The 53,508-nt window shown below is 63.1% G+C and carries 63 protein-coding genes, 1 tRNA gene and 2 riboswitches (2 of these 66 only partly in view); of the genes, 40 read left to right on the plus strand and 24 right to left on the minus strand.

Translation table 11 applies throughout. The annotated features are described in order from the left end of the window. The 5 genes from ACR0DA_RS08570 to ACR0DA_RS08590 form a co-directional block, all read right to left on the minus strand. Positions 1–193 carry the 5' portion of an alpha/beta fold hydrolase gene (locus ACR0DA_RS08570; protein ID WP_480753604.1) on the minus strand. 518 nt of this gene lie to the left of the window's left edge, so only the first 193 of its 711 coding nucleotides appear in the window; its start codon is at positions 191–193; its stop codon lies off the left edge, out of view. Between the two features lie 84 nt (positions 194–277). Beyond that, a complete protein-coding gene (locus ACR0DA_RS08575; RefSeq protein WP_480727433.1) occupies positions 278–892 on the minus strand; it encodes a hypothetical protein in 615 nt (204 codons plus the stop codon). Positions 893–912: 20 nt separating this feature from the next. Continuing rightward, on the minus strand, positions 913–1,338 hold the full coding sequence (locus ACR0DA_RS08580; RefSeq protein ID WP_480753923.1) for a VOC family protein: 426 nt from the start codon (positions 1,336–1,338) through the stop codon (positions 913–915). Continuing rightward, positions 1,338–2,330, minus strand: coding sequence for an alpha/beta hydrolase (locus ACR0DA_RS08585; protein ID WP_480753606.1), 993 nt, complete (start codon positions 2,328–2,330; stop codon positions 1,338–1,340). The genes ACR0DA_RS08580 and ACR0DA_RS08585 overlap by 1 nt, the downstream gene beginning before the upstream one ends. Beyond that, on the minus strand, positions 2,330–3,079 hold the full coding sequence (locus tag ACR0DA_RS08590) for an alpha/beta hydrolase (RefSeq protein WP_480753607.1): 750 nt from the start codon (positions 3,077–3,079) through the stop codon (positions 2,330–2,332). Before ACR0DA_RS08590 ends, ACR0DA_RS08585 begins: the two co-directional genes overlap by 1 nt. Before the next feature lie 219 nt (positions 3,080–3,298). On the opposite strand from ACR0DA_RS08590, the gene thrS reads away from it, so the two are divergent. The 5 genes from thrS to ACR0DA_RS08615 all read left to right on the plus strand — a co-directional run bounded on the left by thrS (position 3,299) and on the right by ACR0DA_RS08615 (position 7,998). Next, positions 3,299–5,257 (plus strand): threonine--tRNA ligase, encoded by a 1,959-nt coding sequence (thrS, locus tag ACR0DA_RS08595; RefSeq protein ID WP_093962560.1) that lies wholly within the window; start codon positions 3,299–3,301, stop codon positions 5,255–5,257. A gap of 222 nt (positions 5,258–5,479) precedes the next feature. Continuing rightward, positions 5,480–5,782, plus strand: a complete 303-nt coding sequence (locus tag ACR0DA_RS08600; RefSeq protein ID WP_005982123.1) for a BufA1 family periplasmic bufferin-type metallophore — start codon at positions 5,480–5,482, stop codon at positions 5,780–5,782. 73 nt (positions 5,783–5,855) lie between these two features. Beyond that, the gene (gene bufB, locus ACR0DA_RS08605) at positions 5,856–6,713 is read left to right on the plus strand and encodes an MNIO family bufferin maturase (RefSeq protein ID WP_480753608.1); all 858 of its coding nucleotides are present in this window, start codon (positions 5,856–5,858) and stop codon (positions 6,711–6,713) included. After that, a complete protein-coding gene (locus ACR0DA_RS08610) occupies positions 6,710–7,474 on the plus strand; it encodes an HvfC/BufC family peptide modification chaperone (RefSeq protein ID WP_480753609.1) in 765 nt (254 codons plus the stop codon). The genes bufB and ACR0DA_RS08610 overlap by 4 nt, the downstream gene beginning before the upstream one ends. Further along, a complete protein-coding gene (locus tag ACR0DA_RS08615) occupies positions 7,471–7,998 on the plus strand; it encodes a DoxX family membrane protein (protein WP_480753611.1) in 528 nt (175 codons plus the stop codon). The genes ACR0DA_RS08610 and ACR0DA_RS08615 overlap by 4 nt, the downstream gene beginning before the upstream one ends. Before the next feature lies 1 nt (position 7,999). On the opposite strand, the gene ACR0DA_RS08620 is transcribed toward ACR0DA_RS08615, so the two are convergent. Further along, positions 8,000–8,368, minus strand: coding sequence for a hypothetical protein (locus ACR0DA_RS08620; protein ID WP_170338267.1), 369 nt, complete (start codon positions 8,366–8,368; stop codon positions 8,000–8,002). Positions 8,369–8,410: 42 nt separating this feature from the next. Continuing rightward, positions 8,411–8,728, minus strand: coding sequence for an ArsC/Spx/MgsR family protein (locus ACR0DA_RS08625; RefSeq protein WP_480753613.1), 318 nt, complete (start codon positions 8,726–8,728; stop codon positions 8,411–8,413). Between the two features lie 213 nt (positions 8,729–8,941). Here ACR0DA_RS08625 and ACR0DA_RS08630 point away from each other — a divergent pair, with 213 nt between their 5' ends. After that, the gene (locus tag ACR0DA_RS08630) at positions 8,942–9,148 is read left to right on the plus strand and encodes a cold-shock protein (RefSeq protein WP_008758035.1); all 207 of its coding nucleotides are present in this window, start codon (positions 8,942–8,944) and stop codon (positions 9,146–9,148) included. Between the two features lie 82 nt (positions 9,149–9,230). On the opposite strand, the gene ACR0DA_RS08635 is transcribed toward ACR0DA_RS08630, so the two are convergent. Both ACR0DA_RS08635 and thyX read right to left on the minus strand, forming a co-directional pair. Continuing rightward, positions 9,231–9,524 (minus strand): hypothetical protein, encoded by a 294-nt coding sequence (locus ACR0DA_RS08635; RefSeq protein ID WP_170358496.1) that lies wholly within the window; start codon positions 9,522–9,524, stop codon positions 9,231–9,233. 58 nt (positions 9,525–9,582) lie between these two features. Next, positions 9,583–10,494: an FAD-dependent thymidylate synthase gene (gene thyX / locus ACR0DA_RS08640; protein WP_093962566.1), complete on the minus strand. Its 912-nt coding sequence runs from the start codon at positions 10,492–10,494 to the stop codon at positions 9,583–9,585. 178 nt (positions 10,495–10,672) lie between these two features. Between thyX and ACR0DA_RS08645 the strand changes: the two genes are divergently transcribed. The 3 genes from ACR0DA_RS08645 to ACR0DA_RS08655 are packed head-to-tail and all read left to right on the plus strand — an operon-like array spanning position 10,673 to position 12,527. Further along, positions 10,673–11,101, plus strand: coding sequence for a VOC family protein (locus ACR0DA_RS08645; RefSeq protein ID WP_170337804.1), 429 nt, complete (start codon positions 10,673–10,675; stop codon positions 11,099–11,101). Continuing rightward, positions 11,098–11,799, plus strand: a complete 702-nt coding sequence (locus ACR0DA_RS08650; RefSeq protein ID WP_480753615.1) for a DUF1194 domain-containing protein — start codon at positions 11,098–11,100, stop codon at positions 11,797–11,799. The genes ACR0DA_RS08645 and ACR0DA_RS08650 overlap by 4 nt, the downstream gene beginning before the upstream one ends. Continuing rightward, entirely contained in the window at positions 11,796–12,527 is a 732-nt protein-coding gene (locus ACR0DA_RS08655; RefSeq protein WP_480753616.1) for a DUF1194 domain-containing protein, read from the plus strand. Before ACR0DA_RS08650 ends, ACR0DA_RS08655 begins: the two co-directional genes overlap by 4 nt. Here the strand turns inward: ACR0DA_RS08655 and ACR0DA_RS08660 are convergent. The 3 genes from ACR0DA_RS08660 to ACR0DA_RS08670 all read right to left on the minus strand — a co-directional run bounded on the left by ACR0DA_RS08660 (position 12,521) and on the right by ACR0DA_RS08670 (position 13,734). Continuing rightward, the gene (locus ACR0DA_RS08660; protein WP_093962569.1) at positions 12,521–13,018 is read right to left on the minus strand and encodes a MarR family winged helix-turn-helix transcriptional regulator; all 498 of its coding nucleotides are present in this window, start codon (positions 13,016–13,018) and stop codon (positions 12,521–12,523) included. The genes ACR0DA_RS08655 and ACR0DA_RS08660 overlap by 7 nt on opposite strands. 78 nt (positions 13,019–13,096) lie before the next feature. Next, positions 13,097–13,345 carry a succinate dehydrogenase assembly factor 2 gene (locus ACR0DA_RS08665; RefSeq protein ID WP_170338258.1) on the minus strand — a complete coding sequence of 83 codons (249 nt, stop codon included), beginning with the start codon at positions 13,343–13,345 and terminating at the stop codon, positions 13,097–13,099. Beyond that, the gene (locus ACR0DA_RS08670) at positions 13,342–13,734 is read right to left on the minus strand and encodes a helix-turn-helix domain-containing protein (protein ID WP_170363091.1); all 393 of its coding nucleotides are present in this window, start codon (positions 13,732–13,734) and stop codon (positions 13,342–13,344) included. Before ACR0DA_RS08670 ends, ACR0DA_RS08665 begins: the two co-directional genes overlap by 4 nt. A gap of 92 nt (positions 13,735–13,826) precedes the next feature. On the opposite strand from ACR0DA_RS08670, the gene ACR0DA_RS08675 reads away from it, so the two are divergent. Then, positions 13,827–15,029, plus strand: a complete 1,203-nt coding sequence (locus ACR0DA_RS08675) for a pyridoxal phosphate-dependent aminotransferase (RefSeq protein WP_170390516.1) — start codon at positions 13,827–13,829, stop codon at positions 15,027–15,029. A 14-nt stretch (positions 15,030–15,043) separates the two neighbouring features. Continuing rightward, entirely contained in the window at positions 15,044–15,445 is a 402-nt protein-coding gene (locus ACR0DA_RS08680) for a hypothetical protein (RefSeq protein ID WP_093962573.1), read from the plus strand. A 15-nt stretch (positions 15,446–15,460) separates the two neighbouring features. On the opposite strand, the gene ACR0DA_RS08685 is transcribed toward ACR0DA_RS08680, so the two are convergent. Both ACR0DA_RS08685 and ppk2 read right to left on the minus strand, forming a co-directional pair. Continuing rightward, on the minus strand, positions 15,461–16,813 hold the full coding sequence (locus tag ACR0DA_RS08685; protein WP_170358487.1) for an MATE family efflux transporter: 1,353 nt from the start codon (positions 16,811–16,813) through the stop codon (positions 15,461–15,463). Positions 16,814–16,914: 101 nt separating this feature from the next. After that, positions 16,915–17,796, minus strand: coding sequence for a polyphosphate kinase 2 (ppk2, locus tag ACR0DA_RS08690; protein WP_254430284.1), 882 nt, complete (start codon positions 17,794–17,796; stop codon positions 16,915–16,917). 182 nt (positions 17,797–17,978) lie between these two features. Between ppk2 and ACR0DA_RS08695 the strand changes: the two genes are divergently transcribed. Beyond that, positions 17,979–18,857 (plus strand): alpha/beta fold hydrolase, encoded by an 879-nt coding sequence (locus ACR0DA_RS08695; RefSeq protein ID WP_480753618.1) that lies wholly within the window; start codon positions 17,979–17,981, stop codon positions 18,855–18,857. A 45-nt stretch (positions 18,858–18,902) separates the two neighbouring features. On the opposite strand, the gene ACR0DA_RS08700 is transcribed toward ACR0DA_RS08695, so the two are convergent. Continuing rightward, complete coding sequence (locus ACR0DA_RS08700; protein WP_480753620.1) at positions 18,903–19,511, minus strand: carboxymuconolactone decarboxylase family protein; 609 nt, start codon at positions 19,509–19,511, stop codon at positions 18,903–18,905. A gap of 156 nt (positions 19,512–19,667) precedes the next feature. Here ACR0DA_RS08700 and parE point away from each other — a divergent pair, with 156 nt between their 5' ends. The 3 genes from parE (at position 19,668) to ACR0DA_RS08715 (ending at position 22,934) form a co-directional block, all read left to right on the plus strand. Continuing rightward, positions 19,668–21,626 carry a DNA topoisomerase IV subunit B gene (gene parE / locus ACR0DA_RS08705; protein WP_170358481.1) on the plus strand — a complete coding sequence of 653 codons (1,959 nt, stop codon included), beginning with the start codon at positions 19,668–19,670 and terminating at the stop codon, positions 21,624–21,626. Continuing rightward, positions 21,626–22,030 (plus strand): hypothetical protein, encoded by a 405-nt coding sequence (locus ACR0DA_RS08710; protein WP_480753621.1) that lies wholly within the window; start codon positions 21,626–21,628, stop codon positions 22,028–22,030. The genes parE and ACR0DA_RS08710 overlap by 1 nt, the downstream gene beginning before the upstream one ends. A 622-nt stretch (positions 22,031–22,652) precedes the next feature. After that, positions 22,653–22,934 (plus strand): DUF1496 domain-containing protein, encoded by a 282-nt coding sequence (locus ACR0DA_RS08715; protein ID WP_170338238.1) that lies wholly within the window; start codon positions 22,653–22,655, stop codon positions 22,932–22,934. A gap of 14 nt (positions 22,935–22,948) precedes the next feature. Here the strand turns inward: ACR0DA_RS08715 and ACR0DA_RS08720 are convergent, their stop codons facing one another. Next, on the minus strand, positions 22,949–23,719 hold the full coding sequence (locus ACR0DA_RS08720) for an alpha/beta hydrolase (RefSeq protein ID WP_480753623.1): 771 nt from the start codon (positions 23,717–23,719) through the stop codon (positions 22,949–22,951). Between the two features lie 106 nt (positions 23,720–23,825). Here ACR0DA_RS08720 and ACR0DA_RS08725 point away from each other — a divergent pair, with 106 nt between their 5' ends. Beyond that, positions 23,826–24,695: a hypothetical protein gene (locus ACR0DA_RS08725; RefSeq protein WP_480753624.1), complete on the plus strand. Its 870-nt coding sequence runs from the start codon at positions 23,826–23,828 to the stop codon at positions 24,693–24,695. Here the strand turns inward: ACR0DA_RS08725 and ACR0DA_RS08730 are convergent. Then, a complete protein-coding gene (locus tag ACR0DA_RS08730; protein ID WP_480753625.1) occupies positions 24,643–25,242 on the minus strand; it encodes a glycosyltransferase in 600 nt (199 codons plus the stop codon). The two genes, ACR0DA_RS08725 and ACR0DA_RS08730, sit on opposite strands and share 53 nt — an antisense overlap. A gap of 72 nt (positions 25,243–25,314) precedes the next feature. On the opposite strand from ACR0DA_RS08730, the gene ygfZ reads away from it, so the two are divergent. Next, positions 25,315–26,052, plus strand: coding sequence for a CAF17-like 4Fe-4S cluster assembly/insertion protein YgfZ (gene ygfZ, locus ACR0DA_RS08735; protein ID WP_170438044.1), 738 nt, complete (start codon positions 25,315–25,317; stop codon positions 26,050–26,052). A 106-nt stretch (positions 26,053–26,158) separates the two neighbouring features. Beyond that, the gene (locus ACR0DA_RS08740) at positions 26,159–27,124 is read left to right on the plus strand and encodes an ABC transporter transmembrane domain-containing protein (protein ID WP_170338230.1); all 966 of its coding nucleotides are present in this window, start codon (positions 26,159–26,161) and stop codon (positions 27,122–27,124) included. A gap of 40 nt (positions 27,125–27,164) precedes the next feature. On the opposite strand, the gene efp is transcribed toward ACR0DA_RS08740, so the two are convergent. Continuing rightward, a complete protein-coding gene (gene efp / locus ACR0DA_RS08745; RefSeq protein ID WP_093962584.1) occupies positions 27,165–27,728 on the minus strand; it encodes an elongation factor P in 564 nt (187 codons plus the stop codon). A 219-nt stretch (positions 27,729–27,947) separates the two neighbouring features. On the opposite strand from efp, the gene ACR0DA_RS08750 reads away from it, so the two are divergent. After that, positions 27,948–28,268 carry a DUF6280 family protein gene (locus ACR0DA_RS08750; RefSeq protein ID WP_093962585.1) on the plus strand — a complete coding sequence of 107 codons (321 nt, stop codon included), beginning with the start codon at positions 27,948–27,950 and terminating at the stop codon, positions 28,266–28,268. A gap of 158 nt (positions 28,269–28,426) precedes the next feature. Next, positions 28,427–29,884: a cobyric acid synthase gene (locus tag ACR0DA_RS08755; protein ID WP_480753627.1), complete on the plus strand. Its 1,458-nt coding sequence runs from the start codon at positions 28,427–28,429 to the stop codon at positions 29,882–29,884. Between the two features lie 3 nt (positions 29,885–29,887). On the opposite strand, the gene ACR0DA_RS08760 is transcribed toward ACR0DA_RS08755, so the two are convergent. From ACR0DA_RS08760 to ACR0DA_RS08770, 3 genes are all read right to left on the minus strand, one after another. Then, on the minus strand, positions 29,888–30,700 hold the full coding sequence (locus ACR0DA_RS08760; protein WP_480753629.1) for a hypothetical protein: 813 nt from the start codon (positions 30,698–30,700) through the stop codon (positions 29,888–29,890). A 74-nt stretch (positions 30,701–30,774) separates the two neighbouring features. Further along, positions 30,775–32,193, minus strand: a complete 1,419-nt coding sequence (locus tag ACR0DA_RS08765) for a TolC family outer membrane protein (protein WP_170338225.1) — start codon at positions 32,191–32,193, stop codon at positions 30,775–30,777. A gap of 95 nt (positions 32,194–32,288) precedes the next feature. Then, the gene (locus tag ACR0DA_RS08770; protein WP_480753630.1) at positions 32,289–32,942 is read right to left on the minus strand and encodes a protein-L-isoaspartate O-methyltransferase family protein; all 654 of its coding nucleotides are present in this window, start codon (positions 32,940–32,942) and stop codon (positions 32,289–32,291) included. Positions 32,943–33,169: 227 nt separating this feature from the next. Between ACR0DA_RS08770 and ACR0DA_RS08775 the strand changes: the two genes are divergently transcribed. Further along, positions 33,170–33,243, plus strand: a tRNA-Cys gene (locus ACR0DA_RS08775). A 218-nt stretch (positions 33,244–33,461) separates the two neighbouring features. On the opposite strand, the gene ACR0DA_RS08780 is transcribed toward ACR0DA_RS08775, so the two are convergent. Continuing rightward, positions 33,462–34,418: an NAD(P)-dependent oxidoreductase gene (locus tag ACR0DA_RS08780; protein ID WP_170599331.1), complete on the minus strand. Its 957-nt coding sequence runs from the start codon at positions 34,416–34,418 to the stop codon at positions 33,462–33,464. Positions 34,419–34,526: 108 nt separating this feature from the next. On the opposite strand from ACR0DA_RS08780, the gene ACR0DA_RS08785 reads away from it, so the two are divergent. The 8 genes from ACR0DA_RS08785 (at position 34,527) to cobJ (ending at position 43,730) form a co-directional block, all read left to right on the plus strand. Next, entirely contained in the window at positions 34,527–35,402 is an 876-nt protein-coding gene (locus ACR0DA_RS08785; RefSeq protein WP_480753631.1) for a LysR family transcriptional regulator, read from the plus strand. Positions 35,403–35,474: 72 nt separating this feature from the next. Continuing rightward, positions 35,475–35,679: riboswitch (cobalamin riboswitch) on the plus strand. Between the two features lie 82 nt (positions 35,680–35,761). Beyond that, positions 35,762–36,145, plus strand: coding sequence for a DUF1636 family protein (locus tag ACR0DA_RS08790; protein WP_170370777.1), 384 nt, complete (start codon positions 35,762–35,764; stop codon positions 36,143–36,145). A 2-nt stretch (positions 36,146–36,147) separates the two neighbouring features. Continuing rightward, on the plus strand, positions 36,148–37,203 hold the full coding sequence (cobW, locus tag ACR0DA_RS08795) for a cobalamin biosynthesis protein CobW (RefSeq protein ID WP_480753633.1): 1,056 nt from the start codon (positions 36,148–36,150) through the stop codon (positions 37,201–37,203). Positions 37,204–37,209: 6 nt separating this feature from the next. Beyond that, the gene (gene cobN / locus ACR0DA_RS08800) at positions 37,210–40,503 is read left to right on the plus strand and encodes a cobaltochelatase subunit CobN (RefSeq protein WP_480753634.1); all 3,294 of its coding nucleotides are present in this window, start codon (positions 37,210–37,212) and stop codon (positions 40,501–40,503) included. After that, positions 40,500–41,627, plus strand: coding sequence for a precorrin-3B synthase (gene cobG / locus ACR0DA_RS08805; protein ID WP_480753636.1), 1,128 nt, complete (start codon positions 40,500–40,502; stop codon positions 41,625–41,627). The genes cobN and cobG overlap by 4 nt, the downstream gene beginning before the upstream one ends. Beyond that, a complete protein-coding gene (locus ACR0DA_RS08810; RefSeq protein ID WP_480753637.1) occupies positions 41,627–42,256 on the plus strand; it encodes a precorrin-8X methylmutase in 630 nt (209 codons plus the stop codon). Before cobG ends, ACR0DA_RS08810 begins: the two co-directional genes overlap by 1 nt. After that, positions 42,253–42,981, plus strand: a complete 729-nt coding sequence (locus ACR0DA_RS08815) for a precorrin-2 C(20)-methyltransferase (protein WP_170599322.1) — start codon at positions 42,253–42,255, stop codon at positions 42,979–42,981. The genes ACR0DA_RS08810 and ACR0DA_RS08815 overlap by 4 nt, the downstream gene beginning before the upstream one ends. Beyond that, on the plus strand, positions 42,978–43,730 hold the full coding sequence (gene cobJ, locus ACR0DA_RS08820; RefSeq protein ID WP_170438064.1) for a precorrin-3B C(17)-methyltransferase: 753 nt from the start codon (positions 42,978–42,980) through the stop codon (positions 43,728–43,730). Before ACR0DA_RS08815 ends, cobJ begins: the two co-directional genes overlap by 4 nt. On the opposite strand, the gene ACR0DA_RS08825 is transcribed toward cobJ, so the two are convergent. Beyond that, a complete protein-coding gene (locus ACR0DA_RS08825; RefSeq protein ID WP_170443302.1) occupies positions 43,703–44,452 on the minus strand; it encodes a cobalt-precorrin-6A reductase in 750 nt (249 codons plus the stop codon). The two genes, cobJ and ACR0DA_RS08825, sit on opposite strands and share 28 nt — an antisense overlap. Between ACR0DA_RS08825 and cbiE the strand changes: the two genes are divergently transcribed. From cbiE to ACR0DA_RS08870, 9 genes are all read left to right on the plus strand, one after another. After that, the gene (cbiE, locus tag ACR0DA_RS08830) at positions 44,451–45,650 is read left to right on the plus strand and encodes a precorrin-6y C5,15-methyltransferase (decarboxylating) subunit CbiE (RefSeq protein ID WP_480753639.1); all 1,200 of its coding nucleotides are present in this window, start codon (positions 44,451–44,453) and stop codon (positions 45,648–45,650) included. The two genes, ACR0DA_RS08825 and cbiE, sit on opposite strands and share 2 nt — an antisense overlap. Further along, complete coding sequence (locus ACR0DA_RS08835) at positions 45,647–46,015, plus strand: cobalamin biosynthesis protein (RefSeq protein WP_480753924.1); 369 nt, start codon at positions 45,647–45,649, stop codon at positions 46,013–46,015. Before cbiE ends, ACR0DA_RS08835 begins: the two co-directional genes overlap by 4 nt. Next, positions 46,012–46,806 (plus strand): precorrin-4 C(11)-methyltransferase, encoded by a 795-nt coding sequence (gene cobM / locus ACR0DA_RS08840; RefSeq protein WP_480753641.1) that lies wholly within the window; start codon positions 46,012–46,014, stop codon positions 46,804–46,806. The genes ACR0DA_RS08835 and cobM overlap by 4 nt, the downstream gene beginning before the upstream one ends. After that, positions 46,799–48,115 (plus strand): cobyrinic acid a,c-diamide synthase CobB, encoded by a 1,317-nt coding sequence (locus ACR0DA_RS08845; protein WP_480753642.1) that lies wholly within the window; start codon positions 46,799–46,801, stop codon positions 48,113–48,115. The genes cobM and ACR0DA_RS08845 overlap by 8 nt, the downstream gene beginning before the upstream one ends. Further along, positions 48,112–48,840 carry a uroporphyrinogen-III C-methyltransferase gene (cobA, locus tag ACR0DA_RS08850; RefSeq protein ID WP_480753643.1) on the plus strand — a complete coding sequence of 243 codons (729 nt, stop codon included), beginning with the start codon at positions 48,112–48,114 and terminating at the stop codon, positions 48,838–48,840. The genes ACR0DA_RS08845 and cobA overlap by 4 nt, the downstream gene beginning before the upstream one ends. Then, positions 48,833–49,576: a precorrin-6A synthase (deacetylating) gene (cobF, locus tag ACR0DA_RS08855; protein ID WP_480753645.1), complete on the plus strand. Its 744-nt coding sequence runs from the start codon at positions 48,833–48,835 to the stop codon at positions 49,574–49,576. The genes cobA and cobF overlap by 8 nt, the downstream gene beginning before the upstream one ends. A gap of 43 nt (positions 49,577–49,619) precedes the next feature. Further along, positions 49,620–49,828: riboswitch (cobalamin riboswitch) on the plus strand. Between the two features lie 36 nt (positions 49,829–49,864). After that, positions 49,865–50,035 (plus strand): CbtB domain-containing protein, encoded by a 171-nt coding sequence (locus ACR0DA_RS08860; RefSeq protein WP_005981986.1) that lies wholly within the window; start codon positions 49,865–49,867, stop codon positions 50,033–50,035. 4 nt (positions 50,036–50,039) lie between these two features. Then, positions 50,040–50,738, plus strand: a complete 699-nt coding sequence (locus ACR0DA_RS08865; protein ID WP_480753646.1) for a CbtA family protein — start codon at positions 50,040–50,042, stop codon at positions 50,736–50,738. A gap of 64 nt (positions 50,739–50,802) precedes the next feature. Then, on the plus strand, positions 50,803–51,297 hold the full coding sequence (locus tag ACR0DA_RS08870; RefSeq protein WP_480753648.1) for a hypothetical protein: 495 nt from the start codon (positions 50,803–50,805) through the stop codon (positions 51,295–51,297). On the opposite strand, the gene ACR0DA_RS08875 is transcribed toward ACR0DA_RS08870, so the two are convergent. Beyond that, positions 51,285–51,629: a DUF1636 family protein gene (locus ACR0DA_RS08875; protein WP_480753650.1), complete on the minus strand. Its 345-nt coding sequence runs from the start codon at positions 51,627–51,629 to the stop codon at positions 51,285–51,287. The two genes, ACR0DA_RS08870 and ACR0DA_RS08875, sit on opposite strands and share 13 nt — an antisense overlap. A 144-nt stretch (positions 51,630–51,773) precedes the next feature. Here ACR0DA_RS08875 and ACR0DA_RS08880 point away from each other — a divergent pair, with 144 nt between their 5' ends. Then, entirely contained in the window at positions 51,774–52,235 is a 462-nt protein-coding gene (locus ACR0DA_RS08880) for a DUF302 domain-containing protein (RefSeq protein WP_480753652.1), read from the plus strand. Positions 52,236–52,314: 79 nt separating this feature from the next. Continuing rightward, positions 52,315–53,508, plus strand: the 5' portion of a protein-coding gene (locus tag ACR0DA_RS08885; protein ID WP_480753654.1) for a thiamine pyrophosphate-binding protein. Its footprint extends 426 nt past the window's final position; only the first 1,194 of its 1,620 coding nucleotides appear in the window; its start codon is at positions 52,315–52,317; its stop codon lies beyond the right edge, outside the window.

The raw sequence follows: 53,508 nt of genomic DNA on the forward strand, positions 1-53,508 counted from the left end.
CCATGCTCAGACCAGCCAACGCAAAGCGGTGCGGCAACTGGTCCAAAAGCGCCGAGGCAATCTCTTCGATCCGATCACCGCCTCCGATCGGCGCGACCATTACCGGCCGGGTCTGAGACAGCCGGGTTGTCTGTGGCTGAAACAGCCGTGCATCGCACATCAATCCTGGCAACAAGACCAGCGGCTCGATCACGCAGGGCCTCCTTGTACTGGCCGATCGGCTCGGCCGTTTTGTTGATCAGGATGAGAGTTTCGGCGCAGACGGGCAAGAAAAACTTTAAGGATAGCGGATTGCGCGAAATTCGGGAAAGTCCGCATAGCGCCGCCGGCGTTCGCTCAGAGTCTCATCCGGATCGGCACCGGCCCTGAGCAGACTGCCACGGGGCGCAATGTAGCTGTCGATCCGGCGCAGCGGGGTGGGCCGCCACACCAGATTGAAGGCGCAGAGTTTGGGAAAGAACCAGATCTCGGAATAATCCAGATGATCGTGCATCCACCAGGCCAGATCGCGCCAGTCCCTGCCTTGTGCGTAACGGTCGGCAAACCATGGGATCACGATCGAGGCTCCGGCAATTCGCGCCTCGCCTGTGCCGCGGTCCCAGATGTGGCATTCAAGGGGATGATCGTTGCGGGCGCAATTCAACTTGTTCTCGTTTCCAAACCGGTTCAGCGAGGGCGACCGGTATCCAGACCGGACGGCAACACGCCCGAATGTTTCCTCCAACGGGTCCAGAAGGGTTTCGCAAAATGCACGGCCGGTTTCGATGGCAAGACCCGGGTTGTCCGGCAGGTTCTGTTTTTCGTGAAAGCTCCCGATCTCGGAATACAGGAAATCGCGCATGAAGAAATGGCGCGACAGGCGCACGCGGCCCAAGGTCTCGAGGCTCCACATGCTGCCTGGTCTGCGCATATTCAGTACCCGTTCCAGCGAAAGGCCCCATCCGGCGCGAGGGCCGAGTACGGGTTGAACGCAACTTCCCAGATCGTGCCATCCGGTGCCCGAAAGTACCCATGGTGCCCACCCCAGAACACGTCCGAGGCTGGTTTCAGGATTTCGGCCCCCGCTGCCTCGGCAGTTTGCAACAGTTCGGCGACACCCTCCTTGGATCGGCAATTGTGGCTGAGCGTCATCGCGCCGCGACCCAGGGTTTCAACGCCAACCCCGATTTCTTCGGCCAGCGCGGTCAATGGGTACAGACCCAGCGTCTGGCCGATCAGGTCAAAAACGATCACCCCGTCCGGGCTGTCGGTGCGGCGCCAGCCCAGCGCCTCGTAAAAGCGGGCTGCGGCTTCGGGATCTTCGGCCCCGATCGTGATCAGGCTGACGCGTTGCTCCATCACTCCACCCCAAAACCGTTCAGCCATTGCAGAATACCTGCCACCGTCGCATCGGTCTGCCCCGGCGACATCAGCCGTCCGGCAATGACGTGCGATTGCGGGTCGTCACCCGACCCCATAGTTACGGTCTGAACGGTCGCAGGTGCCCCCCAGTCTTCTGCAACTTTGTGAGTCAGGTCGGGCCGAACCACCTGATCGTCATCCGAGAACCAGAACAGAGCCGGCACCAGTGCGCCCGAAAAATCCAGCTCGTAGACGGTATCGACCAGCACTGACATCGGAACCACCGCCTCCCACGGATAAGAGGACGACCAGTACAGGTTCTTTTCCGGATCAGGGCCCGACACGTCGCGGGTTTCGCCCATCAGCAACGGCAGCCAGCTGCGCGCCCACGGCAGCGACGGGATCCAGGATCCGGCCGCCTGCACCCCGAAATTGGGCGAGATGAACACCATCCCGACCACGTCCTTGCTCAGTTCGGGGTCCAGCGCCGCGGCTGCCGCCAGGGTTCCCCCGGTCGAGGTCGAGATCACGATAACCTTGTCGCCCACGGCGCGGGCGGCGGCCAGGCCTTCGGCCATGTCCCGCATCCAGCCCGAGGCCGTCCCTTCGTCCATTGCCAGCCCGTCGCGCCCGTGCCCCTGCAGGCGCGTATAGACCAGATTAGCCTCCAGTGCCTCGGCGATCCTGTCGGGCACCGGGCGGATTTCCTCGGACGAAGCCGAGAACCCGTGGACATAAAGCACCGAATAGGGCGTGCGCCGTTCCTTGAATCCGTCCTGCCAGATCACCCGCTTTTCGACACCCGGCACGATATCATCATAGGCGGACTCGATGCTTTCGAAATAGACCTGAACCCCCTCGCCGAACTTGCGCGGATCGAACCGCGGGTGCAGATCCACCTCTTCGCGCGGGCCGAACCAATAGATCAGCCCGCCGACCACCACCAACGCCAGCAAGGCCCGCCCGAGAAACTGCCCCAGCCGCCGCATCAGTTGGCCCCCATCACGTCGCGAACCGCATCCTCGATCAGCCCCAGACACGGCCCGTCCGAAAACCGGTGATCCGCATCCTTGACCAGCAACAGCCGCATGTCCGGACCGCTGGCATGGTCGAGCAGCCGTACCGCCGTCTCGGTGGAAACCGCCGTATCCGCTGTGCCTTGCAGGAACCGCACCGGAAACGGCAGGTTCAAGGGCGACCGCAACACCAGCCGCGTCCGCCCATCCTCGATCATCCGCTTGGTGATGATGTAAGGCTCCATGTAGTCCGAGGGCAGTTCAACATGCCCGACCGTCTCCAGCGCCTGTTTCTGTTCGTCGCTGAACGAGGCCCAATAGCCGTCCTCGGTGAAATCCGGCGCCGCAGCGATGGTGACCATCCCCGCGATCCGCTGGGGCATGGCCCGCGCCAGCAGCAACGCCTGCCACCCGCCCATGGACGAACCCACCACAATCAGCGGCCCTTCGGTCAGCGCTGAAACCGCCGCAACCGTGTCCTCATGCCAATCCCCGATGCACCCCTCCTCGAACTGGCCGGAACTTTCGCCATGCCCGGAATAGTCGAACCGCAGATAGGCCTGCCCACGTGTCCGCGCCCAGTCCTCGAGATGCACCGCCTTGGTGCCCTCCATGTCCGACTTGAGGCCACCCAAGAAAACGACCGTGGGGCCCGCCCCTTCGCTCTTGTGATAGGCCAGCCGCCGCCTCTGTGGCGTATCCAGAAATGTCGTCGCTGCCATGAAATCCTCACATGCTTTTCCAGCATCATGCACGCGCCGCGTCCAAGTGCAATTCCCGCCCTTCCGTCATCTGGCGGCAGATATCCCGCGGCACGCTTGGAGCAGAGCCCTCTGCCCGCCAACGCTTGACACAGCCACCACCACCTGCCAAACGGACCCGACACCATAACCCGCAACCGGGCGTTCAGTGGGCGCCAAACCGACGAGGAGAGCCAGACCATGGCCCTGGATTCAAAATCCGTCTCTCTTACCTTCCCTGATGGCAATTCCCGATCCTACGCGGCAGGCGTCACGCCGGCCGAGGTCGCTGCCGACATCTCCACCTCGCTGGCGAAAAAGGCCATCTCGGCCACCGTCAACGGCCAGCATTGGGACCTGCAGTGGCCCATCGAACAGGATGCCGAAATCGCTCTCCATACGATGAAGGACGAGGCCCAGGCCAACGAGCTGATCCGCCACGACTTCGCCCACGTGATGGCCCGCGCGGTGCAGGAAATCTGGCCCGACACCAAGGTCACCATCGGCCCGGTCATCGAAAACGGCTGGTATTACGACTTCGACCGCGCAGAACCCTTCACGCCCGAAGATCTCGGCCTCATCGAGAAAAAGATGAAAGAGATCATCAACAAGCGCGATCCCGTCACCACCGAGATCTGGGACCGCGAGCGTGCCATCGCGTTCTACAAGGCCAACAACGAGCCCTACAAGGTCGAACTGATCGAGGCGATTCCGGGTGACGAGCCGGTGCGCATGTATTGGCACGGCCATTGGCAGGATCTCTGCCGCGGCCCGCACCTGCAGCATACCGGCCAACTACCCGGCGACGCGTTCAAGCTGATGTCCATCGCCGGCGCCTACTGGCGTGGCGACAGCAACCGCCCGATGCTGCAGCGTATCTATGGCGTTGCCTTCACCGGCAAGGAAAAGCTCAAGGCGCACCTGCACATGCTGGAAGAGGCCGCCAAGCGCGACCACCGCAAGCTGGGCCGCGAGATGGACCTGTTCCACATGCAGGAAGAGGCCCCGGGCCAGATCTTCTGGCACCCCAACGGCTGGACCATCTACACCCAGCTTCAGGACTATATGCGGCGTGCCCAGCACCGCGGCGGCTATGTCGAGGTCAACACCCCTCAGGTGGTCGACCGCAAGCTGTGGGAACGCTCGGGCCACTGGGACAAGTACCAGGAAAACATGTTCATCGTCGAAGTCGACGAGGAACACGCCCGCGAAAAGGCCGTGAACGCGCTCAAACCGATGAACTGCCCCTGCCACGTGGAAATCTTCAAGCAGGGCCTGAAATCCTACCGCGACCTGCCGCTGCGCATGGCCGAATTCGGATCCTGCGCGCGCTACGAACCCTCGGGCGCGCTGCATGGCATCATGCGGGTCCGCGGCTTTGCCCAAGACGACGCGCATATCTTCTCGACCGAGGACCAGATCGGCGATGAATGTGCCCGCTTCATCGGGTTTCTGACCGATGTCTACAAAGATCTGGGTTTTGACAGCTTCAAGGTCAAATTCTCGGATCGCCCCGAACAGCGCGCCGGCTCGGACGAGGTCTGGGACAAGGCCGAAGAAGCCCTGCTGACCGCAACCCGCGCCGCGGGGGTCGAGCCGGAACTGAACCCCGGCGAAGGCGCCTTCTATGGGCCGAAGCTGGAATTCGTCCTGACCGACGCGATCGGGCGTGACTGGCAGTGCGGCACCTTCCAGGTGGATTTCGTCCTGCCCGAACGGCTGGACGCCACCTATATCGGCGCCGATGGGGCCAAACACCGTCCGGTGATGCTGCACCGCGCCTGCCTGGGGTCGTTCGAAAGGTTCATCGGCATCCTGATCGAAGAACACGCCGGCAAACTGCCGTTCTGGCTGGCGCCGCGCCAGGTCGTCGTGGCCTCGATCACCTCCGAGGCCGATGACTATGTTCTGGAAGTGGTCGAAACGCTCAAGGCTGCCGGTGTCCGGGCCGAGGCCGACATCCGCAACGAGAAAATCAACTACAAGGTCCGCGAACATTCCGTCGGCAAGGTCCCGGTGATCCTGGCCGTCGGCCACCGCGAGGTCGAAGAGCGCACAGTCAGCGTACGCCGTCTGGGCGAGAAGCAGACCCAGGTCCAGCCGCTTGACGCTGTAACAAAAGAGCTGGCGCACGCGGCAACGCCCCCTGATCTTCTGTAACAATCGGCACAGTCTTGCCGCCAATCCGGCCCCCAGCACGGGGCCGGATTGAAACATTTCTGGATTTCCTAATTTATTACAGTGTGTTAACTTGCAAGGGGCATTAACGCTCCCTGACACAGCCGTGAGACACGGGCTCGTGAATTCAACAGAGCAGTGTCAGCCGTTACCTTTGTCACTGTCACAAGCAGACATACGCAATCACGAAAAGGATTACCTGAGATGTCGAACACCGCCAAAACCCTCGTAATCGCAAGCGCCGTTGCCGCAGCCGTTGCGGGCTCTGCAACCACCGCCGCCGCTCAGGCCAAAGAAAAATGCTATGGCGTATCGCTGGCAGGCCAGAACGACTGCGCCGCCGGACCGGGCACCACGTGTGCCGGCACCTCGACCGTGGACTACCAAGGCAACGCCTGGACGTTGGTCGATGCGGGCACCTGCGCCGACATCGAGCTGCCCAAATCCGCGGACGGAACGCCCCGCAAAGGCTCGCTCGAGCCGCTGGAACGCGATCTGCCGGCATAAGGCACGGGAAGGAATGTCAGGGGCGGGCTAAACCAAACAGCCCGCCCTGTTTCTTGCTGAGAAGGATCACGCGATGTTGGATGACGCCCGCAGAATGCAACGGCTGCCCGCCGCGCCCGGGGTCGGCTACAAGCCACAGCATTATGCCGAAATCCTTGCGCAGCCCGGGCCAGTCGGTTGGCTGGAAATCCACGCAGAGAACTACATGGGCGACGGCGGCCGACCGCTGGCGCAGCTACGCCACCTGTCCGAACGGTTTCCCATCTCGGTGCACGGCGTGGGCCTGTCCATCGGTGGCGAAGCCCCCTTGGACGCCGAGCATCTGGCCCGCCTGAAGCATCTTGTCGGCTGGCTGAACCCGGCCAGCTTTTCGGAGCATCTGGCATGGTCCACCCATGACAGCCAGTTCCTGAATGATCTGCTGCCCCTGCCCTATACCGACGCCACACTGGCTCGCATCTGCGATCATATCGATCAGGTGCAGCAGGCGGTGGGCCGGCGGATGCTGCTGGAAAACCCGTCCAGCTATCTCGCTTTTTCCGAAAGCACGTGGTCTGAACCCGACTTCTTGCGCGAGGTTGCGCGCCGGACCGGATGTGGCCTGCTGCTGGACGTCAACAACGTGTTCGTCTCGGCCACCAATCTGAATTACAGTCCGCAGGCCTATATCGACGCCTACCCTCTGGACAAGGTTGGCGAGATCCACCTTGGCGGCCATGACGAGGATCAGGACGATCACGGCCAACCCCTGCTGATCGACAGCCACGGCCGCGCCGTCGTCGATCCGGTCTGGGCGTTGCTGGATTATGTGCTCGACCAGTCAGGCCCCAAACCCGTGCTGATCGAATGGGACAATGACGTTCCCGACTGGCCCACCTTGCGCGCCGAGGCCGAGCGCGCGCAATCCGCGCTGGACCGGATCCCGGCATGAGCGTTTCGCAATCAGAATTCCGGGCGGCTCTGCTGGACCCGGCAGCCCCCGTGCCCGAGGGGCTGCTGGACGACCAGGCCCGCCCCGCCGGGCGCCGTTTCAGCGTCTACCGCAACAACGTGGCCGTGTCGCTGACCGAAGCCATGCACCAGGCATTTCCGGTCATCACCAAGCTGCTGGGTCCGCAGAACATGGACGGTCTGGCCGGGATCTATCTGCGTCGGAACCCGCCGACCTCTCCGCTGATGATGTTTTATGGCGAGAACTTCCCCGAATTCCTCGCCGACACCGAGCAACTGGCGCATCTTGGCTATCTGCCCGACGTGGCACGGCTGGAGCTGGCCTTGCGCCGGTCCTACCACGCCGCCGACAGCCAACCGATCGCGCCCGACGCGCTGGCCGCCCTGCCGCCCGAAGACCTGATGCAGGCCCGGCTGGGCTTTGCCCCGGCCATGCAGTTGATCCGGTCCGACTGGCCCATCCACTCCATCTGGCGGTTCAACACCGAAGACGGCGCGCCAAAGCCTCAGCCCGGTGCGCAGGACGTGCTGATCACGCGCCCCGAATTCGACCCGTCGCCACACCTGCTGCCGCCCGGCGGGGTCGACTGGATCACCGCCATGCAGGCCGGCCAGACCATTGGTCAGGCCTTCGAGGCAACCACCGCCCGGACGCCCGCGTTCGACCTGGGAACCACCCTGGCACTGCTGTTGCAGGGCAGTGCAATTACTTCAATGACTATCGAAAGGCCGGAAACATGACTGCCCTGATCTCTATGCATAATTCCGCACTTGGAAAGCTGGACCACGCCTCGAACTGGCTGACACCGACCGTGGCGCGGCTGACTTTCATAGCGGTTCTTCTGGTCTATTACTGGAACTCGGCCATGACCAAGTTGGGCAGCGGGTTTTTCGGGTTCCTGTTCCCCTCGGATGGGGCCTATGTCCAGATCTTCCCCAAGGCCATGGAGGCCGTCGGCTACGACAGCTCGCAGCTAGGGTTCTTTACCTGGCCCGTTGCCGTCGCCGGAACCTGGGCCGAATTCATCCTGCCTGCGTTGCTTCTGGTGGGGCTGCTGACCCGCATTGCCGCCCTGGGCATGATCGGGTTCGTCTGGGTCCAGACCTTCACCGATGTCACAGGGCACGGGGTCAAGCTGGGCGGTCTGTTCGACAACACCATCACCCTGATGGATCAGCGGGTCATGTGGACCTTCCTGTTCGTGGTGATCGTGATCAACGGCGCGGGCCCGCTCTCGCTCGACCGGGTTCTGCGCCTGAAATGATCTAGAAATGCGCTTTGGGTTCGTCCGGCTTGCCCGCGGCGATCCCAAGCAGCCCGGCGACGCCGGCGAAGGCAATCGGGAACATGGTGAACACGCCGAAGCCAAAGGCATAGTACATCCCCGCCGCGGAAATCAGCAACAACACACCGGCCAACAGAGCACGCGCATGCGCCATGGCCCCCCCGGCAATCGCCAGCAACGGCGCCAGAAGCGATGCTGTCTTGATAAGCTGGGGGTTTTCCACCTGCTCTGCCAACCCCTCGATCTCGCCGTAACGATCCACAAGCTCGACAAACCCGTACCCAAAAAAACCGACGATCATTCCGACCAGACCGGCAATGACACCCAATATCATGGCTGCGTTTCGCATGAATTATTCCTGATTGTTGCGCCGGTTCAGATAGTCACCCGATCAAGCAATGCCAAGGGCTGCGCAGGTTTGCGGGGTCCAGCCCAGGAACAAGTGACCGTCACGTTCGATCAGCGGACGCTTCATCAGGGCAGGATGATCCGCCAGCAGTTCCAGCGGTGGTCGCGAGCGTTGATCGTCGTCCAATCCACGCCAGGTTGTCGAGCGGGTGTTGAGCAAGGCTTCGCCGAACTGGTTAAACGCTTTGGCCAGCACCTCCGAAGGAACACCCGCACCTCGGACATCAATGAATTCGGCATCAGGCAGTGATTTCAATGCCTTACGGCAGGTATCGCAGGTCTTCAGGCCAAAAAGGCGCATGATGTATCTACTCCGGTCGTTGCAGCAATTTCGGGCAAAACGAATAGGTTAACCCAGTATTCCTTGATTTTTTACTTCACCGTGCAATGTTGAAAAAGGCGAAACACACAATTTACGCCGTCTCGTTCGTTCGGAACTGCGTGGGTTTGTGGTCGCTTTGACTATGCCCTGCCGATTTGCTGGGTGACGCGCAAGGAGAAGGAGACACGGGAAATGCCAACCGGCACCGTGAAGTGGTTCAATACGACCAAAGGCTATGGTTTTATTGCCCCCGATGAAGGGGGTAAGGATGTGTTTGTGCATATCTCGGCCGTAGAACGATCCGGCCTGACCGGACTCGCCGACAATCAGAAAGTCTCGTACGAGTTGCAGGACGGACGTGACGGCCGCCAAATGGCGGCTGATTTGAAGCCATTGTAAAAGGGCCCGCCAACTGGCGGGTGCGACGAAACAAGGTCAACGGCCAATTGACAGGCCGTTGTCCACCCTCTTCCCGGATAGTCTAACCTCGCGTCGGGTCGGCCTCGTTGCGGTTTGTCCAGTTATCGCCCATGGCCACAATGCAGGACGTCCCGGTCGCATAGGTTACGACAAGGGTCCAGTCACCGCGACGGCTGGTCCACACCTCCATGATCTGCTCGGGTCCCCGAACACCGGAGGCGGTCTGCTGCGCCCCGAATTGGTGGCGCAGTTTGTCATGCATCCGCGCCGTGGGCTCACAGATCACCTCGGCGATTGGCGACTTTGCGTAGGCCGGCTGGCACAGCAACAAAGCGATCGCCGCAGTTCTAAACATCAAGCTGAACGTCATGCCCAAAGTGTAACAGGATCATGACAATCCGAACAGGTGGCGATCAGCCTTCGCGGATCACCGCTTCGAACTCGCGCCATTCGCGCGCGGTCATGCCCGAGTTTTCCTGCGTCACCTGCTCGCCCTTCAGCATCCGACGCAGCGCTTCGACCATCTGCGCCGACAGGTTGACCGCACCCAGCCGATAGTCCTCGAACGCCTTGTACGCGAACGGTACCCAGTCGGCCACGATCTTGCACATGGTTTCGGCATAGACGCGGATCTCGTATTGCGCATGCGGATCTGCCCGCAGGCGCAGGAAGTGGAACAGATTGTGCAGGTCCACCTTCCAATACCACTGCGTGTAGATGTTTGCCGGCAGGTTCATCCGCGCCAGTTCGCGCGCCAGACCCTGCTGGCCATCCTGGCCGATCATCGCTTCGTAATTGTCGTAGCAGCGGGCGCTGTCGGCCTTGAGAATGTCCAGTACGCGCGCAGCCTCTTCGCCCTGCAGCGCCTCGCCCCGCCCCTGATTGTTGATCGCTGATTGCGCCGCAAGCTGATCCGGCGCGGGAATGTAGAATTCTCGGTCTAGGATCGAATAGCGGGCCGAGTATTCGTTCACGTTGGCCGTCCGGTGGCGGATCCACTGACGGGCCACGAAGACTGGCAGTTTCACGTGCAGTTTCACTTCGCACATCTCGAACGGGGTCGAATGCCAGTGGCGCATCAGATAGCGGATCAACCCCTCGTCATTCTGTACGGACTTCGTACCTTTGCCATAGGACACGCGGGCCGCCTGGCAGATCGCAGCATCATCGCCCATATAGTCGATGACCCGCACGAATCCGTGGTCCAGAACAGGATGCGCAGTGTAGAGGTGCTGTTCCATACCCGGAGCCACAACACGGCGGGTCGACTGCGTTTGTGCGCGTTGCTCTTCGATCTCGGCCAGTTGTTCGGCAGACAGCGGCATGGACATACCTCGTTTTTGAAATGAGTCGCCAACCACTATATATCGGCAACATCAGCACTGAAACCGCCATATGTGTGCTGCGTCGCGCATTTTTCGGTTTCTCTGCGACCGCCCCCTCGACACGCCCCTGCAGCGCGCTAAGCTGCACACAATCATCAACACCGAAAGGATCGCCGAGATGGGGCTGAGATACCTCCACACCATGGTGCGCGTGAAGGATTTGGAAAAATCCATGGCCTTCTACAAGCTGCTGGGACTCCAGGAAACCCGCCGTTACGACAGCGAGGAAGGGCGGTTTTCGCTGATCTTCATGGCCCCTCCGGGTCAGGAGGACAGGCCGATCGAGCTGACATGGAACTGGGATGGCGATGAGGGTTTGCCAAGCGACAGCCGCCATTTCGGCCACCTAGCCTATGGGGTCGACAACATTTACGAGACCTGTCAGCACCTTGCCGACAATGGCGTCGTCATCAACCGCCCTCCCCGCGATGGGCGTATGGCGTTCGTGCGCTCGCCTGACAACATTTCGGTTGAACTGCTGCAGAATGGCGATGCCTTGCCCCCGGCCGAACCTTGGGCCAGCATGGAAAGCACCGGCCACTGGTGATCCACTGGCTGACAGGATTGGGGCTGGCCGTTCTGGCCAGCTCTGCTGAGGCCCAAAACTGCCGGCTGGCCTTGGCGCTTGCTTTGGACATCTCCGTTTCGGTCGACGCCAAAGAAGACGCCCTGCAGCGGCAGGGCCTGGCTTCAGCCCTGATCGCTCCTGAAGTCCGGAAAGCGTTCTTTTCCTCGCCGCTGCCCGTAGCCCTGACGGTTTATGAGTGGAGCGGTCGCGACGCCCAGTACATCGTCCTTCCCTGGCGCCTGATCGAGACCGAGGCTGATCTGCTTGTTGCGGCGAAACAGGTGAGCGAGTCCCAAAGATCTGACAGCGGCTCGGCCACTGCCATGGGATATGCCCTGGCTTTCGGGGCCTCTCTGATGGAGCAGGCTCCGCAATGCCTGTTTCAAACGATTGACCTGTCCGGGGACGGCTCGAACAATGACGGCTACGGTCCGCAGATCGCCTATCGCCACTTTCCCTTCGACCGCATAACCGTGAATGGGTTGGTCATAAATGCGGCGGATTTCGAAGGGGAGCTGTTCCTCATCCCGTTTTTTGAGAACAACGTCTTGCATGGGCCAAACGCCTTTTTGGAAATCGCGCAAGGGTTCGAAGACTTTGAGCGCGCCATGCGACGCAAGCTGGAACGGGAATTGACCAGCCTTCAGGTCGGCGCGTTGGGGCGCAACGCAAAATGATTACCCGTGCGCTGGCTCTGTGTTGTTTGGCCTTGGGCAGCCCGGCCGCTGCTCAATGCCGGCAAGCCCTGGCGCTTGGGTTGGATGTTTCCGGCTCAGTCGACAGCAACGAATACCGGCTTCAATTGGACGGCTTGGCCGCTGCATTGCAACGGCCGGAGGTGAAACGGCTGATCCTGTCGAATCCCGAAGCCCCCGTTCGGATCGCCGTTTTCGAATGGAGCGAAGCAGGTTTCCAGCGGCTGTTGGTCGGCTGGACCGACATTCGATCCCCGACCGATTTGTCCGGGATTGCGCAACGTCTGCAATCCACGCGTCGGTCATCGGCACCACAGGGCACAGCGGTGGGGTCTGCCATGCAGTACGGGGCTGATTTGTTGGATACCCAAGCCGATTGCTGGAAGCGGACGCTGGACCTCTCAGGAGATGGCAAGCACAATGTCGGCCTCCATCCCCGAGAAGCCAAAGCCCAACTGCAGGCAACCGGCATCACGATCAATGGGCTTGTGATCGGAGCCGATGATCCCAGCACCGGGGACAAGCGGTATGTGCAAATCGGAGAGTTGTCGGCCTATTACAACGCTTGGGTCATTCTGGGGCCCGGAGCCTTCGTCGAAACCGCTTTGGGATTTGAAGCCTACGAAGACGCGATGACGCGCAAGCTGATCAGAGAGCTGGATTCGCTGACCCTGTCCCAAGTTTTGCCATTGAACGGCGGTAGTCAGTAGATGTACCGGATCTGATCCGTCCAATACCGTTCAACCCGGCGCAAAGCGCTGGTAATCTCTTCGATCCCTTCGGTGCCAAGGACACCTTTGGCCTGCAGCCCTTCGGCGTGCCGCGAGAAGAGATCGGCCACGATGTCACGGATTTCCCGCCCCCGAGGTGTCAGACGCACCCGCACCGAACGTCGGTCAATCTCGCATCTCTGGTGATGCATGAACCCCATCTCGACCAGTTTCTTGAGGTTGTAACTGACATTGCTGCCTTGATAATAGCCGCGGCTTTTGAGTTCACCGGCAGTCACCTCGTGGTCACCGATGTTGAACAGCAGCAGCGCCTGCACCGCGTTGATTTCCAGAACGCCGACCCGCTCGAACTCGTCCTTTATGACGTCCAGAAGCAACCGATGCAGACGTTCAACCAATGCCAGCGCCTCAAGATAGCTGGACATGAACCCTTTGGTTCCGGGTGCGGAGACCTGCAATTCCAAACTCATCCGATCCTCCGATTCAATCGCGCCGTTCAGGAAACTTTGACGCGAAATCCCGAAGAATCTGTTAAGTCTGTTTTGCCATTATTTTTGAAATACTTGCGAGATATCGAAGATCATGCTCGCGTAGTGTTCAGGGGCGGCGACCTGCCCGGTTACCCATTGGTAGAGGTCCTGATCGTTTTCGTGCAACAAAGCTTCGTACAGGTCCAATTCGGTCGCAGACATCCGCTCAAGCCGCTGGTCGGCATAGGCAGACAGAATTATGTCCATTTCCTTGATGCCGCGCCGCATCGACCGCATCTTCAGCCGCTTGATCCGGATGTCGTTCATTCGCCTTTCTCCAGCTTCAGCCGCAGCGTTTTCTCGACCCGCGCAAGGCGCTCGGAACTGGCGCGCATCTCACCTCGGATGGCGCGCAACTCCGCGACCAGCGGTGCCAGCTCCATATCCGCGGCTTCCGCGATATCCGGAGCATCCATGCCCTCGCCTTCACCGGTTAGCAGCCACATGATCGACACGTTCAACATACCTGCCATCATCGACAGCTTGTTGGCGCGCGGTTCTGACAGGTCATTCTCCCAGGCCACCACAGTGGACTTCTTGACACCCAGCCGGCGGGCCAGTTGGGTCTGGGTCATACCGGCGGCTTCGCGCGCGCCGGCCACGCGGTCTCCGAATGTCGCGGCCTCGGGTCCGAACCAGTCGGTTTCGTCGCTCATCAAACTCTCCAGTTCTTCAAAAGCATATCGCTTGATCGTGTTTCGGCGGCACCCTATGACAGTCCTGAGCAACATACAAACCGGGGCCCACCATGAGCTTTCTGTCTGCGACACTGTCGCGCGTCAAACCTTCGCCGACCATTGCCATGACGGCCAAAGCCGCCGAGTTGAAGGCCGCCGGACGGGACGTCATCGGCCTCAGCGCAGGTGAGCCCGATTTCGACACGCCGCAGAACATCAAGGACGCAGCCGTTGCCGCAATCGCCGCCGGTAAAACGAAATACACCGCGCCTGACGGCATTCCCGAGCTGAAACAGGCCGCTTGCGCCAAGATGAAACGTGACCACGGGCTGGACTACACGCCCGCACAGATCTCGGTCGGAACAGGTGGCAAGCAGACGCTGTACAATGCGCTGATGGCGACGATGAATCCGGGCGACGAAGTTATCATTCCCGCCCCCTACTGGGTCAGCTATCCGGACATGGTGCTGCTTGCGGGCGGTTCGCCTGTCGTGGTTGAGACCACACTGGAAAACAGCTTCAAGCTGACCCCAGACCAGTTGGAAGCCGCAATCACGCCAAACACCAAATGGTTCATCTTCAACTCGCCGTCGAACCCGACCGGCGCAGGGTACAGCCGCGCCGAACTCAAGGCTCTGACCGATGTTCTGATGCGGCATCCTCATGTCTGGATCATGTCGGACGACATGTATGAACACCTCGCCTATGACGGGTTTGAGTTCTGCACGCCAGCCGAAGTCGAACCCGGGCTGTATGATCGCACGCTCACGTGCAACGGTGTCTCCAAGGCCTATGCCATGACTGGTTGGCGTATCGGCTATGCCGCAGGCCCTGTCGAGCTGATCGCGGCCATGCGCAAGATCCAGTCGCAATCCACGTCGAACCCTTGCTCGATCAGCCAGTGGGCCGCGGTCGAGGCCTTGAACGGCACCCAAGTCTTCCTTGCCCCGAACAATGAAACTTTCAAACGCCGACGCGATCTTGTGGTCGGGATGCTGAACCAGATTGACGGCATCACCTGCCCCACTCCCGAGGGCGCATTCTACGTCTATCCGTCCATCGCCGGGTTGATCGGCAAGACCACGCCGGCCGGCACGGTCATCGACACCGACGAGGCCTTCGCGACTGCCCTATTGGAGGAAGCCGACGTAGCCGTAGTGTTTGGAGCGGCGTTCGGCCTCAGCCCCAATTTCCGCGTCAGCTACGCGACTTCAGACGAAGCCTTGACCGAGGCCTGCACCCGCATCCAGCGGTTCTGCGCGTCCCTGAGCTAAGACCGAGGTTCAACATGTCCGCAGCACTGCCCGAATATTACTTTCGCGTCCGCGAGAACGGCGCGGTCGTGTTCAAGATCGACACGGAGAACCGGCAGCGCCGGATCGAAATGGACCAGATCGCGGTGATCAACATCCGCAACGGCGAGGTCAAGCCGCATGGTCAGGGTACCCTGACCGAAGCGGACAAAACCGAAATCGCCCGTTGGATGGACGAACGCAAAGCCCTGCTTGCGCGGCGCGACGTCGACGACATCCACCGCACGATCGATCACCTGAACCTGACCACGCAATGGGCCCAGTCCAAGGCGACCGATACCCAATTGGAAGACATCACGGACCGGTTGCTGCTGGCGATGCACGACTTGCGCACGGTACTGGTGCGCAAGAAGGCCGACCGGCTGGAGAAGGGTTGAGCCTGGCGGTTGTCGCTACGCGGCGGGCGCACCTACCACGCGGACGGATCGCAGCCAGAACCGTCCCATCAGCATGACCGCCGCGCAGGCAAGGCCCAGAACAAGGCCAAGCCAGACTCCGATCCCGGCCATGCCTTGCACGAAACCAAAGTAGTAGGATGCGGGGATCCCCACGACCCAATAGCTGAGGCCTGCCATAACCATGGGCACCTTGGCGTCTTGCAACCCGCGCAGAAGGCCCAGAGCGATTACCTGCGCGCCGTCCACCAGCTGGAACAGGGCCGCCATGGCCAGCAGACCGGTCCCGATGGCCAGAATCTGGGGACGCTGCGGGTCGTCCGGTTCGACAAATACCGAGATGAGCGGCTCGGCGCAGGTCAGGAACAGGATGATTGTCAGCACGGACACCACAAGGGACATGCCCGTGACCGCGATTGCGCCTTTCTCGAGATGCGGTCGATCCTTGCGCCCCAGCGCATTGCCGGCCCGGATCGTTGCTGCATTCGACAGGCCCAGATGCACCATGAAAGTGGCCGAGGCCAGGTTCAGCGCAATCCCGTGCGCCGCCAGCGGCACCTGTCCGATCCAACCCATCATGAAGGCGGACATGGCGAACAGAGACACTTCGGCCAACAAGGTCAGACCGATGGGCACACCCAGCTTCAGGACGCTCAGCAACATTTCCCAATCCGGGCGCCAGAACCGCTGGAACAGGTTATGCTCCGGCAGGACTTTCACCGCGTAAATGATCACCGCCACCAGCGACACGGTCTGCGTGACCACCGACGCAATCGCGGCACCCATCACGCCCAGTTCCGGCGCGCCCCAGTTGCCGAAGATCAGCGCATAATTCGTAAGTCCATTGACCACTGCCGCCGCGACGGTAATCCACAGCACGATCTGCGTGCGCTCCAGAGCGGCCAGATAGGATTTAAGAACCATCACCACCAGCGCCGGGAACAGGCCCCAGCCCGCAACCCGCAGATACTCGGACGCGGTTTGCGCCACTTGTGGATCCTGATCCGTGGCGATCAGAATCGGGTAGGACCACCACAGCAGCGGCATGATCAGCATGCCATACAGCAGCGACAGCCACAGACCCATTCGGGTGCTGCGGCGAATGCTGGTTTCATCCTCCTCTGCGGCCGCGGTCGCGACCATCGGCATGACGGCCAGGCCAAATCCGCCTCCGAAAAGAAACAGAACAAAGTAAAAGCTGCTGGCCAGCGTCACCGCGGCCAGTGCCTCGACGCCATACCAGCCCAGCATGATCGTATCCGTCAGGCCAATGGCGAATTGCGCGAGATGACCACCGATCAACGGCAGCCCCAGCACAGCAATGGCCCGGAAATGGGCGGGATATGTCATGACCTTTCTCATCCCGCCAGCCATATGCGCGGCCCCGAGCCGGGGCAAGGGGAGATCTCTGAAATTTCACTTCGAGACCTCGGTGACGCCCGTCGGGCCAATCAGGTGACGCGCGCCTCGGGATGGATCGCCGTACCAAGGATGTGATCCGACCGGTGGACCACATGATGTGCCTGCCCCACGATCAGAGGATCGGGCTGGCCCACGATGTCATGATCCTTGTCCGGATAATCCAGCGTCGACAGGAAATGCCGCATGCAGTTCAGCCGGGCGCGCTTCTTGTCGTTCGACTTGACGATGGTCCAAGGCGCGTCGGCGGTGTCGGTATAGAAGAACATCGCCTCTTTCGCCTCGGTGTAGTCATCCCATTTGTCCAAGCTGGCCTTGTCGATGGGCGACAGTTTCCATTGCTTCAGCGGGTCCGTCTCGCGGCTTTTGAAACGGCGCAGCTGCTCATCCCGTGTCACCGAGAACCAGTATTTATAAAGCTGGATTCCCGACCGAACCATCATGCGCTCCAACTCGGGCGTCTGGCGCATGAACTCGAGGTATTCGTTCGGGGTGCAGAACCCCATCACCCGCTCGACCCCGGCCCGGTTGTACCAGGACCGGTCATAAAAGACCATTTCGCCGACGGTGGGCAATTCCTGGATATAGCGCTGGTAATACCACTGGCCCTTCTCCTCCCAGGTCGGCTTGTTCAGCGCCACCACCCGGGCCTGACGCGGGTTCAGATGCTCCATGAACCGCTTGATGGTGCCGCCCTTGCCGGCGGCGTCGCGACCCTCGAACAACAGCACGAACTTCTGCCCGGTCTCCTGCGCCCACAACTGCACCTTCAACAATTCGGCCTGCAACTGGGCCTTCTGCTTTTCATAAGCCGCCCGGGACAATTTCGAGCGATACGGATACTCCCCGCTTTCAAAGGCCTGCCGGATCTTTTCGCGGGTGGGCGCTTCGGTGTCCGCGTTCGGTTTGGCCATGACGGCCACGGGGGCTGCGGTCGTCTTTTTTCGGATCACTGCGTCCATATGCTCTCTCCTGTGTCACTGTCCGCCGAAACGCCTAGCAGATCTGCATCTTTTCCGCGTTGATCCGTATCAAGTTGACTTCGGCGACGGCTCCGAAAACTCTGCAGGTGTGAACTCAGTCAGGGGCATCCCGCATGGACAGCGAATTCTTCGACCTCAACGGCCACCCGTTCTTCGTCCGCCGCTGGGGCGATCCCAACCTGCCTACGCTTTTGATGTTGCATGGTTTCCCGGAGTATGGTGGCGCGTGGTCCGACCTGGCCCCGCACCTGTCGGACCGCTTTCACTGCATCGCGCCGGACCAGCGTGGCTATGGTCGGAGCTGGGCGCCCGAGGGTATTTCGAACTATGCGCTGTCCAAGCTGGTGTCGGACATGGCTGCGCTGATCGAGCAAGTTGGCGGCCCTGTCATTGTGCTGGGACATGATTGGGGCGCCTCGGTGGCTTACGGTCTTGCCATGTTCCACCCCAAGTTGGTCAGCCGCCTGATCATCGCCAACGGTGTTCACCCTGTCCCGTTCCAACGCGAATTGGCGGCAGGTGGCAAACAGTCTGAGGCTTCGCAATACATCAACCGCCTGCGCGCGCCTGATGCAGCCGAATTTCTTTCGGCCGACAACTTCGCCAAGCTCGAACAATTCTTTCGGCACGGCATGGGGCTGGACTGGATGAGCGACGCGCGCATGGGTGACTATCGCACCGAATGGGCCCGCCCGGGACGGCTCGACGCCATGCTGAACTGGTACCGAGCCTCACCCCTTGTGGTGGCTGAGCCGGGCGCGCCGTGCACGGACCTTCCGGAACTGCCCGTTGACAGATTGAGAGTCCGCTGCCCGCATTTGCTTCTGTGGGGGCCGCAGGACAAAGCCTTGCTTCCCGAATGCACCGATGGGCTGGAGGAGTTCGCACCCAACCTGACCCGCATGCAGATCGACGGTACAGACCATTGGCTGCATCACCAGAAACCTCAGGCGGTGGCCGACGCTATTCTCGATTGGGTTCAGGACAACTAAGCCAACTCTTCGCCCTGCACTAAAGGACGCAAGAGGCAGCGCCTTTCACCGATGGCCCCAGTCATCCGGATTGTCCGAATTGTTCGGAGACAACCCCAAAATGTCGCCCTTGGTCGAACAGCCAAGCCCCAGAACGGTCCGGTTGGCATAGGAGAAATAGGCGCAGACCTGATTGATCTCCAGGATCTCACCATCGTCCCAACCAACAGATCGCAACGCGTCGATATCCGCCGCCGCCAGGTCGGCCGGGTTCTCGGTCAGTTTTCGGGCGTATTCCATCGCCGCCACCTGTGCGGGGTCCAACGGCGCCGTCTCGGGTGTTTCCGCCTCGATCGCCGCGCGGATGGCCAAACCGCGCGGCTCGTCACCCAAGAGTCGCTGCAACCCGCTGAAATGATGCTCGACACAATAGCCGCAGCGATTCAACGAGCTGACCCAGACCCCGAGCACTTCCAGAAACCACTTGGGAACCGAGTTTCCTGAATGGTGCAGCACATTCTTGTAGAGCGCCATGTGACCTTCCATCGAATGTGGACGCAGGGAATGCACCATCATGATGTTGTCCACATTGTTCCCAGGCCCCGTGACCCGGTCATACAGCGTCTTCAACCGACCGCGTGCCTCGTCGAATGGTATCGTCTTGATCCAGCTCATCACCTGCTCCTCCAAGATTTCCGCATCTCAGCGGGAAAACCACCCGTTTTGCAACCCGCCGCCGCCCGCAAGTTTGATACAACACCTCGCGTCCCTCTTCCCCCGACCCACATCACCTGCCATAATGGGCCCAACCCAAAAACAAGAGCAGCACCCATGCCCGACGACCTGTTGACGCCCGAATCCACCACCACCTACGACGCCTCCTCGATCGAGGTCCTCGAAGGTCTGGAGCCCGTGCGCAAACGCCCCGGCATGTATATCGGCGGCACCGACGAACGGGCACTGCACCACATGGTGGCCGAAATCCTCGACAACTCGATGGACGAGGCCGTTGCCGGCCATGCCAACCGTATCGAGGTGGAACTGCACGACGATTACGCCCTGACCGTGCGGGACAACGGCCGCGGTATTCCGATCGACCCGCACCCGAAGTTCCCCGACAAATCCGCGCTTGAGGTGATCCTGTGCACCCTGCACGCGGGCGGCAAGTTCTCGGGGAAGGCCTACCAGACCTCGGGCGGTCTGCACGGCGTGGGCGCCTCGGTGGTCAACGCGCTGTCGGATTCGATGGTCGTGCAGGTGGCCCGCAACAAGGAGCTGTACGAACAGCGCTTTTCGCGCGGCATCCCGCTGGGTCCGGTCGAAAAGGTGGGCTCGGCTCCCAATCGGCGCGGCACCACCGTCACCTTCCACGCCGACCCCGAAATCTTCGGCCACCACAGGTTCAAACCCGCCCGCCTGTTCAAATCGATCCGCTCCAAGGCCTACCTGTTCTCGGGCGTTGAAATCCGCTGGAAAACCGCCATCGACGACGGCGAGACGCCCACCGAGGCCACCTTCCACTTCCCCGGCGGCCTGTCGGACTACCTCAAGGAGACGATGAACGGCTCCTCGACCTATTCCGAACAGCCCTTCGCCGGAACCGTCGATTTCAACGAGAAATTCGGCACCCCCGGCAAGGTGGAATGGGCGATCAACTGGACGCCGTCGCGCGATGGCTTCATCCAGTCCTACTGCAACACCGTTCCCACGCCCGAGGGCGGCACCCATGTGGCAGGCTTCTGGGCCGCGATCCTCAAGGGTATCAAGGCCTACGGTGAACTGATCAACAACAAGAAGGCCGCCCAGATCACCCGCGATGACCTGATCACCGGGGGCTGCGCGCTGGTCTCGTGTTTCATCCGTGAACCCGAATTCGTCGGCCAGACCAAGGACCGTCTTGCCACGGTCGAGGCGCAGCGGCTGGTGGAAAACTCGGTCCGTGACCATTTCGACAATTGGCTGGCCGCCGACACCAAATCCGCCGGCGCCATTCTGGATTTCCTCATCCTGCGGGCCGAGGAACGCCTGCGCCGACGGGCCGAGAAGGAAACACAACGCAAGTCCGCCACTAAGAAACTCCGTCTTCCCGGCAAGTTGGTGGACTGTAGTAGTTCAACACGCGACGGCACCGAATTATTCATCGTAGAGGGCGACTCGGCTGGCGGCTCGGCCAAGATGGCCCGAGACCGCAAGACACAGGCCCTGCTGCCCCTGCGCGGCAAGATCCTGAACGTACTGGGCGCGGCCAGCTCGAAACTGGGCACCAACGCCGAGATCAATGACCTGACGCAGGCCCTCGGCGTCGGGCTGGGCACCAAGTTCAACATCGACGACCTGCGCTATGACAAGGTCATCATCATGACCGACGCCGACGTGGACGGCGCGCATATCGCCTCGCTGCTGATGACGTTCTTCTTCACCCAGATGCGCCCGATGATCGACGCGGGCCACCTGTACCTGGCCTGCCCACCGCTCTACCGCCTGACCCAAGGCGCCAAGCGTGTCTATTGCCTGGACGAAGCCGAGCGCGACGAGTGGCTGGAAAAAGGTCTGGGCGGCAAAGGCAAGATCGACGTCAGCCGCTTCAAGGGTCTGGGCGAGATGGACGCCAAGGACCTGAAAGAAACCACGATGGACCCCAAATCGCGGAAATTGATCCGTGTCACCATCGACGAGGACGAACCCGGCGAGACCGGAGACCTGGTCGAGCGCCTGATGGGCAAAAAACCCGAACTGCGGTTCCAGTATATTCAGGAGAACGCGCGGTTTGTGGAGGAGTTGGATGTTTAGTGGCTAACAAGAAATTCGGCACCTGCCTCCTCACAGGGAAGACCGACAAGCTCGTCAAATGCCATATCTTACCGCAAGCCTTCACTCGTCCTGCAATAAACGGTGAGCCGCTTCTCCAGTCGACGAAAGGTGAAGGCCATATTCGGCGCTGGACGAGCTGGTATGACGCTTCAATAGTAACACGTGCCGGCGAAGATATTTTGAGCGCAATCGATGACTTAGCAATAAAGGAATTGAGACGCGCGAAGTTGGTGTGGTCAGGTTGGGGAATCGTGCCACCGGTTTTCGAGCCGATTGGCCCATATCTGCCGGACCATGGCTTGCGTACCGTCAAAAAGATTAATCAGGAAGCCATCTGGCAGTTTTTTGGAGTATCGCATGGCGAGCTAGTGTTTCCCAAATAGCTGATATGAAACACTTTCAGCTCCCTGAGGAAATTGAGATAATGGCACGAGATGCCATCTTGAAGCAGAGAACCTCATGCTTGGAACTTCCCGTGTCTCTAATCCAGTTGTCTACAAAGGGAGAAGCACACAATCATTCCCCCATCATTGATTCGAAATTTCAACCAAGTTCAGATGGTGAAATCGAGAAGCAGTTACCTTTCGCAAGGATATACGTAGATGGTTTGGTCGCGCACCTTGAGTTCTCGCCAAGATCCAAAACACACGACGGAGACCTCTCAGTCTGGCTTGGCGATCGACCAAATATTGCTGTTAGCACGATTTCATATGAAGCATCATTCACTATCAGAATATGCTGAACGTGGCTTACGAAAGCTATTTTGGGCCTCTAAGTGAGTCCGCTTAACTATTCCCAAGCAATCTTTCTAGCCCATTTGAGGTGGATAACGCGCGACACCTCGACACCCCGTATGCCAGGCTTCAGCCCAGCACACCGCAACCCCTTGCCTAACCTTTTGATCCCGTTCACACTTACCCTCAATCCGTCATCCAAGAACGAGCTTCGAGGTACCGAGCGTCCAAGACCCAATTTGAAAAACGGATATCCGAACGGGAGGACGACATGAAAACTTTGACCCTCGGGCTGGCGCTGACCCTGATGGCCTCGGCAGCCCCCGCGCAGCAGATGCTCAGCACCGCATCCCCCATCCCCGACGGCGCCGAGACCCGGTTCTGCTATTACGAAGGCATGGCCTATTCCGAGGACGCCTTTGTGCTGATGGTCGGTGACAACACCGTCACCAGCACGGTGAGCACGGTGCAGGAACGCCTGTTGCGTTGTTACCGCGAAAGCGACGGCGTGCTGCGTTGGCGGCCGCAGAGCACGTTTCAGGTCAGCAAATAAAGCCTGAACGGCCCCTAGCCCAGCTTTTGGTCCAGCCAGTCCGCAATCTGTGCGGCTGGCTTTTCCCAACCGGGCTCCATGAACAGAAAATGCGCGTGGCCTTCTGCGGACAGAAAAGTCGCGCGGTCGCCATAGAGTTTCGCCAAGGCACGGCAGGTGTTGGGGTTCACCGCCCTGTCCTCCGAGCCTGAAACGATCAGAACCGGGCAGTCGACCTTGTCGATATCAACCTTCATCGCGTGGTGATCGTCGAACATCCAGAAAAACATCTCGAACATCACCCGCCCGCTTTCCGGGCCAAGCCGATCGAACACCGCATGTTGCTGGGCTTTGGGCATTTTGTTCAATGCGAATGGGGCCATCAGGTCGAAATCGACGCGCATGGGCTGCTTCCAGAAGGCCCCGCCCTCCATCAGGGCGCGCGGCACGGCGCGTTCGTCATCGGTTTCCGGCAGGGTGCCCCAGGCCGCGTTCGGGTTGATCAACACGATGGCGCTGGCTAACCCGCGAGACGCAACCTGCTGGGCAACGACGCCCGCAATGGCATGCCCGAGGATCACGGGTTTGCTGTCCAACCCCTGGACGAATTCTGCAATGTCGTTGGCATAATCCAGCACGCTGGTGTCGGTCAGACCCGCATCGGGCTCGGCTGCGGGATCGCCGCCATGAAACCTCAGCGCCGGGGTGTGCACCGTCCAGCCACGGGCGCGGAAGAACCCCGCGTAGTCCGCCATGCACCACGGCCCGGCAAATGCCCCGTGAATCAGCACAATCTCTTTGGTCATCACGTTCTCCCTCCGGCTCCTGACCCGAGTATGGGCATCCTGACACTCGTTACAACTGCACGTGATCGCTGTTGCGTGGGAAGACTGACCACTTAAACTCGGGTGCATGAGCTTCATCACCGACTACCAGCTGCCCCTGCTGTTGCTGTTCTTTCTGGCCGGATCGATTGGCACCGCGTTCCTGTTTCGCAAACCAGCGGGTCACCGGGCATGGAAGCTGGCCGACCTCGTGTGGGTCGTGTTGGGTGGGCTGGGCGCGCTGGTGGCGGTCATGGCGGGGCTCTACAAATCCGACAGCTCAAGGCTGGACAGGCAGATCGACGTTGCCTATGCGGCGACACTGGCCTTCGATCGCGACGCTGCGCGGTTCCGGCTGCGGTTCTGCGATCCGGCCTACGACCCGGACACGGCGGTTTTGTGCGACAAGGTCGAGTTCCTGTCGGCCTCGACCGCCAGCAACGCCGACCTGCCGCTGTTCATCGCCGTCACCAACGAAGTTGCGCCGCTGCAGGGCCTGAACTTCATCTTCGGCGCACGATCCCGAGGCCAGATAGATGACATTCAGGACATGGCCGCCAAGGCCGATGCGTTCGACATCGAGCAATTCCTGGTATTCACCACGCTGGACGCGGAAACGCAGACCGCGATCGACAACATGCGGCGGAAAGTGCCGGCAATCGCCGGAGACTATATGATCCTCGCGCAAAGCTATGATGACCTGATCGCTCAGGTCGCCAAACTGAAGGGAGAGTGGGAGTACCTTCAGGAAAACGCCCACATTCTCGTGCTACAGATCATCGCGCTGTGTCTTGTCAGCTTTGCGGCACCATTCCGGTTGGGCAAATCTGTTGTCGAGTTGCGGTCCAACCTCATCGCCGAGCCGACGGCGCGGCAGCCACCCCCTGAAGCATCTGGGACCGGGGTTACTGAGGTGGCGCCTCAGGACGCGTCCGACCACGGCGCCCGGCACCTGTAATGGCACGCGCCCGCAACAGAGTCGCGCGCGGCAGAGAGCGCACGAGCGCCCCCTCCTTCCCCGGTTGATCCGGATATCCACCGGCGGCCTTGTACAATTGCGCCGGCAGCAGCAGGCCCTGATCAACAGACGCCAGTCCAAAGACCCGGCTGCGCAGATTGGCCCAGCCTGCCGTCAAACTCGGGCTCAGGCCTGTGGACCGGAACCCAAGGCGGAACACACCCGGACGCCGCGTTACAAGGTGCTCGGCCACCGCGTCGGTCCATCCGGGCTCAAGCTCGGTCCCCGGAAGGATGATCAGCAACCAGTCGCCCACTGCGGCGTCGCATCCCACGCGCAGCTGCGCGGTACGGGACCCGGCCCCGGCAACGATCCGGGCACCTGCTTCATCGGCAATACGCAACGTATGATCGGTCGACCCTCCATCGGCGATGACAAGTTCGCGGATCAGACCGGCGTGCAGACCTTCCATCAGGGTCATCAGCGTGCGCGCGAGTTCGGTTTGGGAATCGAATGTCGGAATCACGATACTGATCGGGGCGGACACGTTCGAAACCTCTGGTCTTGGCAACGGGTTCGCTTATATCACCGCTCTCAGGGCAATGACGAGGACCCAAAGATGAGCACCCGCCGCATTTTGCGCCTGAAAGGCACCGATACCAACAGCTTCTTGCAAGGTCTGGTCACCAATGACACCCGCAAGCTGGATGATGGTCTTGTCTACGCGGCCATCCTGACCCCGCAGGGCAAGTACCTGGCCGATTTCTTTCTGAAACGCGATGGCGACTCGGTACTGCTGGACGTGGTTGAGGGGATGGCGGATGCACTGATCAAGCGGCTGAACATGTACAAGCTGCGGGCGGACGTGCGTATCGAGGAAACCAACTTGCACCTGCAACGCGGAACCGGGCCCGCACCCGAAGGCGCCCTGCCCGATCCTCGTCACCCCGATATGGGCTGGCGCGCATATTCTGACGCTCCCGAAGCCGATGATGGAACGGATTGGGACGCAATTCGGGTGCGTTATTGCATCCCGGAAACCGGGATCGAGCTGACACCGGACACTTATATCCTCGAGGCCGGTTTCGAGCCGCTCAACGGCGTTGATTTCAAAAAGGGTTGCTATGTCGGGCAAGAGGTAACCGCTCGCATGAAGCACAAGACCCAGTTGCGCAAGGGGCTGCGGGTTGTCGCCATCGACGGCGCGGCTCCGGTCGGCTCCGAAATCCTATCGGCGGGAAAGCCAGCTGGTACGCTGTTCACGCAATCGAACGGACAGGCCATCGCCTATCTGCGCCTTGATCGGGCGGGCGACGACATGCAGGCCGGAGACGCCCGGCTGCGTCTGCTGGATTGAGCCTGTTGCCCAACCGGCACGACCACTAACCGGGCTGCTTTGCAAACGTTTTATCCAGGCCGGCCACACGGTAAGACTTGAGGCACTTGGCTGATCGGGTGCCTGCATGCTCCAACTGTATTCAGCCATCTGGCGCGCCAGCGCCGGACGGCAAGTCATACTGATCCTGTTGTCCTTGTCGGTCGCGGCTCTTGCCGCGGCCCCGTTGGAGTTTCAACGGGACATCATCAACCATCTGACCTCGGACAATATCGAGGCGCCTCATCTCCTGCTGCTGGGTGCCGGCATGATGGGGGTGATCCTGCTGAGCCTCGCTCTGAAGTGGGTGTTGGGATATCGCGCGGGGACATTGGGCGAAGACATGATCCGTCGCATTCGCCAGCTTTTGCTGGCCCGCACCGTGGACGTGGACGAGTCGGGCGAGAATGTCCGCAAGGGGACCATGACGACGGCCATTTCTGCCGAAGCCGAAGAACTGGGCAAATTCGCAGGCGGCGCGTTCTCGGACCCGGTCGTACAAATCGGAACCTTGGTCAGCGTGATTGGCTACATCTCGTCGACGCAACCCTGGCTGGGACTGATTGCCCTTTCGATGATCGCACCGCAGATCCTTATCGTTCTCGTCTCGCAGAGAAAGGTGAACGTGTTCGTGGCGGACCGCGTCCGCATATTGCGTAGCGCGACCGACCATCTGACAATCGAAAACATCGAGGCCGTGACTCAAGAGGTGCACGACCAGTTCGACGCGATCTACGACACCCGGCGGCGGATGTTCCTGTGGAAATTGTCGGCCAAGTTTCTGCTGAGCGTGATCAACGGTGCAGGCACCGTCGGTGTTCTGATGCTGGGCGGATGGCTGGTTCTGCAAGGAGAAACCGACGTGGGAACCGTCGTCGCCGCGACCAGCGGTCTGGCCCGGATCCAGGGGCCGACCGGGTTTCTCATCGCTTTTTACCGGCAGGTCAGCGCCAATCGCATCAAGTTCGAGCTGTTGCTGGAACTGTTCGGCCCGGACCGCGCCCGCTACCGCCGGGGCGGGGCCGCCTCGCAAGAAAAAAACCGCGCCGAATAGCGGCGCGGTTTCTTGGTCTTTCTCCGAGTATGACGCAACGTTACGCGCGCTCGGAATATTCCATGGTCTCGGTGTTCACGACGATCATCTCGTCCTGCGCGATGAACGGCGGCACCATGACTTTGACCCCGTTGTCCAGAACCGCCGGCTTGAACGAGTTCGCCGCAGTCTGACCTTTAACGACCGGTTCAGTCTCGACGACCTTGCAGACGACTTTCTGAGGCAGCGTCGCGTTCAGCGCCTCGCTTTCATAGAATTCGACCACGATGGTCATCCCGTCCTGAAGGAACGGACGACGGTCACCCAGCAAATCTGCAGGCAATTCAATCTGTTCATAGGTCTCGGCATCCATGAATACCAGCATCCCGTCGCTTTCATACAGGAACTGCTGGTCTTTCTGCTCCAACCGAACACGCTCGACCTTGTCCGCTGAACGGAACCGCTCGTTCAGTTTCGAACCGTTGCGCAGGTTCCGCAATTCCACCTGTGCAAAGGCACCGCCTTTGCCCGGTTTGACGTGATCGACCTTGACCGCCGCCCACAGACCGCCGTTATGCTCAAGCACATTGCCCGGGCGAATTTCGTTCCCATTGATCTTGGGCATGACATATTTCCTTCACACATGGTTGATGCGTCAGTTGTGGTCCCTATATCTGGCGGGACCGATCCATGCAATACAACGAAACCTAGTGCTGCACCTGCAGAGAGCCATGCAAATGACGCAACGCAACTATGCAAATTAGGTGTATCCGAATCGCACTAAATAGGTCATAAGGACCGCCACGCCGAAAATTACAAGAGCAAGAACAACAAGGAAAACGAGATGAGAGATTTCGTTGACGGCACCGCCTTTAACAATGAGCAAGGCAACCGTGCCCGCAAACTTTTCGCGGCCGTTGTGCTGGCTGCACTCGATGATGCCATCGCCGATGACAAGAAATACGGCAATGGCCCGGAACAAATCGCCCGCTGGGCACGCTCGCGCGATGGGCGCGAAGTGCTGTCCTGCGCTGGCATCGACCCGAACGAACGGGTTGTCCACGGACTGATGGAGTTCGTTGGCCGTGGCGTGCGTACCTCCGTCGCCCTGTCGCGCGAAGAAAGCGAACGCCGCAACGCTGCACAGCAGGCCGAAGCCGCCTAAGGCTTTGCCCGACCCAAAAACGCGCGCCGGTACTTTCGGCGCGCTTTTTTTTGCCCTGTACGCAGCGGAATAGTCGCATTCGTCGTGCAAATGGCCCGATCCACGCTTTCGTCGGCTGAATAAATGCGGTCATCTGCCAACATCCGCAGGAGGCTCAGATGGTTCGCGCGATCATGATTCAGGGAACCGGCAGCAACGTCGGCAAGTCGATGCTTGTGGCCGGGCTGGCCCGGGCCTTTGCGCGGCGAGGGTTGAAGGTTGCCCCTTTCAAACCGCAGAACATGTCCAACAACGCCGCAGTGGCGGCAAATGGAGGCGAGATTGGCCGCGCCCAGGCGCTGCAGGCCCGGGCGGCGGGGCGCGCGCCCCATACGGACATGAATCCAATCCTTCTGAAGCCGGAAACCGATACCGGTGCGCAGGTGATCGTTCAGGGCAAGCGGGCGGGAACGATGCGGGCCAAGGACTATCGCAAGGACAAATCCAAACTTCTGAACGCTGCGCTCGAAAGCTTTGCCAGGCTTTGCCAAGATGCCGACCTTGTGCTGCTCGAGGGCGCCGGCAGTCCGGCCGAGACCAACCTGCGGGCAGGCGACATCGCCAACATGGGCTTTGCCTGCGCCGCAAATGTGCCCGTCATACTGGTGGGAGACATTCACCGGGGCGGTGTCATAGCGCAGATCGTAGGCACCCATGCAGTGCTGGAGAACGCTGACCTTGCAATGATCCGCGGCTTTGCGGTCAATCGCTTCAAGGGAGACGTCAGCCTGTTTGATGACGGGCGCGACGACATTGCGGCACGCACCGGATGGCCTTGCCTAGGCGTCGTTCCCTGGTTTGAGGACGCCTGGAAACTGCCGGCGGAAGACATGATGGATATCCGCTCGCACGCAGGCGGCACCTGCAAGGTTGCGGTGCCGCAGTTGGAGCGCATGGCGAATTTCGATGATTTGGACCCGCTATCCGCCGAGCCGGGTGTTTCGGTCGAGATCATTCCGGCTGGCCGCCCCCTTCCCGGTGACGCGGATCTGGTGATTCTGCCGGGCAGCAAATCAACGATCGGAGATTTGACCTTTTTCCGCAAACAGGGTTGGGACATCGACCTGTATGCCCATGTACGGCGGGGCGGGCATGTTCTTGGCCTCTGTGGCGGGTATCAGATGCTGGGCCGGGTGATCGCCGACCCCGACGGAGTGGACGGCAGACCCGGCAGCGTCGATGGGCTGGGTTTGCTGGACGTGGAAACGGTTATGTCCGGGGAAAAGCGGGTCGAACTGCGATCAGCGCAGGCCTTGCCCGGCGGCGAGCCTGTCACCGGCTACGAAATCCACATGGGGCGCACCCAAGGTCCGGATACTGCCCGCGCATGGTTGCAGGTGGAAGGGCGCCCGGAAGGCGCCGCATCGAGAGACGGGCGCGTTCTGGGAAGCTATTTACACGGCATTTTCGCGTCAGACGCCTTCCGCGCGTCGTATCTGCAGCGGTTTGGCGCCAGGTCGGAACTGGCATACGAAGACAGTGTTGAGCAAACGTTGGAGGCGTTGGCCTATCACCTTGAACAGCATATGGACCTTGATGCCCTGCTGTCACTGGCAGCCGAGCCTCGGTTCGGCTGAGCGTCAATCCAAATTCTGAGCGGCCAAAGCGCGGTTGATCTCGCGTCGCACCAGCTTGCGAATGTTGCGGGTGATACGTTCACCCAGCGCGCCCTGCAGTTCCTGACGGACGATTTCTGCGATCAACTCGCGCAATTCGTCTTCATCCATCGTGCCGGTCGCCATCGCCGGCGTTTCCTGATCCAGCTTTACCTCGGCCTCAGAGGCATCCCGGTTGTCCCGGATAAACGTGGCAGGCGTTGATTCCTCGTCGCTGTCAGCGTCCATCTCCGCCTCAGACGCATCCTTTGATGCCGAAAACCCGGTGTCCGAGGCCCAACTGACCTTGTCGGTGCGCGTGCCGGAATAAGCGTCGTCGCTTTCACCGTCAGGCTCCCACTGATCTTCGGTCCGCGCAATCGCAGCCTCAAGAGCTGCGATCTTGGCGCTCAGGCTTCCGGCCAGATCCCTGCGGCCTTCGCGATCATCCGAAGACTCACCGCCAATGTCATTGATTGCCGGAGTTCCGGGGCGAACGATATCGCAAGACCGCAACCGCATAGGTTGTGACAGGTCATTGGCCGGGCGCATCGCCTCGACATTCGCAGCATGCTGCGAGGCCGCCTCAGCCGAGATCTTTTGGGCCAGTTTCAAAGGTGCTTTTGGATCCTCGGCCGGTGTGCCAACCCGCAGGGCATCCGTCAAAACCAGGCGTCCCGGCTTGCGGGCCGCAGTCGCTTTGATCAGGTTCGGGACCTTGCGCCCTTCTTCGCTGACCAAACGCTTGATCGACGACAATACGTCTTCGACACCTGCTTTGACACTGCTATCCGTCATTGTTCTCTACCGCTCTGACCTTTTGGACCAGTGTATCCAATCCGGTCGAACCTAACAACAGATAGTGTGGCTGATCACTCGCGCCGCAAAGCTTTGAGAACTCGATCCAGGTCGCGGCTTTGCTTGCTGATCTGTGCTGGCGCCTTTTTGACCAAGTTATAGTAGAGCGTCGGGTCATAAATCTGGACTGCCAGTCCAAGGCGCTCGGCGGTCAACAGACCTTGCGCCTGCAACAGCTGATAGGCAGCCAGAGACCGCTCCGTCCGCGAAGCAACTTCGGCCAATTGTGCGTCCAGCAAATCCTGCTGAGCGGTCAGAACGTCCAGCGTGGTCCGTGCTCCCAACGTGGCCTCTTCGCGAATCCCGTCAAAGGCGACCTGCGATGCGCGTACCCGTTCGACGGATGCCCGCAGGCTGGCCGTGGCCGTTTCAAAACGCACATAGGCGTCCGTCACACCCTGAGTGATGTCTTTCTGCACATTCAGAAGGTTGGCGCGCGATGCATCCCGCTGAGCCATTGCGCGGCGCACGTTTGCCGCCAATCGGCCACCCGCATAGATGGGCTGATTGAAGTTCAACGAGATGGACGCATCGTTGGTATAGTCGTCGTTGTCATAGCTTTCCGTGATCCCCGCGTCCGCGTTCAGACTGACATTCGGACCAAGGCCCGCGCGCTGCTGCTGCACGGTCAGATCCAAGGCACGCACCTGGTGCTGCGCCGACAGGATTGCCGGATGGTTTCTTTGTGCCAGGCTGATGGCCTCGGCCAATGAACCGGGCAGCTTCGGCAGACGCGGCTGGCCCGCAGTACGGCCCGGCTGTTTGCCGACGGCATTCACGTATTCCGCTTGAGCGGTGCTGAGGTCGCCTCGTGCATCGGCCAGATCAGCCTGCGAGCTTGCCAACTGCGCTTCGGACAGCGCGACGTCGGTCCGGGTGACCTCACCGACTTCAAAACGGTCCTGCGTGGCCCGCAGTTCCTCGCCCGAGAGATTGACGTTGTTCTGGCGAATCTGAACCGTTTCTTCCTGCAACAGAACGCTCAGATAAGCCGTCGTTGCGCGGAACAGAACCTGTTGCTCAATATCGATTAATGCCTGGCGGGTTGCCAGAACTGTTTCCTGAGCCGACTGTTTCCCGAGAATCGATGCACCGCCGTCATAGACCAGCTGGCTCAGCGTTAACCCCGAGAAGAAGCGCGATGGTTCGACCGTCGACACCACAGTTCCGGCGCGGGTCTTGGCGTAATCCTGGCTGACACGGACGGTCCAGTTGATGATCGGGCGCAGGGCCGACAACGCGATTGCAACGTCTTCGTCGGCTGCGCGCAGCAATGCGCGGTTCTGTTCCAACAGCCCGCTTGTGTTGTATGCACCGATGAACGCGTCGGTCAGATTGTCCGCCAAAACCGAGCGCCCCGGCATCACGCTCAGCGCGATTCCCGCCGTCAGAGCGACTGCCTTGACCAGCTTCCCTCCAGCCGTTCCAAGCATACCCAAATCCTCTCAAATCAAAATAACGCAAGCCCGCAGGCAGTTTGCGCCTTTGTTTTCAACTAATCAAGGGACCGCGGAAAACCGCTGATCGACTATAGCGAAAATGCACACTCGGCCAAAAACGCCGGCAGTACCGGGGCGTTTGCGTTGAAGCCATGACGCCATGTCACCCGCCCATCGGACTTTCGACCAATGCGAACGGTGCCCAGATTGCCTTCGACGAACAGGCAGGCGATGCGGCCATGATCTTTCAGTTGATCGAGCAGGGCATCGGGCAGACGTTCCACACCGCCCTGGATGATGATGACATCATAGGGGCCATGCTCGGCCGCCCCCTGCTCCAAAGGTCCGACATGAATGATCGCGTTGTCGATATCCGCCTCCATCAGGCGGGACTGCGCGTCGGCTGCGTTGGCCTCGTCATCCTCGACGCCCACCACAAGCTGCGCCATGTTCGCGGCGACGGCGGTCGAATATCCGAAGGCCGGGGCGATATCCAGAACCACCTCGTCATTCGAAATGTTCAATGCGTCCAGCATCTTCGCCAGAGTCCTCGGCTCCAGCAGGCAGCGCCCATTGCCCAAGTCGATCAGGTCACCAGCATAGGCCACTTCGCGACTGGCGTCCGGCACGAAGTTCTCGCGCTGGACCTTCAGCATGGAATCGATGATCGGGAATTTGGTGACATCAGAGGGCCTGATCTGAGTGTCTACCATCGTGTGGCGTCGGGCTGCGAAATCCGTCATGTGACCGCTCGTATATTTCCCATGGTTGCTCGGCTTTTGCCACATCCGATCCCTCCCGGCAACGGCCAGCCCGGCAAAAATTGCAGGCCGCGACAAAAGTTGCCACTGCGCTGACCGACCATCCAACACCGTGGCCAGCGGATTTTTCAGCAACCCTCTGGACGTTGTTCTGGAAAGCTGCTAGAACCGCGCCTGCACCACGTCAAGTAATTGAAATTGCTTGAAAAGGCGAGTTGGCGGAGTGGTGACGCAGCGGATTGCAAATCCGTGTACACCGGTTCGATTCCGGTACTCGCCTCCAACTTTCTTGCCTCGCACTGCATCGCTGTTCTCTGGTCCTATGATAGTCGCGTGGACCAGTTTGTTGATACGAAACGCCAAAATACGTGCGGAGATGGTTAGCGCAGCCGAGATAACCAGTAACAATCGGCCGCGGATTTAGTCCGCTCCGGGACACCGCCGACGCGCTCGATCCATGCGTGACACCTTCCGAAACCGCGCCTTTTTCTGACCGTCGGTTCAGACCGCGCGCCGGCCTTGCGGAATCACCTCGTATCCCGGCTCTTCCGGTTCATCGTCCTGCATCTCGGCCGGAAAACCGGGCGCGGTAATGCTCAGCCCGGTTGCATCCTCGAGCCGTCGAATGACGTTGGGCGACAGCTCGCGCGCGCCATAGCGGGCGATGGCGTCGTCGAAGATCTTGATCATCAACGGGTTCATCTCCAACGGCACGCCGGCGCGGTCGGCGACCTCCTGGAACAGGCCGATATCCTTTTTCACCAGGTCCATTGTGAAGGAAATATCGCGCGAGCCGTTTAGGATCACCTGGCTTTCGGTTTCATGCACGAAGGACGTGCCAGACGAGATCTTGATCGCCTCGTAGGTGGTGTTCAGGTCCATCCCGGCGGCCTTTGCGGTCACCAGCGCCTCGGCGCAGGTGATCAGGTTGGCGGTGGCCAGATAGTTGGTCAGCACCTTCAGAACCGAGGCAGTGCCCAGATCGCCGGTATGCAGGATGCGCCGGCCCATCGTCGTCAGGAACGGCAGGATCCGCTCGAACGTGGCCCGGTCGCAGCCCGCGAAGATCGAGATATTGCCCGTGGCCGCCCGGTGGCACCCGCCCGAAACCGGGCAGTCCACCGCCGCCCCGCCGCGTTCGATCACCATGGCCCCCAGGCGTTTGACCTCGGCCTCGTCGGTGGTGGACATCTCCATCCAGATCTTACCGTGGGTAACCTCGGGCAGCATCTGCTGCATCACTGCGTCCGAGGCAGCGGGCGACGGCAGGCAGGTGATGACCGCATCGCAATCGCGCATCATCTGGGCCGGGCTTTCACCGGCTTTTGCTCCCTTGGCGGCGAACTCCGCCACAAGATCGGGGTTCAGGTCGTGTACCGTCAGGTCGATACCGTTGCGCAGCAGCGACCCCGACAGCTTGCCCCCCACATTGCCCAAACCGATGAAACCGACCTTCATGTTCTGCCCTCCCGCAGGCGCAATTTCGTTGGCACGAGTATTTCCGTTGCCCATCGACAAAAGAAACGAATAATAAGTCAATCTAAATGCAAAATATTTTGGTGCTGAATGGACCGCCTGCCCAATCCGGCCTGGCTGCGCAGCTTCGAAGCCGCCGCACGCCATCTGAATTTCACCACCGCCGCGCAGGAACTGGGCCTGACCCAGACGGCGGTGTCGCTGCATATCCGCTCGCTCGAGGCGGACCTCGGGCATCCGCTTTTTGCCCGCAACGCCCGACACCTGTCGCTGACCGAGCTGGGCCAGTCCTATGCGCTGACCGTGCGCCGGGCGCTGTCGGATATTGCGCTGTCCACCAACAGCTTGTTCGGCCCCGCCTCGCGGCAGGCGCTGACCATCCGGGCGGCGATATCGACGATGACCTACTGGATCGCGGCCGAGCTGCCCGCGTTCAGCGCCCAGCACCCCGAGGTCCCGGTGCGGCTGGTGTCGCATATCTGGAACGACTCGGCCGCGCCTGCGGATGTGGACGTGGAAATACGGCTGGGCCATGGCGACTGGCCCGGTGTTGCGGCCGAACGGCTGTGCTCGGAACGGCTGGTGCCCGTCTGCCGGGCGCAGGACCCGGCGCCAGACCTGCAAAACGGCCCGTTGATCCACATTCTTGGGTACGAGGACAACTGGGCGCGGTACTTCGAGGCCACGGACACCGACCTGCCCGACCGCCCCGCGCGCCATTCGGCGGATACGACCGTCACCGCGCTGCAACTGGTGATGGCCGGCGCGGGCTACGCCACCGTTCTGGAGCGGTTCGCGCGCAACGCCATTGCCCAGGGCGCGCCGATCCGGGTTGCGGGGCCGGCGATTCCCTTTGCCCAGTCGCACTATCTGATCCGCAGCGTCAGCGCGGCGCCTCCGTCCATCCCTGCCGAGTTGTTCCTAGCCTGGCTACGCGACAGGCTGGCCAGTGATGCCGCGGATTGACCCCGGCAGGTCGCTTTTTCGATCCGACGCAGGGCACTTGGCCCCGCGCGCTTGACAACCCCCCTGCCCGTGCCGCATGTCGCTTGCGTTGGTGTCTGTGCAAACAGATGAAAAGGGAATGCGTCAGCGGTTTTCCGTCAAACGCAGCCGCCCCCGCGACCGTGACCGGAGAGGGTGCCCAAATGCCACTGGCCGCAGGCCGGGAAGGCGGGACATCCGACAGAGCGCCGCTCTGACATCCGCAAGCCGGGAGACCTGCCAACGCCCGAAGACAAACCGGACGGGGTGTTCCGGTGTCGGGCCCATGTCCGCAACGTGGCCCGCGCATACCCCGTCCCCCGACAACCGAGTGAGGGGGGATGAGATACGTGACCGAGACCACACCAGTCGAGCTGCTGGTTTGCACCACCTGCCGACGCGGGCTGCCCATCGAGGATGACGCCCAGCGCCCCGGCACGCTGCTGCACAAGGCGCTGGCCGCTGCCGACCTGCCCGAGGGCATCACCCTGAAGCCGGTCGAATGCCTGTCGAACTGCGATCAGGGCTGCTCGATCGTTCTGCGCGGCGGGCCGTCGCGCTGGACCTTCGTCTATGAAAACCTGAACGAATCCGACCATGTCGAGATCATCGTCGAAGGCGCCACCAAATATCTGGCCGCCGATGATGGCCTTGTGAAATGGCGCGACCGCCCTGAACATTTCCGCAAGAACTGCGCCGCCCGCATTCCCCCGATTGGAGCCTGAGCATGAGCACCCTCGAAAAACTTCCCGTCACCGTCATCACCGGCTTTCTCGGCTCGGGCAAGACCACGCTGATCCGCCATCTGATGCAAAACCCGCAGGGCAAGCGGCTGGCCGTGGTGGTCAACGAATTCGGCGACGTGGGCGTCGATGGCGAAATCCTGAAAAGCTGCGCGATCCCCGACTGCCCGGCGGAAAACATCATGGAACTGGCCAATGGCTGCATCTGCTGCACCGTGGCCGATGACTTCATCCCCACGATCGAGGCGCTGATGGCGCTCGACCCGCGCCCCGATCACATCCTGATCGAAACCAGCGGTCTGGCCCTGCCGAAACCGCTGCTCAAGGCGTTCGACTGGCCCGACATCCGTTCCAAGATCACCGTGGACGGCGTGATCGCTCTGGCCGATGCCGAGGCCGTGGCCGCAGGCCGCTTCGCCCCGAATGTCGCGGCGGTGGATGCCCAGCGCATGGCCGATGACTCGATCGACCACGAAACGCCCCTGTCCGAGGTGTTCGAGGATCAGATCTCGTGCGCCGACATCATCCTGCTGACCAAGCCTGACCTGGCCGGCCCCGAAGGCGTGGCCAAGGCGCGCGAGATCATCGCCGACGAGGCGCCCCGCCCCCTGCCCGTGGTCGAAGTGGCCGAGGGTGCGGTGGACGTGCGCGTGGTGCTGGGGCTGGAGGCCGCAGCCGAGGACGACATGGACGCCCGCCCCTCGCATCACGATGGCCATGACGACCACGAACATGACGATTTCGAAAGCATTGTGGTCGAGCTGCCAGAACAGACCGACCCGGCGCAGCTGGTCGCCAATATCGAGCGTCTGGCGAACGAGCTGAACATCCTGCGGGTCAAGGGCTATGCCGCCGTTCAGGGCAAGCCGATGCGCCTGCTGGTCCAGGCGGTCGGCGCGCGGGTGCGGCACCAGTATGACCGCCCGTGGAAACCCGAGGAAGAGCGCCGCTCGCGCCTTGTGGTCATCGCCGAGCATGACGACATCGACGAGGCCGCGATCCGCGGCATCCTGACGGGCGTCACCGAGGCCGCCGAGTAAGCACCGATGCACGTCGTCTTCCGCGAAAGCCACGGGCTCGAAGAAACCGAGACCCCGACCGATCTGGGCCAGAGCCCGGCGGATCTGGTGGTGCTGTCCTTTTCGGACAGCGACCTGGGTGCTTTCGCGGCCGGCTGGCATCGCGGCGGCGGGCCCGAGGGGCGGATGCCCTCGTTGCGGCTGGCCAACCTGACGGCGCTGAAGCACCCATTGTCGGTCGATACCTATGTCGAGCAGACGCTGGAGGGTGCCAAGGGCATCCTGATCCGGCTGATCGGCGGAGTGCCCTATTGGTCCTACGGGTTGCAGCAGGTGCTGGCGCTGGCGCAGGCCAAGGGCATCGCACTGGCGGTGCTGCCCGCCGACGGGCGCGAGGATATGCGGCTGGACGATTATTCCACCCTGCCGGTCTCGACCCTGCGGCGGCTGGCGCATCTGTGCGACACCGGCGGCGAAGTGGCAGCCCAGGCGGCTCTGGCGCAGATGGCGCTGGCGGCGGGGCTGTATGCCGGGCCGGTGATGGGGGCCAAGACCCTGCCCGACTGCGGCGCGTGGTGCCCGGATCGCGGCGTGATCGCACCCGAGGACACCTTCGCAGGCGAAGGCCGGCGCATCATCGTGACCTTCTACCGCGCCTACCTGACTTCGGCCGATACCGCGCCGGTCGCGGCCCTGATCCGGGAAATCCGCGCGCGGGGTCATCAGGCGGTAGGGCTGTTCGCACCCTCGCTCAAGGCGCCTGCGGCGGCTAAATGGCTGACCGAGAACATCCCAGCGATGGCGCCCTCGGCGATCATCAATGCCACCTCGTTCTCAGGCAAGGGCGCGTCGGGCACATCGCCGTTGGACGTGGCCGGCGTCCCGGTGTTCCAGGTCGCGCTGGCGACCTCGCGCCGCAAGGCCTGGGCCGAGGCCGAACGCGGCCTGTCGCCTGCCGATCTTGCCATGCATGTGGTCCTGCCCGAGGTGGACGGGCGCATCTCGGCCGGTGTCGCCTCGTTCAAGGAACCGGGCAAGCGCGACCCGCATCTGGAATATTCCCGCTTCGCCCACCGCCCCGAGCCCGACCGGATCACCGCCATCGTCGACCGGGCGATGGCCTGGGTGGACCTGGCCGAGAAACCAAAGGCGCAACAGGTCCCCGCGCTGGTCCTCTCCACCTATCCCGGCAAGGACTGGCAGATGGCCCATGCGGTGGGGCTGGACGCGCTGGCCTCGGCCGAGGCGATCCTGTCCGACCTGCAGGGCGCCGGCTATGACACCGCCCCGGCCGAGCCGATTGCAGACACGCTGCTGGACGCCCGGACTTCCTGGCCGGTCTCGGCCTACCGCGCGGCGCTGGCGCAACTGCCCGAGGCGTTGCGCGCCGATCTGGAAACCGTCTGGCGCGCGCCCGAGGACGACCCGGCCTGCGCCGATGGGGCCTTTCACTTCACCGCGCTTCGGCGCGGCAAGGCGCTGGTGGCGTTACAGCCCGAACGCGGCACTCCGGAACTGCGCGACGACGAATACCACGACCTGTCGCGCACGCCCCGGCACGGCTACGTAGCCTTCTACCTGTGGCTGCGGCACGGGTTGGGGGCGGATGCGCTGATCCATATTGGCGCCCACGGCACGCTGGAATGGCTGCCGGGCAAATCGGTGGCTTTGTCGGCCGAGTGCTGGCCCGAGGCGCTGATCGGCGACCTGCCGGTGATCTATCCGTTCATCGTGAACGACCCGGGCGAGGCCGCGCAGGCCAAGCGCCGGATCGGGGCCGTCACGCTGGGCCACATCCCGCCACCGATGAAGCAAAGCAGCACGCCCGACCGCATGGTGCGGCTGGAATCGCTGCTGGACGAGTTCTCGAACGCCGACGGGCTCGACCCCAGGCGGCGCGACCGGTTGCAGGCCGATATCCGTGATGAGGCGCAGGCCATCGGGCTCGAGGCCGATCTGGGGCTGGATCAGGCCACCAGCACCGCCGAGGCGATCACCCGCATCGACCGCTTCGTCTGTGACATCAAGGAAAGCCAGTTCGGCGACGGGCTGCACGTCTTTGGCCGCGCGCCGCAGGTTGCGGGCAATTTCGATACTGCCGCGTCAGCACAGACCGAACGGCGGGCCCTGCTGGATGCCTTGGCCGGCAAACGGATTGAGGCTGGCCCGTCCGGCTCGCCCTATCGCGGGCGCACCGACGTGCTGCCCACCGGGCGCAACCTGTTCACCACCGATCCGCGATCGGTCCCCACCCGCGCCGCCTTTGCGCAGGGGGTGAAACTGGCCGAGGAACTGGTGCGCCGCCACCTGCAGGAGGAGGGCGACTACCCCAAGGGCCTGATCGTCGATCTGTGGGGCTCGGCCACGATGCGCACGGCGGGCGAGGAATTCGCAATGGCGCTGCACCTGCTGGGCGTCAGACCGGTCTGGGATCCGGGGTCAGAGCGCGTGAGCGGGATCGAGGTTCTGCCGATCACCGACCTGGAACGCCCGCGGCTGGACGTGACCCTGCGTGTCTCGGGCCTGTTCCGCGACGTGTTTCCGACCCTGTCGGCGCTGTTTGCTCAGGCGGTCCGCGCGCTGTCAGAACGCGACGAGGCGCCCGACTGGAACCCCTATGCCGGCCACGCTCCCGCCGCCCGCGTCTATGGCCCGGCGCCGGGCAGCTATGGGCTGAACATGACCCACCTGTCGGAAACCTATACCGACGAGGCGCGCGCGCAGGCCGGTCAGGCCTGGCTGGATGCCAGCGCCTTTGCCTTCGAGGGCGAGCACATTGCCCACGACCCCGACGGGATCACCCAGCGCGTGGCGCAGGCCGACAGTTTCGTGCACCTGCAGGACCTGACCGAGACCGACCTGCTGCTGGCCAATGACTATGCGACGCACGAGGCCGGCTTTGCCGCCGCCAAGAAGCTGACCGGCGGCCAGGCGCATCTGTACCACCTGGACAATACCCGCACAGAAACACCCCGCGCCCGCACCCTGCCCGAGGAAATCAGCCGCGTGGTCCACGCCCGCGCCGCCAACCCCGACTGGATCGCCGGGATGCAGCGCCACGGCTTCCGCGGCGCGGCCGAGATCGCGGCGACGCTGGATCACATGGCCTCGTTCGCACATCTGTCAGGCAGCGTCGCCCCGCATTTGTTCGACCTCTACCACGATGCCACCCTGGGCAACCCCGTGGTGGAGGCGTTTTTGCAGCAAGCCAACCCGCAGGCCCATCAGGCCATGCAGGACAGGTTCCGCGCACTTTACGAGGCCGGGTTGTGGAACACCCGCCGCAACTCGATCCGCGCCGATCTGGAGGGGTTGGGATGAGCGCCCCGGTCGTTCAGGGCTGGTGCCCCGGCGCGCATCGCCCGATGATGTCCGGCGACGGGTTGGTGGTACGGGTGCGCCCGCGGCTGGCCCGGCTAAGCGCCGCGCAAACGCTGGGGCTGTGCGATCTGGCCTTGCGGTTCGGCAACGGCACCATCGACCTGACCAACCGCGCCAACCTGCAACTTCGCGGCGTGGCCGAGGCCGACCATCAGGCGCTGCTGGCAGAGCTGTCGGCGCTGAACCTGCTGGATGCCGAACCGGGCATCGAAACCCGGCGCAACATCCTTGTGTCACCGCTTTTCCAACCCGGCGACCTGACCGCGCGCCTGACACAGGCATTGATCGACCGGCTGGGCGATCTGCCCGCTTTGCCCGCCAAGTTCGGCTTTGCGGTGGATACCGGCGCGGCACGGCTGCTGACCGAGGACTCGGCCGATATCCGGCTGGAGCGGGGAGCTTCGGGCCTGATCCTGCGCGCCGACGGGGCCGAGACCGGCCGCTTGGTGAGCGAAGATGAGGCGATCGATCGCGTGATCGATCTGGCCCAATGGTTCTCCGAGCGCTTCACTTCTGACACCCGACGCATGGCCCGCCTGATTGCGGTGCAGGTTCTGCCCGACGAATGGCAGGGCCACGCCCCCGGCCCCACGGCACCGGCGCCGCAACCCGGCAACGGCGCAATCGGCCCGATCTACGGCGCGGCCTTCGGGCAACTGTCCGCCGCCGAGTTGCGCGCACTGGTCGAGGCCTCGGGCGCCGCCGCCCTACGCGTCACGCCCTGGCGGTTGTTCCTGCTGGAAGGCGGGGCGGCGATCCCCGCTCCGGCCTTCGTGACGGACGGCGCCGACCCTCTGTTGACCACCGACGCCTGCCCCGGCGCGCCATTCTGCCCGCAGGCGCAGGCCGAAACCCGGGCCATCGCCCGCGCGCTGGCTCCGAGCGTGTCCGGCAGCCTGCATGTCTCGGGCTGCGCCAAGGGCTGCGCGCGCATGGGCGCGGCCGACCTGACGCTGGTGGGCCGCGATGGGCGATTTGATCTTGTAAAACACGGCCGCGCGGGGGATGAGCCCCTCCAGCGCGGGCTGGACCCCGAAACACTGAAGACCATGGACCTGACCTGATGCCCTATGAATACGAAACCGACGGCGCGGCGATCTACAAGCAATCCTTCGCCACGATCCGGTCCGAGGCCGATCTGGCCCGTTTCGACCCCGACGAAGAACAGGTCGCCGTCCGCATGATCCATGCCGCCGGGATGGTCGGGCTGGAAGAATTCATCCATTTCTCGGACGGATTCGTGCGCACCGCCCGCACCGCGCTGGAAAACGGCGCGCCGATCCTGTGCGACGCGCGGATGGTGTCCGAAGGCGTCACCCGCTTTCGCCTGCCCGCCGACAACCAAGTCATCTGCACCCTGCACGACGACCGCGTGCGCCCGCTGGTCGAGAAGATGGGCAACACCCGATCCGCCGCCGCGCTGGAACTGTGGCGCCCGCATCTGGAGGGTGCGCTGGTGGCCATCGGCAATGCGCCCACGGCGCTGTTTCACCTGTTGAACATGCTCGAGGACCCCGACTGCCCCCGCCCCGCCGCGATCATCGGCTGCCCCGTGGGCTTTGTCGGCGCGGTCGAATCCAAGGACGCCCTGTGGGAGGCCCAGCCGGTGCCCAGCTGCATCGTCAAGGGCCGCTTGGGCGGCAGCGCCATCACCGTTGCCGCGATCAACGCCATCGCAAGCCGGGCGGAATGAGCATGGGCACGATCTATGGCGTGGGCCTCGGCCCAGGCGACCCCGATTTGATGAGCGTCCGGGCCGACCGCCTGTTGCGCGGCGCGAAACACGTGGCCTATTTCCGCAAGCCCGGCCGAACCGGGCAGGCGCGCAAGATCGTCAACGAGATGATCCGCGACGATGCGGTCGAGTTCCCAATGGAATACCCCGTCACGACCGAGATCCCGGTCACCGATCCGCGCTACAACGCTCTGCTGGCCGAGTTCTACGAACGCTGCACCGCACGCTTGAAAGAACTGGCCGATCAGGGCGAGGACGTGGTGGTGCTGTGCGAGGGAGATCCGTTCTTCTACGGCTCGTTCATGCATCTCTACAGCCGCCTGCGCGACGTCGTGCCCGTCGAGGTGGTGCCGGCGATCACCGGCATGTCAGGCGCTTGGACGGCCACGGGCGATCCGATCACCTGGGGCGATGACATCCTCACGGTGCTGATGGGAACCCTTCCCGAAGATGTTCTGGCAGACCGCATGGCGCGCACCGACGCGCTGGTGGTGATGAAGATCGGCCGCAACATCGACAAGGTGAAACGCGCGCTGAAAACGGCGGGCCTGTTCGACCGGGCCTGGATCGTGGAATACGCGCAGATGCCCAACCAGACCGTCCGCAAGCTGAGCGACGCCTGCACCGAGATCACGCCCTATTTCTCGATCATCATCGTGCACGGACAGGGGCGGCGGCCATGAGCGGCTGGGTCAAGATCGCCGGACTTGGCCCCGGAAACGAGGCGCTGGTGACCTCCGAGGTGACCGCCGCCTTGGCCGAGGCGACTGATGTGGTGGGCTATATTCCCTACGTCGCGCGGGTGGCCAAACGGCCGGGCCTGACCCTGCACGCCAGCGACAACCGAGTCGAGATCGACCGCTCGCAGCACGCGCTGCGCATGGCGGCCGAGGGCAAGCGGGTGGTCGTGGTCTCGTCGGGCGATCCGGGCGTGTTTGCCATGGCCGCCGCCGTATTCGAGGCGCTGGAAACCGGCCCGGACACCTGGCGTGAAATCCCTGTCGAGGTTCTGCCCGGCATCACCGCCATGCTGGCCGCGGCAGCCCGGGCGGGCGCGCCGCTGGGCCATGATTTCTGCGCCATCAACCTCAGCGACAACCTCAAGCCATGGGCCGTGATCGAGAAACGCCTGCGGCTGGCCGCGCAGGCCGATTTCGCAATGGCCTTCTACAATCCACGCTCGAAGTCGCGGCCTGAAGGCTTTGTGAAGACACTGGAAATCCTGCGACAGGAATGCGAGCCCGAGCGCCTGATCCTGTTCGCCCGCGCCGTATGTCGCCCAGACGAGGCGATCCACATCGCGACCCTGGCCGAGGCAACGCCCGACATGGCCGACATGCAGACGGTGGTGATCGTCGGCTCGTCGCTGACCCGCGTCATCGACCGGCCCATAGGCCCCATCGTCTATACGCCAAGGTCCACGCCGGAATGAGCCAGCCAGTCCAAAACCCGCGGCACGCTCGTCAACTCGACCCGGCGGGGCAGCCTGGGCCGGTCGATCATCAGCACCGGGATGCCCAGCGCTCGCGCGGCGTCCAGCTTGGCGCGCGCGCCGGTGCCGCCGGCGTTCTTGGACACCACCAGTTCAGTTCGGTGCCGGCGCATCAGCGCCGTGTCTTCTTCAACCGTAAAAGGCCCGCGCGAAACGACCACGTCGCAATCGGCAAAGGGCAGCGAGCCGGGTTCGTCGACCAGCCGCAGAAGATAGTGATGCTGGGGCTGCGCCGCGAAATCCTCGAGATGCATGCGCCCCACCGCAAGGAACACCCGACGCGGCGGCCCGGCCAGCGCGGCAACGGCGCTGGCGATGTCGGGCACGCGCTGCCACCGGTCGCCGGGCGCGGCCGTCCATTCCGCGCGGGTCAACGCGGCCAGCGGCGTCTGCGTCTGCTGGCAGGCGGCGATGGTATTGCGGCTCATCCGCGCGGCAAAGGGATGGGTGGCGTCGATCACATGGGTCACGCCGTTGTCGCGGATGTGACGCGCCAGACCCTCGGCCCCGCCGAAGCCACCTACGCGCGTAGGCAGCGGTTGCGGCCGCGGGTTGTCGACCCGGCCCGCATAGGAATAGGTTGCCGCCACACCCAAATCCGCCACGGCGCGGGCCAATGCGTTGGCCTCGGTCGTGCCGCCAAGGATCAGGAGGTTGGGCATGTCTGAAACTCCGTGGCTGACCATTCTGGGCCTGGGCGAGGATGGACTGGATGGCCTGTCGGCCGCAAGCCGTCAAGAGCTGGAGCGCGCCGAGGTCATCATGGGCCCGCCCCGGCACCTATCGCTGGTTCCCGAAACCGGAGCCGAACGCATCGCATGGCCGGTGCCGTTCGCCGACGGGCTACCCATCCTGCAGGGGCTTAAGGGCCGGCGCACGGTGGTGCTGGCCTCGGGCGATCCGTTCTGGTTTGGCGCCGGATCGGTGATCGCGCGCAATTTCGCCCCTTGGGAGTGGGCGGCACGGCCGGGCCAGTCGACCTTCTCGCTGGCAGCCGCGCGGTTGGGCTGGCCGTTGGAAAGCACTGCCACCTTCGGCCTGCACGCTGCCCCTCTGACCCGCCTGCGTCCGCATCTGTCACGCGGCCTGCGCGCCATCATCCTGCTGCGCGACGGGGCCGCGGTGGCCGAGCTGGCCCGCTATCTGACCGAGACCGGGTTCGGCGACACGACCCTGCACGTGATGGAGGCCCTCGGCGGCCCTCGGGAACGCGCGCGCAGCATGTCCCTGACCGAAGCCTTGCTGGGCGCGTTCGAGCATCCGGTCTGCGTGGCGCTCGAGGTTGCGGGCGAAGGGCCTGCGCTGCCGTTGGCCTCGGGCAAACCCGACGAGATTTTCGAAACCGACGGGCAGATCACCAAACGGCCGGTGCGCGCGCTGACCCTGTCGGCGCTGGCGCCCACGCGGGGCGAGCATCTGTGGGACATCGGCGGCGGCAGCGGCTCGATCGGCATCGAGTGGCTGATGTCCGACCCGTCCCTGACCGCCACAACGATCGAGCCGCGCGCCGACCGCGCCGCGCGCATCCGCGCCAATGCCGACGCGCTGGGGCAGGATCGTTTGCAGGTGATCCATGGCCGGGCCCCCGAGGCGCTGGACGGTCTGCCCCTGCCCAACGTCGTGTTCATCGGCGGTGGGCTGAGCGACGCACTGCTGGACTGGCTCGTGAGCAATCTCCCTTCCGGCACCCGGCTGGTCGCCAACGCCGTGACGCTGGAAAGCGAAGCGGTGCTGAGCCATTGGCACGCCAAGCTGGGCGGCGACCTGCTGCGGATCGAGCTGGCGCAGGCCGGCGACCTCGGCCCCCGGCGCGGTTGGAAATCGGCCTATCCGGTCGTGCAGTGGAGCGTGACACTATGATCGTGGCCGGGCTTGGATTTTCGTCCATCGCGACCTGCGCCAGCCTGCGAGCCGCGTTCGACCGCGCCACTGCCGGGCAGGCGGTGGACGCGCTGGCCACCGCCGCCGACAAGGCCGGCCACCCGGCGCTGGCCGAATTTGCCGCCGCCTGCGCCCTGCCCCTGCATTTCGCGGACCCCGCCGATCTGGCCGGGCAACGCACCTTCACCTGCTCGCCCCGCAGCCGCGCCAGTCATGGCACCGGCAGCGTGGCCGAAGCTTCCGCCCTTGCCGCCGCCGGACCGGGCGCGCGGCTGCTTTCACCCCGACAGATCTCGGACGACCGGCTTGCCACCTGCGCGGTCGCCATCGGAGGACAGACATGACCGTTCATTTCATCGGCGCCGGACCGGGCGCCGCCGACCTTCTGACCCTGCGCGGACGCGACATCATCGCCGCTTGCCCGGTGTGCCTGTATGCCGGGTCGCTTGTGCCCAAAGAAATCTTGGCTCATTGCCCCAAAGGTGCGCGCATCGTGAACACCGCGCCTATGGATCTGGATCAGATCATGGCTGAAATCAAAACCGCCCATGACGCCGGCCAAGACGTGGCCCGCCTGCATTCGGGTGACCTGTCGGTCTGGTCGGCGATGGGCGAACAGATCCGGCGCCTGAAACAGATGGGCATTCCAGTCAGTGTGACGCCCGGCGTGCCGTCCTTTGCCGCCGCAGCAGCCGCTTTGGGCACCGAGCTGACCCTGCCCGGGCTGGCGCAATCGGTGGTGTTGACGCGGACCCCGGGGCGCGCCTCGTCCATGCCCGAGAGCGAAACGCTGGAAAACTTCGCCCGCACCGGCGCGACGCTGGCCATCCACCTGTCGATCGGCAATCTGGACAAGGTGGTGGCTGACCTGAGTCCCACCTATGGCGCCGATTGTCCCGTGGCCGTAGTGTACCGCGCAAGCTGGCCGGATGAGCGGATCATCCGCGCCACGCTGCGCACGTTGAAAGACTCGCTGGACGAGAGCATCTCGCGCACCGCGCTGATCCTGGTCGGGCCGGCACTGGCCGGTGAAGGCTTCGATGAAAGCTGTCTGTATTCAAAGACCTATGACCGTCGCTATCGTCCGCAAAGCGCCGACAGCCCGTGGTCGAGCTGGAGTCACGGCGATGACTAACCCGCCCGGACTGCTGATCTCGGCCCCATCCTCGGGGACGGGCAAGACCACGGTGATGCTGGGCCTGCTGCGCGCTCTGGCCGAGGACGGGCTGACCGTGCAGCCCTTCAAGAGCGGGCCGGATTACATCGACCCGGCCTTTCACCGGGCGGCGGCGGGGCGAGCCTCATTCAACCTGGACAGTTGGGCGATGGGCGCGCCGTTGCTGGGCGCGATTGCGGCGCAGGCCAAGGGCGCCGACATCGTGGTGGCCGAAGGGTCGATGGGCCTGTTCGACGGGGTCGCCAAGCCGGGCGAGTTGGGCCACGGGTCCAGCGCCGAGACCGCGCTGCGCATGGGCTGGCCGGTGGTTCTGGTGCTGGATGTGGGTGGCCAGGCGCAATCGGCCGCCGCAACGGCGCTGGGGTTCCGGATGTACAACCCCGACCTGCCCTTTGCCGGTGTGATCCTGAACCGCTGCGCCAGCCCACGCCACGAACGCCTGACCCGCCTGGGGATGGAGCGCGCGGGCCTGCCGGTTCTGGGCGTCCTGCCCCGGCGCGGCGACCTGACCCTGCCCGAGCGGCATCTGGGCCTGATCCAGGCGGTCGAGCACCCCGATCTGGAAAGCGCAATTGCCAGCTACGCGGCCTTTCTGCGCGAACATGTGGATCTGGAAGCGATCATGCGGGCGGCCTCCTCGGGCCCGATGGGGCCGTCGTCGGCCGCGCTGCCGCGCCCTCCGGCGCAACGGATCGCACTGGCCCGGGACGCGGCGTTTTCCTTTACCTATCCGCATCTTCTGGAAGGCTGGCGGGCGGCCGGGGCCGAGATCCTGCCGTTTTCTCCGCTGGCGGACGAGGCGCCGGCCCCGGATGCCGATCTGGTCTGGTTGCCCGGCGGGTACCCCGAACTGCACGCCGGAACCCTGGCTGCGGCAGAGCAGTTCCTGACCGGCTTGCGCAGACATGCCGAAACGCGGCCCGTGCATGGCGAATGCGGCGGCTACATGGCCCTGGGCGAAGGGCTGATCGACAAGGACGGCACCCGCCACCGGATGGCAGGGCTGCTGGGCCTTGTCACTTCGTACGAGAAGCGCAAGTTCAACCTGGGCTATCGCCGGGCCGAGTTGCTGGCCGACATGCCCGGGTTCTCGGCCGGGACCGCGCTGCGGGGGCACGAGTTCCACTATTCCTCGATCATCGAGCAGCCCGACGCGCCCCTGGCACGGGTTTTTGACGCCGAAGGCGCCGAAGGCCCACAGACCGGATCGCGCCGCGGACATGTCACCGGTACGTTCTTCCATCTTATCGCAGAGGCCAGCGCATGAGCGGTTTCGTTTCCTTCATCGGGTCCGGTCCCGGCGACCCGGAGCTGTTGACCCTCAAGGCCGTGGACCGGCTGCAAAAGGCCGACGCGGTTCTGTTCGACGACCTCAGCAGCGGGCCGATCCTGAGCCATGCGCGCAAGGAGGCCGACCTTGTGGGTGTGGGCAAGCGCGCCGGGCGGCCCTCGCCCAAGCAGGACCATGTCAGCCGCCTGCTGGTCGAGTACGCCCAGACCGGCCAGCGGATCGTGCGGTTGAAATCGGGCGATGGCGGCCTGTTCGGACGGCTAGAGGAGGAATTGGCGGCCCTGCGCGCTGCCGGGATCGCGTACGAGATCATTCCGGGCATCCCCTCGGCCATTGCCGCGGCCGCAGCGGCGGGCATCCCGCTGACCCGGCGCCTGACCGCGCGCAGGGTGCAATTCGTCACCGGCCACGATGTCAGCGGCAAGCTGCCCAAGGACCTGAACCTGCCCGCGCTGGCCGACCCGGGTGCGACGACCGTGGTGTTCATGGGCAAGCGCACCTTTCCCCTGCTGGCGCAGGCGCTGGACGCGCATGGGCTGCCGCTGGACACGCCAGCAATGATGGCCGAGTCGGTTTCGACGCCTGAGCAATCGCTGCACCGGTCCACCGTCGGCGCACTGGCCGAGCGTCTGGGCTCCGAGATCGGCACCGCGCCGGCGCTGATCCTTTATGGCCCGCTGGCGGAGTTCGACGATGATTGATCTGGTCTTGATCGGGATCGGCACCGGCAACCCGGACCACGTGACCTTTCAGGGGGCGCAGGCGATCCGCGCGGCCGATCTGATCCTGATCCCGCGCAAGGGCGCCAACAAGGCCGATCTGGCCGGCGTGCGCGAGGAAATCATTCGCAAGGTCACCGACACACCACCCCAAATCGCCTATTTCGACATCCCCGGGCGCCGGTCGCAGGATGGCTACCTGCGCGGCGTGGATGAATGGCACGACGCAATCGCCCTGCGCTGGCAGGAGGTGATGGCCCGGCGCCCCGAGTCGCGCACCGTCGCCCTGCTGATCTGGGGCGACCCGTCGCTCTATGACAGTTCGCTGCGAATCGCGGCGCGGCTGGACCCGCAGCCGAACACGACCGTGATCCCCGGCATCACGGCGCTGCAGGCGCTGACGGCGGCCCATGCCATGCCGATCAACGAAATCGGCGCGCCTTATATGGTCACCACCGGCCGGCGCATCCGCGACGAGGGCTGGCCCAGCGACGCCGATACGGTTGCGGTGATGCTGGATGGCGAATGTTCGTTCCAGACGCTGGACATGGCCGATTTTGACATCTGGTGGGGGGCTTACGTGGGTATGCCCGAGCAGATCCTGATCAAAGGTCCGCTGGCCGATGTGGCCGATGAGATCCTGCGCAACCGCACCGAGGCTCGCGCCCGGCACGGCTGGATCATGGATATCTATGTTCTGAAAAAGCGCGGGAATTGACGCGAAAGGTCGCAAATGGCGATTGCGCCACAGCGGCATTCACGTCTAAATGGACGAGTCTGGTCCTGCCGGAGACATCCGGATGCTAAGAGGGAATTTGGTGCGGCCTGCGCGCAGGTCAAATCCAAAGCCGCCCCCGCGACTGTAAGCGGTGAGCCCTGTTCAACCAGCCACTCCCGATCCGTTCGGGGGGAAGGCGAACAGAGGCGCTGACCCGCAAGCCAGGAGACCTGCCAGGCGAACAATGAAACACCGGCCGTCGGGTGCGGCGGCACAGGAGGACAGAAAATGACGACACAAACGCAAACCGCATCAACGGCACGCGCTGGCATTCTTTCGGCAGTGTTCGCGGCAGCCCTGGGCCTGGGGATCATCACCCTGGCTGGTCACGTTCAGGCATCGGCGCTGCATGACGCCGCGCATGACGTGCGCCACGCAACCGGCTTCCCCTGCCACTAAACCAATGTTCAGTCGCATTCTGACCAGCGCGTTGTTCGCTGGTGCTGCAGCCGGGTTGATCGTCGCCCTGCTGCAGTTGGTATTCGTGCAGCCCGTGTTGCTGCATGCTGAACTCTATGAATCCGGAGAGCTGGTGCATTTCGGAGCCGAAGCCGTCTCGGCCCATCCCGAACTGCCGGGCATGTTCTCGGACCTGACCCGCGACGGGTTGAGCATGGTGTTCACCATGCTGACCTATACCGGCTATGCGCTGGTTCTGGTCGCGCTGATGTCGCTGGCCGAAGCGCAAGGCCACCCGGTTGACGGGCGCACAGGCGTGCTGTGGGGCCTGGCCGGTTTCATCGCCTTTCACTTGGCGCCGGGCTTCACCCTGGCCCCCGAGGTTCCGGGCGTTGCCGCAGCGGATGTGTTTGCGCGGCAGATCTGGTGGTGGGCAACCGTCGCGGCCGCTGGTGTGGCCATGTGGCTGATCGCCTTTGGCGGCAACATCGTCAGCTATCTGGTTGCGGCCGTGCTGTTGATGGCCCCGCACCTGATCGGCGCGCCGGAACCCGACATGTTCACCGGGCCGGTTCCGACCGAGATCGGGGCCCTGTTCGCCGCACGCGCATTTGGCGTCGGCCTTGTGGCCTGGGTGCTGCTGGGTTCGTTTGCCGGGTATTTCTGGCAAAGTGAGGGCAAGCGCGTCGAAGCCGCGGCCTGATCCCCGAAATCCCACGACCCGCCGGCGCACAACCGGCGGGTCATCTGCTTTTCAAGGAAACAAGATGACACGCTCGCTTGCTCTTTTTGCGATCGGTCTGGTCTTTGGCGGGGGTGCCGGGTTCGTGCTGGCCGCGGCCAACGGCGTCACCTTCGACGGCCACGACCATGCCGACGCCGCCCAACATGGCGGCCATCACGCCGAGGCCATGGCCCATGACCATAGCACCGCCATCAACCTGCCCGCCGGACCGGACGCGCCGGGGCTGGAGATCGCCGTCTCCCCCGACCCGATGGCAGGTTGGAACCTGAATGTGATGCCGCGGAACTTCACGTTCGCGCCCGAGCACGCCTCGCTGGACGACAAGCCCGGCGAAGGCCACGCGCATGTCTATGTGAACGGCGTCAAGCTGGCGCGGCTTTATGGCATCTGGATGCACATCCCGGACCTGCCCAAAGGCGAAACGACCATCGAGGTTTCGCTGAACGCCAACAGCCACAGCCCGCTGGCCGTGGATGGGGTGCCGGTCAGCGCGTCCGTCACGGTTCAGGTGGACTGAAACGCAGGGATCCGCGCCCGCAGACACAAGCGAAGCCGCCCGCACGGCCGGGCGTCTTCGATCCAGCCGTTCGGGCTGTTCAGAATGGTCCGACAGGTCGCCGCAATGTCATTGGCATCGGCAACCGGATCGATCCCTGAAAACACGTAAGACGCCAGGCTTTCCCCCTGCATCGCCACCACGGTCGGCTCGTCGCAACCGCTGAAACAGGCGTGCTCGGCGACCTCGACCTGCCCGTCCAGTCCCGCGGCGCGCAGGGCGTCCAATACCGCCTGTCGCTCGGCCGGCTGGTCGCGCTCGCCCGCGCAGCTGCTGCAGATCAAAACACGCATGCCCCTCGCCTGCCTTTTCCGTTTCACATTGTCGCTTGTGCGGGTTTCGCACCTCCGGCGCAAGCCCGCCGCCCACGATATTGTGACTGTACGCAGCCGGGATTTCGGCAAGACTTGGGCCAACCACGACCTGGAGAGCCCGTGATGAAACATCTTGTGTTTTTCCTCGGCCTGCTGGCGCTTCCCGCGCTGGCGGCCGATATAGAACCACTGTCGGGTTGGGCCGTCCACCCGACGACCAAGACCCATGACGCGCTGGTGGCCGACACGATCGCAGCGGTCAAGGCAAACGGGATGGCCGTGGTCACGCAGGCCGGGCCGACCAAGGCCGCCGCCGCGCGCGGCATCACGATTCCGGGCAACCGGGTGATCGGCGTCTTCAACAACGACTATGCGGTGCGGGTTCTGGAACAATCGGTGCCCGCGATGATCGAGGCACCGATCCGCCTGTACGTTACGGAAAACGAGGACGGGACCGCGACCCTGTCCTACAAGACGCCCAGTCTGGTTTTTGCCCCGTATGTCGAAGGCACTGACACCCTGCCCGCGATTGCCGCAGAGTTGGACGCCAAGTTCGCCGCCATCGCCGATTTGGCTGTCAAATAGTCACACTGACGTGATGCGGCTTGCACCGGCCCGGAACCTCCGCAATCTGCTGCGCAACGGAACTTACGGAGCTTGTTCGATGCAGGACCTGTCCCCCCGCGCTGCGGACCTTCTGGCGCAACGGCTGTACGAGGCCGGGTGCCGCCACGCATTCGGCATGCCCGGGGGCGAGGTATTGACCCTGGTCGATGCGCTGGAACAGGCCGGGATCACCTTTCACCTGACCAAGCACGAAAACTCGGCCGGTTTCATGGCCGAGGCGGTGCACCACCGCGACGGCGCGCCGGCGGTTCTGGTGGCGACCCTGGGTCCTGGGGCCATGAACGGCATCAATGTCGTGGCCAACGCGCTGCAGGATCGGGTACCGATGATCGTGCTGACCGGCTGCGTCGATACCGACGAGGCGCTGACCTACACCCATCAGGTCATGGATCATGCGCAGGTCTATCGCTCGATCACCAAGGGTACGTTCACCCTGACGGCCAAGGGCGCCGACATCATCGCCGACAAGGCCGTGTCGCTGGCCACGCAGCCACGCCCCGGGCCGGTGCATATCGACGTGCCGATCTCGGTCGCCGATACACGGGTGTCGATCACCAAGCGCCGCCGGCTGACCCGGGCCGCCCGGGTCGCCCCCGAGGGCACATGCCTGGAAAAGGCCCGCCGCTGGGTGGCCGAGGCCGAGCGTCCGCTGGCGATCATCGGGCTGGACGTGCTGTATGACGACTCGCGCAGCGTTGTGCGGGCGTTTCTGGAACATTTCGGCATCCCGTTCGTCACCACCTACAAGGCCAAGGGCGTGGTGCCCGAGGATCACCCGCTGTGCTTGGGGGGCGCGGGCCTGTCGCCCCTGGCCGACGCGCAGCTTGTGCCGTTGGTCGAACAGGCCGACCTGGTTCTGTGCCTGGGCTACGACCCGATCGAAATGCGCCCCGGCTGGCGCGAGATCTGGGACCCGGACGAAAAACGCGTGATCGACATCTCGGCCGTGGTGAATGACCACTACATGCACCAGGCGGGGCTGAACTTGGTGGCCGATACCGGCGCCACGCTTGAGGCGATCGCCAAGGGCAACCCTGCGCGACCGACGTGGCCCCAAGGCCAACCGGCGCAGGTCAAGGCCGCCTTGGCCGCGGCCTTTCCCACCGAAGACGACTGGGGCCCCGCCGCCGTGATCGCCGAGACCCGCGACGCCCTGCCCCCCGAAACACTGGCCACCGCCGACAGCGGCGCGCACCGCATCCTCCTTAGCCAGATGTGGCAGTGTTCCGAG

It is taken from the genome of Ruegeria sp. CI8 (assembly GCF_056536865.1).

Coding starts and splice junctions, on each gene's coding strand:
- ACR0DA_RS08575 (WP_480727433.1), bottom strand. CDS start 892: ATGTGGAGCCTCGAGACCTTGGGCCGCGTGCGCCTGTCGCGCCATTTC.
- ACR0DA_RS08580 (WP_480753923.1), bottom strand. CDS start 1,338: ATGGAGCAACGCGTCAGCCTGATCACGATCGGGGCCGAAGATCCCGAA.
- ACR0DA_RS08585 (WP_480753606.1), bottom strand. CDS start 2,330: ATGCGGCGGCTGGGGCAGTTTCTCGGGCGGGCCTTGCTGGCGTTGGTG.
- ACR0DA_RS08590 (WP_480753607.1), bottom strand. CDS start 3,079: ATGGCAGCGACGACATTTCTGGATACGCCACAGAGGCGGCGGCTGGCC.
- thrS (WP_093962560.1), top strand. CDS start 3,299: ATGGCCCTGGATTCAAAATCCGTCTCTCTTACCTTCCCTGATGGCAAT.
- ACR0DA_RS08600 (WP_005982123.1), top strand. CDS start 5,480: ATGTCGAACACCGCCAAAACCCTCGTAATCGCAAGCGCCGTTGCCGCA.
- bufB (WP_480753608.1), top strand. CDS start 5,856: ATGTTGGATGACGCCCGCAGAATGCAACGGCTGCCCGCCGCGCCCGGG.
- ACR0DA_RS08610 (WP_480753609.1), top strand. CDS start 6,710: ATGAGCGTTTCGCAATCAGAATTCCGGGCGGCTCTGCTGGACCCGGCA.
- ACR0DA_RS08615 (WP_480753611.1), top strand. CDS start 7,471: ATGACTGCCCTGATCTCTATGCATAATTCCGCACTTGGAAAGCTGGAC.
- ACR0DA_RS08620 (WP_170338267.1), bottom strand. CDS start 8,368: ATGCGAAACGCAGCCATGATATTGGGTGTCATTGCCGGTCTGGTCGGA.
- ACR0DA_RS08625 (WP_480753613.1), bottom strand. CDS start 8,728: ATGCGCCTTTTTGGCCTGAAGACCTGCGATACCTGCCGTAAGGCATTG.
- ACR0DA_RS08630 (WP_008758035.1), top strand. CDS start 8,942: ATGCCAACCGGCACCGTGAAGTGGTTCAATACGACCAAAGGCTATGGT.
- ACR0DA_RS08635 (WP_170358496.1), bottom strand. CDS start 9,524: ATGTTTAGAACTGCGGCGATCGCTTTGTTGCTGTGCCAGCCGGCCTAC.
- thyX (WP_093962566.1), bottom strand. CDS start 10,494: ATGCCGCTGTCTGCCGAACAACTGGCCGAGATCGAAGAGCAACGCGCA.
- ACR0DA_RS08645 (WP_170337804.1), top strand. CDS start 10,673: ATGGGGCTGAGATACCTCCACACCATGGTGCGCGTGAAGGATTTGGAA.
- ACR0DA_RS08655 (WP_480753616.1), top strand. CDS start 11,796: ATGATTACCCGTGCGCTGGCTCTGTGTTGTTTGGCCTTGGGCAGCCCG.
- ACR0DA_RS08660 (WP_093962569.1), bottom strand. CDS start 13,018: ATGAGTTTGGAATTGCAGGTCTCCGCACCCGGAACCAAAGGGTTCATG.
- ACR0DA_RS08665 (WP_170338258.1), bottom strand. CDS start 13,345: ATGAACGACATCCGGATCAAGCGGCTGAAGATGCGGTCGATGCGGCGC.
- ACR0DA_RS08670 (WP_170363091.1), bottom strand. CDS start 13,734: ATGAGCGACGAAACCGACTGGTTCGGACCCGAGGCCGCGACATTCGGA.
- ACR0DA_RS08675 (WP_170390516.1), top strand. CDS start 13,827: ATGAGCTTTCTGTCTGCGACACTGTCGCGCGTCAAACCTTCGCCGACC.
- ACR0DA_RS08680 (WP_093962573.1), top strand. CDS start 15,044: ATGTCCGCAGCACTGCCCGAATATTACTTTCGCGTCCGCGAGAACGGC.
- ACR0DA_RS08685 (WP_170358487.1), bottom strand. CDS start 16,813: ATGACATATCCCGCCCATTTCCGGGCCATTGCTGTGCTGGGGCTGCCG.
- ppk2 (WP_254430284.1), bottom strand. CDS start 17,796: ATGGCCAAACCGAACGCGGACACCGAAGCGCCCACCCGCGAAAAGATC.
- ACR0DA_RS08695 (WP_480753618.1), top strand. CDS start 17,979: ATGGACAGCGAATTCTTCGACCTCAACGGCCACCCGTTCTTCGTCCGC.
- ACR0DA_RS08700 (WP_480753620.1), bottom strand. CDS start 19,511: ATGAGCTGGATCAAGACGATACCATTCGACGAGGCACGCGGTCGGTTG.
- parE (WP_170358481.1), top strand. CDS start 19,668: ATGCCCGACGACCTGTTGACGCCCGAATCCACCACCACCTACGACGCC.
- ACR0DA_RS08715 (WP_170338238.1), top strand. CDS start 22,653: ATGAAAACTTTGACCCTCGGGCTGGCGCTGACCCTGATGGCCTCGGCA.
- ACR0DA_RS08720 (WP_480753623.1), bottom strand. CDS start 23,719: ATGACCAAAGAGATTGTGCTGATTCACGGGGCATTTGCCGGGCCGTGG.
- ACR0DA_RS08725 (WP_480753624.1), top strand. CDS start 23,826: ATGAGCTTCATCACCGACTACCAGCTGCCCCTGCTGTTGCTGTTCTTT.
- ygfZ (WP_170438044.1), top strand. CDS start 25,315: ATGAGCACCCGCCGCATTTTGCGCCTGAAAGGCACCGATACCAACAGC.
- ACR0DA_RS08740 (WP_170338230.1), top strand. CDS start 26,159: ATGCTCCAACTGTATTCAGCCATCTGGCGCGCCAGCGCCGGACGGCAA.
- efp (WP_093962584.1), bottom strand. CDS start 27,728: ATGCCCAAGATCAATGGGAACGAAATTCGCCCGGGCAATGTGCTTGAG.
- ACR0DA_RS08750 (WP_093962585.1), top strand. CDS start 27,948: ATGAGAGATTTCGTTGACGGCACCGCCTTTAACAATGAGCAAGGCAAC.
- ACR0DA_RS08755 (WP_480753627.1), top strand. CDS start 28,427: ATGGTTCGCGCGATCATGATTCAGGGAACCGGCAGCAACGTCGGCAAG.
- ACR0DA_RS08760 (WP_480753629.1), bottom strand. CDS start 30,700: ATGACGGATAGCAGTGTCAAAGCAGGTGTCGAAGACGTATTGTCGTCG.
- ACR0DA_RS08765 (WP_170338225.1), bottom strand. CDS start 32,193: ATGCTTGGAACGGCTGGAGGGAAGCTGGTCAAGGCAGTCGCTCTGACG.
- ACR0DA_RS08770 (WP_480753630.1), bottom strand. CDS start 32,942: ATGACGGATTTCGCAGCCCGACGCCACACGATGGTAGACACTCAGATC.
- ACR0DA_RS08780 (WP_170599331.1), bottom strand. CDS start 34,418: ATGAAGGTCGGTTTCATCGGTTTGGGCAATGTGGGGGGCAAGCTGTCG.
- ACR0DA_RS08785 (WP_480753631.1), top strand. CDS start 34,527: ATGGACCGCCTGCCCAATCCGGCCTGGCTGCGCAGCTTCGAAGCCGCC.
- ACR0DA_RS08790 (WP_170370777.1), top strand. CDS start 35,762: ATGAGATACGTGACCGAGACCACACCAGTCGAGCTGCTGGTTTGCACC.
- cobW (WP_480753633.1), top strand. CDS start 36,148: ATGAGCACCCTCGAAAAACTTCCCGTCACCGTCATCACCGGCTTTCTC.
- cobN (WP_480753634.1), top strand. CDS start 37,210: ATGCACGTCGTCTTCCGCGAAAGCCACGGGCTCGAAGAAACCGAGACC.
- cobG (WP_480753636.1), top strand. CDS start 40,500: ATGAGCGCCCCGGTCGTTCAGGGCTGGTGCCCCGGCGCGCATCGCCCG.
- ACR0DA_RS08810 (WP_480753637.1), top strand. CDS start 41,627: ATGCCCTATGAATACGAAACCGACGGCGCGGCGATCTACAAGCAATCC.
- ACR0DA_RS08815 (WP_170599322.1), top strand. CDS start 42,253: ATGAGCATGGGCACGATCTATGGCGTGGGCCTCGGCCCAGGCGACCCC.
- cobJ (WP_170438064.1), top strand. CDS start 42,978: ATGAGCGGCTGGGTCAAGATCGCCGGACTTGGCCCCGGAAACGAGGCG.
- cbiE (WP_480753639.1), top strand. CDS start 44,451: ATGTCTGAAACTCCGTGGCTGACCATTCTGGGCCTGGGCGAGGATGGA.
- ACR0DA_RS08825 (WP_170443302.1), bottom strand. CDS start 44,452: ATGCCCAACCTCCTGATCCTTGGCGGCACGACCGAGGCCAACGCATTG.
- ACR0DA_RS08835 (WP_480753924.1), top strand. CDS start 45,647: ATGATCGTGGCCGGGCTTGGATTTTCGTCCATCGCGACCTGCGCCAGC.
- cobM (WP_480753641.1), top strand. CDS start 46,012: ATGACCGTTCATTTCATCGGCGCCGGACCGGGCGCCGCCGACCTTCTG.
- ACR0DA_RS08845 (WP_480753642.1), top strand. CDS start 46,799: ATGACTAACCCGCCCGGACTGCTGATCTCGGCCCCATCCTCGGGGACG.
- cobA (WP_480753643.1), top strand. CDS start 48,112: ATGAGCGGTTTCGTTTCCTTCATCGGGTCCGGTCCCGGCGACCCGGAG.
- cobF (WP_480753645.1), top strand. CDS start 48,833: ATGATTGATCTGGTCTTGATCGGGATCGGCACCGGCAACCCGGACCAC.
- ACR0DA_RS08860 (WP_005981986.1), top strand. CDS start 49,865: ATGACGACACAAACGCAAACCGCATCAACGGCACGCGCTGGCATTCTT.
- ACR0DA_RS08865 (WP_480753646.1), top strand. CDS start 50,040: ATGTTCAGTCGCATTCTGACCAGCGCGTTGTTCGCTGGTGCTGCAGCC.
- ACR0DA_RS08870 (WP_480753648.1), top strand. CDS start 50,803: ATGACACGCTCGCTTGCTCTTTTTGCGATCGGTCTGGTCTTTGGCGGG.
- ACR0DA_RS08875 (WP_480753650.1), bottom strand. CDS start 51,629: ATGCGTGTTTTGATCTGCAGCAGCTGCGCGGGCGAGCGCGACCAGCCG.
- ACR0DA_RS08880 (WP_480753652.1), top strand. CDS start 51,774: ATGAAACATCTTGTGTTTTTCCTCGGCCTGCTGGCGCTTCCCGCGCTG.